The 46,368-nt window shown below is 44.5% G+C and carries 48 protein-coding genes and 1 other RNA gene (1 of these 49 running past the window's edge); 19 read left to right on the top strand and 30 right to left on the bottom strand.

Annotated features, from left to right (window positions below; all coding sequences use genetic code 11):
• Window positions 1-402: 402 nt before the first annotated feature.
• Genes AC0YN7_RS08365 through AC0YN7_RS08355 form a run of 3 tightly spaced genes read right to left on the bottom strand, consistent with a single transcriptional unit; the run spans window position 403 to window position 3,669 of the window.
• On the bottom strand, window positions 403-1,200 hold the full coding sequence (locus AC0YN7_RS08365) for a Cof-type HAD-IIB family hydrolase (RefSeq protein ID WP_475809491.1): 798 nt from the start codon (window positions 1,198-1,200) through the stop codon (window positions 403-405).
• Window positions 1,201-1,235: 35 nt separating this feature from the next.
• Window positions 1,236-1,988 carry a pseudouridine synthase gene (locus AC0YN7_RS08360; RefSeq protein ID WP_475809490.1) on the bottom strand — a complete coding sequence of 251 codons (753 nt, stop codon included), beginning with the start codon at window positions 1,986-1,988 and terminating at the stop codon, window positions 1,236-1,238.
• Between the two features lies 1 nt (window position 1,989).
• Window positions 1,990-3,669: an RsmB/NOP family class I SAM-dependent RNA methyltransferase gene (locus tag AC0YN7_RS08355; RefSeq protein WP_475809489.1), complete on the bottom strand. Its 1,680-nt coding sequence runs from the start codon at window positions 3,667-3,669 to the stop codon at window positions 1,990-1,992.
• A gap of 135 nt (window positions 3,670-3,804) precedes the next feature.
• On the opposite strand from AC0YN7_RS08355, the gene AC0YN7_RS08350 reads away from it, so the two are divergent.
• Window positions 3,805-4,323 (top strand): thioredoxin family protein, encoded by a 519-nt coding sequence (locus tag AC0YN7_RS08350; RefSeq protein ID WP_475809488.1) that lies wholly within the window; start codon window positions 3,805-3,807, stop codon window positions 4,321-4,323.
• A complete protein-coding gene (locus AC0YN7_RS08345) occupies window positions 4,320-4,865 on the top strand; it encodes a PCYCGC motif-containing (lipo)protein (protein WP_475809487.1) in 546 nt (181 codons plus the stop codon). Before AC0YN7_RS08350 ends, AC0YN7_RS08345 begins: the two co-directional genes overlap by 4 nt.
• Before the next feature lie 117 nt (window positions 4,866-4,982).
• On the opposite strand, the gene yjbM is transcribed toward AC0YN7_RS08345, so the two are convergent.
• Window positions 4,983-5,789, bottom strand: coding sequence for a GTP diphosphokinase (gene yjbM, locus AC0YN7_RS08340; RefSeq protein WP_475809486.1), 807 nt, complete (start codon window positions 5,787-5,789; stop codon window positions 4,983-4,985).
• Between the two features lie 16 nt (window positions 5,790-5,805).
• Complete coding sequence (locus tag AC0YN7_RS08335) at window positions 5,806-6,903, bottom strand: quinone-dependent dihydroorotate dehydrogenase (protein ID WP_475809485.1); 1,098 nt, start codon at window positions 6,901-6,903, stop codon at window positions 5,806-5,808.
• Between the two features lie 174 nt (window positions 6,904-7,077).
• On the opposite strand from AC0YN7_RS08335, the gene AC0YN7_RS08330 reads away from it, so the two are divergent.
• Window positions 7,078-7,218 (top strand): hypothetical protein, encoded by a 141-nt coding sequence (locus AC0YN7_RS08330; RefSeq protein WP_475809484.1) that lies wholly within the window; start codon window positions 7,078-7,080, stop codon window positions 7,216-7,218.
• Window positions 7,219-7,223: 5 nt separating this feature from the next.
• Here AC0YN7_RS08330 and AC0YN7_RS08325 read toward each other — a convergent pair whose 3' ends face one another.
• From AC0YN7_RS08325 to AC0YN7_RS08315, 3 genes are all read right to left on the bottom strand, one after another.
• Window positions 7,224-8,630: a L,D-transpeptidase gene (locus AC0YN7_RS08325; RefSeq protein WP_475809483.1), complete on the bottom strand. Its 1,407-nt coding sequence runs from the start codon at window positions 8,628-8,630 to the stop codon at window positions 7,224-7,226.
• A 149-nt stretch (window positions 8,631-8,779) separates the two neighbouring features.
• Window positions 8,780-9,016 carry a ferredoxin gene (locus AC0YN7_RS08320; RefSeq protein ID WP_475809482.1) on the bottom strand — a complete coding sequence of 79 codons (237 nt, stop codon included), beginning with the start codon at window positions 9,014-9,016 and terminating at the stop codon, window positions 8,780-8,782.
• 66 nt (window positions 9,017-9,082) lie between these two features.
• Window positions 9,083-10,369, bottom strand: coding sequence for a DNA polymerase IV (locus tag AC0YN7_RS08315; protein ID WP_475809518.1), 1,287 nt, complete (start codon window positions 10,367-10,369; stop codon window positions 9,083-9,085).
• Between the two features lie 293 nt (window positions 10,370-10,662).
• Here AC0YN7_RS08315 and cimA point away from each other — a divergent pair, with 293 nt between their 5' ends.
• A complete protein-coding gene (gene cimA / locus AC0YN7_RS08310; protein WP_475809481.1) occupies window positions 10,663-12,276 on the top strand; it encodes a citramalate synthase in 1,614 nt (537 codons plus the stop codon).
• A 62-nt stretch (window positions 12,277-12,338) separates the two neighbouring features.
• Here the strand turns inward: cimA and AC0YN7_RS08305 are convergent, their stop codons facing one another.
• Window positions 12,339-12,878 carry a TlpA family protein disulfide reductase gene (locus AC0YN7_RS08305; protein ID WP_475809480.1) on the bottom strand — a complete coding sequence of 180 codons (540 nt, stop codon included), beginning with the start codon at window positions 12,876-12,878 and terminating at the stop codon, window positions 12,339-12,341.
• Between the two features lie 245 nt (window positions 12,879-13,123).
• On the opposite strand from AC0YN7_RS08305, the gene AC0YN7_RS08300 reads away from it, so the two are divergent.
• Complete coding sequence (locus tag AC0YN7_RS08300) at window positions 13,124-13,591, top strand: M67 family metallopeptidase (RefSeq protein WP_475809479.1); 468 nt, start codon at window positions 13,124-13,126, stop codon at window positions 13,589-13,591.
• Here the strand turns inward: AC0YN7_RS08300 and AC0YN7_RS08295 are convergent.
• The 3 genes from AC0YN7_RS08295 to AC0YN7_RS08285 are packed head-to-tail and all read right to left on the bottom strand — an operon-like array spanning window position 13,577 to window position 16,790.
• The gene (locus AC0YN7_RS08295; protein WP_475809478.1) at window positions 13,577-14,311 is read right to left on the bottom strand and encodes an exonuclease domain-containing protein; all 735 of its coding nucleotides are present in this window, start codon (window positions 14,309-14,311) and stop codon (window positions 13,577-13,579) included. The two genes, AC0YN7_RS08300 and AC0YN7_RS08295, sit on opposite strands and share 15 nt — an antisense overlap.
• A gap of 15 nt (window positions 14,312-14,326) precedes the next feature.
• Window positions 14,327-15,394: a DUF294 nucleotidyltransferase-like domain-containing protein gene (locus tag AC0YN7_RS08290; protein WP_475809477.1), complete on the bottom strand. Its 1,068-nt coding sequence runs from the start codon at window positions 15,392-15,394 to the stop codon at window positions 14,327-14,329.
• 43 nt (window positions 15,395-15,437) lie between these two features.
• Entirely contained in the window at window positions 15,438-16,790 is a 1,353-nt protein-coding gene (locus AC0YN7_RS08285) for an ammonium transporter (protein WP_475809476.1), read from the bottom strand.
• 372 nt (window positions 16,791-17,162) lie between these two features.
• Between AC0YN7_RS08285 and AC0YN7_RS08280 the strand changes: the two genes are divergently transcribed.
• On the top strand, window positions 17,163-17,603 hold the full coding sequence (locus AC0YN7_RS08280; protein WP_475809475.1) for a MerR family transcriptional regulator: 441 nt from the start codon (window positions 17,163-17,165) through the stop codon (window positions 17,601-17,603).
• A gap of 33 nt (window positions 17,604-17,636) precedes the next feature.
• A complete protein-coding gene (locus AC0YN7_RS08275; protein ID WP_475809474.1) occupies window positions 17,637-18,311 on the top strand; it encodes a zinc metallopeptidase in 675 nt (224 codons plus the stop codon).
• A gap of 87 nt (window positions 18,312-18,398) precedes the next feature.
• Here AC0YN7_RS08275 and gltC read toward each other — a convergent pair whose 3' ends face one another.
• Window positions 18,399-19,295 (bottom strand): glutamate biosynthesis transcriptional regulator GltC, encoded by an 897-nt coding sequence (gene gltC / locus AC0YN7_RS08270; protein WP_475809473.1) that lies wholly within the window; start codon window positions 19,293-19,295, stop codon window positions 18,399-18,401.
• 33 nt (window positions 19,296-19,328) lie between these two features.
• On the bottom strand, window positions 19,329-19,976 hold the full coding sequence (locus AC0YN7_RS08265; RefSeq protein ID WP_475809472.1) for a rhomboid family intramembrane serine protease: 648 nt from the start codon (window positions 19,974-19,976) through the stop codon (window positions 19,329-19,331).
• A gap of 105 nt (window positions 19,977-20,081) precedes the next feature.
• Between AC0YN7_RS08265 and tpx the strand changes: the two genes are divergently transcribed.
• Window positions 20,082-20,600, top strand: coding sequence for a thiol peroxidase (gene tpx / locus AC0YN7_RS08260; protein WP_475809471.1), 519 nt, complete (start codon window positions 20,082-20,084; stop codon window positions 20,598-20,600).
• A gap of 86 nt (window positions 20,601-20,686) precedes the next feature.
• Here the strand turns inward: tpx and AC0YN7_RS08255 are convergent, their stop codons facing one another.
• The 4 genes from AC0YN7_RS08255 to cshA form a co-directional block, all read right to left on the bottom strand.
• Window positions 20,687-21,073, bottom strand: coding sequence for a DUF1499 domain-containing protein (locus tag AC0YN7_RS08255; RefSeq protein ID WP_475809470.1), 387 nt, complete (start codon window positions 21,071-21,073; stop codon window positions 20,687-20,689).
• 110 nt (window positions 21,074-21,183) lie between these two features.
• A non-coding RNA gene (gene ssrS / locus AC0YN7_RS08250) (6S RNA) lies at window positions 21,184-21,366 on the bottom strand.
• A gap of 47 nt (window positions 21,367-21,413) precedes the next feature.
• Window positions 21,414-22,220 carry a YesL family protein gene (locus AC0YN7_RS08245; protein WP_475809469.1) on the bottom strand — a complete coding sequence of 269 codons (807 nt, stop codon included), beginning with the start codon at window positions 22,218-22,220 and terminating at the stop codon, window positions 21,414-21,416.
• A gap of 302 nt (window positions 22,221-22,522) precedes the next feature.
• Entirely contained in the window at window positions 22,523-24,133 is a 1,611-nt protein-coding gene (gene cshA / locus AC0YN7_RS08240) for a degradosome RNA helicase CshA (protein ID WP_475809468.1), read from the bottom strand.
• A 197-nt stretch (window positions 24,134-24,330) separates the two neighbouring features.
• Here cshA and AC0YN7_RS08235 point away from each other — a divergent pair, with 197 nt between their 5' ends.
• The 3 genes from AC0YN7_RS08235 (at window position 24,331) to AC0YN7_RS08225 (ending at window position 26,800) form a co-directional block, all read left to right on the top strand.
• On the top strand, window positions 24,331-25,128 hold the full coding sequence (locus AC0YN7_RS08235; RefSeq protein ID WP_475809517.1) for a YitT family protein: 798 nt from the start codon (window positions 24,331-24,333) through the stop codon (window positions 25,126-25,128).
• A 136-nt stretch (window positions 25,129-25,264) separates the two neighbouring features.
• Window positions 25,265-25,459, top strand: a complete 195-nt coding sequence (locus AC0YN7_RS08230; RefSeq protein WP_475809467.1) for a hypothetical protein — start codon at window positions 25,265-25,267, stop codon at window positions 25,457-25,459.
• Window positions 25,460-25,603: 144 nt separating this feature from the next.
• Window positions 25,604-26,800: a putative glycoside hydrolase gene (locus AC0YN7_RS08225; protein WP_475809466.1), complete on the top strand. Its 1,197-nt coding sequence runs from the start codon at window positions 25,604-25,606 to the stop codon at window positions 26,798-26,800.
• 124 nt (window positions 26,801-26,924) lie between these two features.
• On the opposite strand, the gene pfkA is transcribed toward AC0YN7_RS08225, so the two are convergent.
• The 3 genes from pfkA to AC0YN7_RS08210 all read right to left on the bottom strand — a co-directional run bounded on the left by pfkA (window position 26,925) and on the right by AC0YN7_RS08210 (window position 29,348).
• Entirely contained in the window at window positions 26,925-27,893 is a 969-nt protein-coding gene (gene pfkA / locus AC0YN7_RS08220) for a 6-phosphofructokinase (RefSeq protein ID WP_475809465.1), read from the bottom strand.
• 29 nt (window positions 27,894-27,922) lie between these two features.
• Window positions 27,923-28,951 carry a tetraprenyl-beta-curcumene synthase family protein gene (locus tag AC0YN7_RS08215; protein WP_475809516.1) on the bottom strand — a complete coding sequence of 343 codons (1,029 nt, stop codon included), beginning with the start codon at window positions 28,949-28,951 and terminating at the stop codon, window positions 27,923-27,925.
• A 79-nt stretch (window positions 28,952-29,030) separates the two neighbouring features.
• Window positions 29,031-29,348, bottom strand: a complete 318-nt coding sequence (locus AC0YN7_RS08210; RefSeq protein WP_475809464.1) for a hypothetical protein — start codon at window positions 29,346-29,348, stop codon at window positions 29,031-29,033.
• Between the two features lie 135 nt (window positions 29,349-29,483).
• Between AC0YN7_RS08210 and AC0YN7_RS08205 the strand changes: the two genes are divergently transcribed.
• Entirely contained in the window at window positions 29,484-30,671 is a 1,188-nt protein-coding gene (locus AC0YN7_RS08205) for an MFS transporter (protein ID WP_475809463.1), read from the top strand.
• Between the two features lie 301 nt (window positions 30,672-30,972).
• Here AC0YN7_RS08205 and AC0YN7_RS08200 read toward each other — a convergent pair whose 3' ends face one another.
• From AC0YN7_RS08200 to AC0YN7_RS08190, 3 genes are all read right to left on the bottom strand, one after another.
• The gene (locus tag AC0YN7_RS08200; protein WP_475809462.1) at window positions 30,973-31,695 is read right to left on the bottom strand and encodes a YebC/PmpR family DNA-binding transcriptional regulator; all 723 of its coding nucleotides are present in this window, start codon (window positions 31,693-31,695) and stop codon (window positions 30,973-30,975) included.
• A 242-nt stretch (window positions 31,696-31,937) separates the two neighbouring features.
• Window positions 31,938-32,135 (bottom strand): cold shock domain-containing protein, encoded by a 198-nt coding sequence (locus AC0YN7_RS08195; protein WP_475809461.1) that lies wholly within the window; start codon window positions 32,133-32,135, stop codon window positions 31,938-31,940.
• Between the two features lie 77 nt (window positions 32,136-32,212).
• A complete protein-coding gene (locus tag AC0YN7_RS08190) occupies window positions 32,213-32,914 on the bottom strand; it encodes a class I SAM-dependent methyltransferase (RefSeq protein WP_475809460.1) in 702 nt (233 codons plus the stop codon).
• A gap of 155 nt (window positions 32,915-33,069) precedes the next feature.
• On the opposite strand from AC0YN7_RS08190, the gene AC0YN7_RS08185 reads away from it, so the two are divergent.
• The 3 genes from AC0YN7_RS08185 to pepF all read left to right on the top strand — a co-directional run bounded on the left by AC0YN7_RS08185 (window position 33,070) and on the right by pepF (window position 35,650).
• Entirely contained in the window at window positions 33,070-33,303 is a 234-nt protein-coding gene (locus AC0YN7_RS08185; RefSeq protein WP_475809459.1) for a hypothetical protein, read from the top strand.
• Between the two features lie 178 nt (window positions 33,304-33,481).
• Window positions 33,482-33,664: a hypothetical protein gene (locus AC0YN7_RS08180; protein WP_475809458.1), complete on the top strand. Its 183-nt coding sequence runs from the start codon at window positions 33,482-33,484 to the stop codon at window positions 33,662-33,664.
• A gap of 195 nt (window positions 33,665-33,859) precedes the next feature.
• Window positions 33,860-35,650 (top strand): oligoendopeptidase F, encoded by a 1,791-nt coding sequence (gene pepF / locus AC0YN7_RS08175; RefSeq protein WP_475809515.1) that lies wholly within the window; start codon window positions 33,860-33,862, stop codon window positions 35,648-35,650.
• Window positions 35,651-35,803: 153 nt separating this feature from the next.
• Here pepF and AC0YN7_RS08170 read toward each other — a convergent pair whose 3' ends face one another.
• From AC0YN7_RS08170 to hemE, 5 genes are all read right to left on the bottom strand, one after another.
• Window positions 35,804-36,667 (bottom strand): DUF92 domain-containing protein, encoded by an 864-nt coding sequence (locus tag AC0YN7_RS08170; RefSeq protein WP_475809514.1) that lies wholly within the window; start codon window positions 36,665-36,667, stop codon window positions 35,804-35,806.
• Window positions 36,668-36,752: 85 nt separating this feature from the next.
• Complete coding sequence (locus AC0YN7_RS08165; RefSeq protein ID WP_475809457.1) at window positions 36,753-37,493, bottom strand: glycerophosphodiester phosphodiesterase; 741 nt, start codon at window positions 37,491-37,493, stop codon at window positions 36,753-36,755.
• A 130-nt stretch (window positions 37,494-37,623) separates the two neighbouring features.
• Window positions 37,624-38,973, bottom strand: coding sequence for a CapA family protein (locus AC0YN7_RS08160; protein ID WP_475809456.1), 1,350 nt, complete (start codon window positions 38,971-38,973; stop codon window positions 37,624-37,626).
• Window positions 38,974-39,228: 255 nt separating this feature from the next.
• Window positions 39,229-40,176, bottom strand: coding sequence for a ferrochelatase (gene hemH, locus AC0YN7_RS08155; protein WP_475809455.1), 948 nt, complete (start codon window positions 40,174-40,176; stop codon window positions 39,229-39,231).
• On the bottom strand, window positions 40,163-41,239 hold the full coding sequence (gene hemE / locus AC0YN7_RS08150; protein WP_475809454.1) for a uroporphyrinogen decarboxylase: 1,077 nt from the start codon (window positions 41,237-41,239) through the stop codon (window positions 40,163-40,165). The genes hemH and hemE overlap by 14 nt, the downstream gene beginning before the upstream one ends.
• Window positions 41,240-41,390: 151 nt before the next feature.
• Between hemE and AC0YN7_RS08145 the strand changes: the two genes are divergently transcribed.
• From AC0YN7_RS08145 to AC0YN7_RS08135, 3 genes are all read left to right on the top strand, one after another.
• Window positions 41,391-42,614: an MFS transporter gene (locus tag AC0YN7_RS08145; protein ID WP_475809453.1), complete on the top strand. Its 1,224-nt coding sequence runs from the start codon at window positions 41,391-41,393 to the stop codon at window positions 42,612-42,614.
• Between the two features lie 923 nt (window positions 42,615-43,537).
• Window positions 43,538-43,783 carry a hypothetical protein gene (locus tag AC0YN7_RS08140; protein ID WP_475809452.1) on the top strand — a complete coding sequence of 82 codons (246 nt, stop codon included), beginning with the start codon at window positions 43,538-43,540 and terminating at the stop codon, window positions 43,781-43,783.
• A 30-nt stretch (window positions 43,784-43,813) separates the two neighbouring features.
• Window positions 43,814-44,167: a hypothetical protein gene (locus AC0YN7_RS08135; protein WP_475809451.1), complete on the top strand. Its 354-nt coding sequence runs from the start codon at window positions 43,814-43,816 to the stop codon at window positions 44,165-44,167.
• Window positions 44,168-44,966: 799 nt separating this feature from the next.
• Here the strand turns inward: AC0YN7_RS08135 and AC0YN7_RS08130 are convergent.
• Window positions 44,967-45,596: an O-methyltransferase gene (locus tag AC0YN7_RS08130; protein WP_475809450.1), complete on the bottom strand. Its 630-nt coding sequence runs from the start codon at window positions 45,594-45,596 to the stop codon at window positions 44,967-44,969.
• 144 nt (window positions 45,597-45,740) lie between these two features.
• Between AC0YN7_RS08130 and AC0YN7_RS08125 the strand changes: the two genes are divergently transcribed.
• On the top strand, window positions 45,741-46,368 hold the 5' portion of the coding sequence (locus AC0YN7_RS08125) for a THUMP domain-containing class I SAM-dependent RNA methyltransferase (protein WP_475809449.1). 512 nt of this gene lie beyond the right edge of the window; 628 of the gene's 1,140 nt are visible here — the first part of the coding sequence; its start codon is at window positions 45,741-45,743; its stop codon lies beyond the right edge, outside the window.

The following is a 46,368-nucleotide window of genomic DNA, read 5'->3' as shown; positions in this document are numbered from 1 at the left end:
AACTCATCACTGTAATGCTGTCTATTCTCGCTCATACCGGACACCTCTTCTTCATTTGTAGATTATTATCTAATTTCCCTTAAGAGGTGTCCACTTTTTATTCTAGTTCCATTTTAGAGCTTAAACCCCATGTTCCCATTGGTTTTGGAGCTGTAAGCTCGATTTCATGCTTATGAAACATGTGGCCGTAGGCAAATCACTAAATTGGGGACCCCATGTGCTCCCTCGGAAAGCTATAAACTCATTTCCGGATTATTTTATATGCTGTAAGTTCATATAGTAGTTAACTTTGATCTGTATGTGTGGTTTACTATCCTTGCGGCTCATACTCTAGATAGTAGATCAACAGAAGGCTCAATTTTCCAGTATACAACTGTTTTTGAATTATTTCCTGCGCATTCTTTAGGTCCAAGCAAATTCACGCAAGGCAATCGCTACACCATCTTCGCTATTTGAATGTGCGACAGCATTAGCTGCATGCTTGACTTCATCTGGTGAATTGCCCATCGCTATGCCCATTCCGGCAAATTGCAGCATCGTGATATCATTAAAATAATTGCCGATTGCTAAAATTCGGCTTCGATCAATTCCACGGCTAGCAGCGAATTGCTGCAGAGCTCGACCTTTATTTGCTTCCGCATGATGAACATCAATGAAATAATCTCCACTTCGGATCGATTTCAATAACGGCGCCCAGTCAGCCCATTCCTCTTGAACCTGATCCATCTTCTCTTTACTGCCGAATACAGTAAATTTCACAAGTCCTTCTGGCAACCCTAATCGAAAATCCTGAATAACGGGATTGGCTTGATAATGGTTATACATGACTTCAGCCTCAGGCGTTATTCCTTCTGTCATCATTTCAAACGCCGTATTCAGATCAAAATGAATGTTGCGATCTCGACAATACGTAATGAACGGCAACAGATGGTCTTGATCCATAGCAAATTGATGCAAAATGGAACGATCATCCGCATTAATTGTCACCGCTCCATTATGCGTAATCAAAATGCCGCCAAGTCCCAGCTCCTCTAGAACAGGAAGCGCACTAAGAGGCCCTCTGCCCGTGCATAACACAATTTGCGCACCGCGTGCTGATGCTTCACGCACCGTTTCTTTAATTCCTTCCGTCAACACATGATCATCCGTCAATAATGTGCCATCCACGTCTAGCGCAATCAAATCATAATGTAAAGTCATTTTTCCACTCCTATGCCATTCGTTCTCAAATCTGCTTACTCGCCCACACGCTTATGCATGCGAAGCAGCTCCACCTCATTTTCCGTCAGCTCACGGTAAGAGCCTTCAGGAAGTGAATCGTCCAGTTTAAGCGGGCCCATTGATACACGCTTCAGATATACAACCTTTTTGCCAACCGCTTCAAACATTCTTTTCACTTGGTGAAACTTGCCTTCCATAATCGTTAGTGAAATTGTGGAATAGACATCCTCTTCACGATGTGTCTTGCTTTCGATATGCAGTTCTGCAGGCATCGTTACATAACCATCATCTAACGTAACTCCCGCTGCAAAGGACAGCTTGTCCTCTTCACCGACATCACCGTGAACTTCCGCTTCATACGTTTTGGTGACATGCTTGCGTGGTGATAGCAGCTCATGCGCGAGCTGACCATCATTCGTAAGAAGCAGTAATCCTACCGTATCTTTATCCAGTCTGCCGACTGGAAATGGCTCCAGCAGCCGATCCTCCGCTTCCAGCAAATCAATCACTGTACGCTCGCGGCTATCTTCAGTCGCCGATATGACGCCCGCTGGTTTATTTAACATAAGATACACAACATCCCGATATACGACAGGCGCACCTTCAAAAGTAACCTCAGCAAGCTCCGGATCGACAATCAATCCGCTATCTTTAATTACTCGGCCATCGACTGAAACCTTTCCAAGTTTCACTGCTTTTTTGATTTCACTTCGTGTTCCAAGACCCATATGAGCTAACAGCTTGTCTATTCTTAATCGTTTCGCCATCTTACATCATTCTCCATCCTGCAGGTAACGCATTTTTGATCATGCCTCCACCATATTTCCCCCAGCCAATTGGATAGCCGTCTGTACAAATAAGTACATATCCTTTATGCGGCGCATTAGCTTGTATTAATAATTCTGAGTCCTCTATAAATAGAGTTTCTCCCTTTAAAAATCGCTGCGTCTGTGGATCATCCGAACTCCAATTAACCGATCTTACCGCTTCGCTCCTTGATAGTCCCATCGCTAATGGGTGAGAAGGCTCAAACCGATCACGAACCGCCTCTCCAAGATACCAGCCAGCTCTTACTACCCGAAGCCCATCAAGAGAAGGTAGTTGAACCGGTTGAATATAAACTCTTGAACCATATGCGACTAGCTTTCCCGTCCAAGCCGCTGCTCCAACTACATAATCCTCAGCATATTGTAGCCATAATGCTATCGGATTTACCTCTTCCGTGATTGTTTTGCTATTATCTTCTTTGCCTTGTATCTTATTCCGTTTTCCTGGCTGCTTGTCCATGCCGAAATTTTTCCAAGCATCTGCAGTCAATCGCTTGCCTTCTCTTCGTTCATCGCCTTGACGCTGTCGCTTTAATACTCCGCCATTTGGAGAGGACGTGCTTGGATTGATTGATTTTGACTTAACGTTTATACTTTTATTTGGTTTATTATCTGTACGCGCGGTTGCTCTTTTCTCATTAATGACTGAATCCGCTTCGTCGAAATCTTGCTTACGCTCGCCATCACGTCTAAGCACTGCTGCATAATGGCCTTCTCCTTCGATGCGATGCGGCCACAGTCTAACTGTTCCATCTATGCTCTGTAAACGCTCACCGGTCAACTGTCCATTCTCAGCCGCCAGATCAGATCGTCCCGCTGCCCAGCCATAGAGGTGAGGTACAGCTTGAATCTGAAATTCTGTATGCTCGGCTAAAAAAGAGGCAATCTGAACTTCATTTTCTTCCGGAGAAAAGGTACAAGTCGAATAAACAATCTTCCCCCCAGGAGCTAGCATTGAAGCGGCATGTCGCAATATATCCTTCTGCATAACCGAGCATTGCTCTATCGAATGCTTCTCCCATTCCGCAATCATCGATTCATCCTTACGGAACATCCCTTCACCTGAGCAAGGTGCGTCAACGAGAATTCGATCAAACCATTCTTTAAATACAGGTGCAAGCTTTGCCGGCTCCTCATTCAGTACAACCGCATTTCGGATGCCTGCCAGTTCCACATTTTTCACTAATGCTTTTGTTCTTTCCTTCGCGTTGTCATTCGTAACAAGCACTCCGGTTCCTTGCAGCTTCCCGGCAATTTGTGTTGATTTCCCGCCTGGCGCAGCACATAAATCAAGCACGCGATGACCTGGTTTTACATCAAGCAGCTCTACGGGCGCCATTGCGCTAGGCTCCTGTATATAATAAAGACCCGCATGGTAATGCGGATGCTTGCCTGGCCGCTCGCCTTCCTTATAATACAAGCCATCCTCTGACCAAGGAATTGATCTGACATCATCCCCCATCGGTGAGAGCTCTCTCCACTGCTCCACATTCAGCTTTAATCGATTAATCCGAAGTCCATATACGCGAGGAGCATCATAGGACGCCATAAAATGATCAAACTCATTACCCAACAGCTTCTTCATCTTGTCTATGAAATTACGCGGCAAATGACCGCTCATCCTGATTTCCTCCTGCCAATTGTAATTGATCTGTCACACTTACATTTGTATAGTACTTTGTTATATAATAAAATACAGTAAGGACATGCTACTGTAATAATGTCCTATAAATTTGTTACGGAGGTAGACACGCTAATGAAAAAGAAAAGTAAATTCAAAATGATTTATGTGTACATCGGTATTATTGTTATTTTATTCGGAGCAATATTTGTATTGAATAAGAACGAACCAGTTAACGCCTTGTACGATAAGCCTGTCTCTGAAATGAATCCAGAAACACGCAAGCTGCTTGACGATCCTAATTACCAGAATATCATATTACCGGCTGAATTGGACAAGAAGGTCGCCGATAAAGAAGACTTCTTCGTTTACTTTTTCGCATCCGACTGCCCTCATTGCAAATATACAACGCCTCAACTTATGCCGCTTGTGGATGAGCTAGGCATCGATTTTCCGCAATTCAATTTACGAGAATTCCCAGAATACTTCAAAAAGTATAATGTAGAATTCACGCCAACACTGGCTTACTTCAAGGATGGCGTTCAAGTTGATGAATTGGAAGGCGGTCTTGCAGCAGAAGGTACCACACAAGGTTATAAGCTGGAAGATTTCAGAGCATTCTTCAACAAATATTCAGGAGCTGAGACAAAATGATGAAGCGTCAGCGCCAAACTACAGAGACTGAAGGGCAAGCTGCTGCTGAAGTTCGCAGCTCACGAATTCGCGGAATCATGTATGCTATGCTGCTTGCATTCGCGTTCATAACACTGCTAACCGCTTGCGGCATGTCTGACGGTGATAAGGACGGCGCTGAGCATATGCACGGCTCTGAAACCTGGCAGCAAACCGCTTCCTATGACGAGCTTCCATCATTTCTTTCGGATTATACACCTTATACCAGCGAGCTGTACGCCGCTGTTCACGATCATGCCGATATAATGAGCGGCATTAATTGTTATTGCGGCTGTATGGACGGTCTAGCTGTCGAAACTCCGCATGATTCTCTGTTGCGATGTTACGTAGCAGAGCATCCCGCGGACGAAGGCAGCGTAACTTGGACCAATCATAGTACGAGCTGCGGTATTTGCAAGAAGGAAATGGAGCAAGTTGTCGCTTTAAGCAAGCAAGGCAAGACAGCTGATGAAATACGCGATGCTATCGATGCCGCGTTCAAGCCTAAGAAAGTCAGCAGCTAGTCTTGCCCGAATAATCACAACACATTTATGAGACTCGAACATTCATGAAAAACCTCCAGACGCACAAGGCGCTGGAGGTTTTTTTCGCCTATATATTCCCACTTAGCTTTAACCGGTTTATATATTCTGACTGCCTTTTTTCGCCTTATTAATAGCCGTTTGTATATCGAGTGACAGCTGACTTAGCCCGTGTATATCTTCTTTCTCGAACAGCTCATTAAATTTCATTTGGAAATGCGCAGCTTCACGCACACGATTATAGAAATATAAATCTTGAATACAGCTCAGCACCTTGGATACTACATTGGATTGCTCCTCAAACTCCGTCTGGGCATCCAAAATTTCTTTGCGTATGCTTGTCATTTCTGTATCGAGCTGTGATGCCGCTTCTGCAGCTTTTTTCAGACGATCACGTACATCCTCCGGCAAGCTCTCTTTAAATTTATAGTTTAAGGAATGCTCAATCGTTGCCCAAAAATTCATCGCAAGTGTACGAATTTGAATTTCAGCCAATACTTTTTTATAGCCTAATGCCGTTTGAACCGGATATTCCACAATCATATGGTAGCTGCGGTAACCGCTATCCTTGAAATTTGTAATATAGTCCTTCTCATAAACAATCGTTAAATCTCTGCGGGTACGTATCAAACCAGCCACGCGATGAATATCATCTACAAATTGGCACATAATTCGAATGCCTGCAATATCCTCAATGCCAGTATCCAACTGATCTGGAGCAACATGAAGACGCTTCGCCTTCTCCAGAATGCTAGAGATACGCTTTACCCGGCCGGTGACAAACTCTATCGGCGCATAAGATTCTCTTGCTTTCAGTTCAACTCGCATCGTTTTAAACTTCACTTTCAGTTCTTCAACGGCTTGCTCATATGGCTGTAAAAAAAGATTCCAGTCTCTACCGTCCATCCGGCCGCCTCCTATTCTAATGATGCTCTGCCCCTACTGCCTCCGCAATATTTCGGTAGCCATCTTTACGTAAACATTCCTTCAATCCGTTCGTCAATTCGCGGAGCACTCCTGGTCCTTTATAAATAAGCGCTGTATAAATTTCGACCAAAGAGGCCCCTGCGCGAATTTTATCGTATGCATCCTGTGCTGTGAAAATACCGCCAGAGCCTATGATCGGCAATTTACCGCCGGTCTGCTTATAGACAGCGCGAATAACGTCGGTAGAACGGTCGCGCAGCGGCTTTCCGCTGAGCCCGCCTGCTTCACTTGCGTTAGTATGCTGAAGCCCCTTACGTGATAACGTAGTGTTCGTAGCAATGATGCCCGATACCCCGCTCTCCATTATGGTTGCAACTGTAAGCTCGAGCTGTTCATCCGTCATGTCAGGCGCGATTTTAACGAGTACCGGCTTTGTTTTAGTTCCTAACTTCGCCGCTTGATTGTTCATTTCCTTTTTTACCGCGCTGAGCAATGTCCGCAGTTCTTCACCATGCTGAAGATCTCGCAGATCCGGTGTATTCGGGGAGCTTATATTCACAACAAAGAAATCTCCAAATGTATATAACTCTCGAATACAGGACTGATAATCCTCATGCGCTTTTTCATTTGGCGTTATTTTGTTTTTACCGATATTAACCGCAATCGGAATACGGCTTATTTTGCGCTTAGCAAGCTTCTCTGCCATAGCTTGCGCGCCTTCATTATTAAAGCCCATTCGATTGATAAGGGCTTCATCAGATGGAAGCCGGAACAATCTCGGCAGCTCATTGCCAGCTTGTCCTTTAGGAGTAACTGTGCCCACCTCAGCGAATCCCAAACCTATACTAGAAAATCCGTCCACAGCCTTAGCATTTTTATCGAGACCTGCCGCTAATCCTATTGGATGAGGAAACTGCAGTCCAAATAGCTCTGTAGCAAGTTCAGGCGACTTCTCGACGCCGTACATAGCATTCATCAATCCATTCATGCCGGGTACCCGTCCACCGAATGCTAAGCCATCTATTACTAGGTGATGCGCCTTCTCTGGATCTATTTTGAAAAAAATAGGTTTTAAAATTGAAGAATAAAGCACTTGCTCACTCCGTTCTCAAATATATGTTCTATCAGACAGTTTATCTTTTTTGAAACAAAAAGAAAAGAGCTTGCAACTTATACGCAAGCTTCCGTTATATTGCAGCATAGGAGGAAAACGATTACAATGAAACTAGATTATACATAACTATGAAAATAGAGAGGTTGATTCTCAATGAGTTCAGCAAAAAGAAAGCCCGCAACGATGAAAGTAAAACCAAAAGAAGAGGTAAATAAAAAAGCTTTGATCTGGGTTGGGGCTGTTGTTGCAGTTGTCGTAATCACAGTAGCTGTACTTCTGATCGTTGGTTCGTAATCAGATTAATTTAACCATTTATATACTTTTGCGGGATTGGTTTCGTTTTGTCTCGGCTCTAGTTGGAAACGTTCAGCTGGAGCTTGAGAATCTAACGGAAGCGTCCCGTTTTTTATTGTTACAATTGTTCCCAGCGGAATCATATCGAAAAGCTCCTCGACATCCTCCTTTTTCATACGAATACAGCCTAATGATTCGTCTTTACCTATACTACCAGGCTCATCTGTACCATGAATGGCGTATAAGGTGTTGGACAAGGTCATGCCTCTGCTGCCAAACGTCCCATTATCGCTCCCGTTCGGATTTCTGACCTTTTCACTAATGTAAAAGCCGCCTTCGGGCGTTTCTTCTCCCCCCAAGCCAACTATGTAGCTGCGTACAATAATAGTACCCTGTATGACAGCCAGCCTGTGCGTCACTTTGTCTACAATAACCTCAAGCGGTTTATTCCATTGCTGCTCCAATAACCCATTAGTTCCTATCAGCTGGTTTTTTGACAGCTTTTCCTGATGAGCTTTATCAGTCTGTTGTTGACCTGCTCTGTCGTCACTCTGTCCAGGTTTTTTCTGTCCATCCACCGAATTGACAGCCTCAAGCTTCGTAAGCGCCCTGTCGAACAGCGCCCGCATCCCCTGCTTCTCACCCGATAGCACATTATCAGGATATGGACGTATAAGATCATCAAATTTCTGAGGCCACTTTCCATACTTCCTCTCATAGTGCTGCACTGCGCTCGAAAGCGTCCAATGCATCTCCTGCTGCTTGCTCCACTCAAGGAACTGCACACCAAGCCCACTGCTATCCGAAGGCTCACAATCGCATATTCCCCGATCATACATCGTAACCTGCTGCTCATTGCTCGCACCCTGCTTTTCAACAGACATTATAAACTTATTTTTGCCTGTCCATTTACGCCAGCCCGCCTCTTCCTCCATACGGAGCGCTACTGTTTTCAATGGAGCTTCTCTCCCCGCGTCCATTAGAGTATCCCATGCCCTTCCAATTGGTCGAAGCTCCTTCTGAGGTACAACTACGACACCAAATGGAGGTACATCTTCTATTATTTCAGGAATAGTTTGGACAGCCTCTTTTTTTGGTATGGCTCCATTCGCAGGTACAAACACAGCCAGCAACAATAAAAGTACAGCTAGCACTCTCGCTCTGCGAGCAGCTTTCTTTTTCTTTTGATCTTTATCCCATACCTTCAGCATTTGCAGCTGATACTCCGCTATTGGATGACTTTCTTGCTCAAAAGCATCATATACGTCCCCTGCTTGAATAAAGCAATAATTCGCTTTGCCTTCTTTTCCCGCGAGCAAGTACTGCTTCCCGAGCAAATACCAGCCCATTTGATTATCGGGATGCTGCTTCACGAATTGCTTCAAATAAAATATATCCTCTGGCGAGTCCATCCTTATCCCCCCTGCGACAGCTATATTTCTTTTATCGGCAGAAGACTCGTTTCATTTTATCGAACGGTTCTTAGTGGATGAACAAGCAAAAAAAAGTCCTCCTCCATCGCGTGTGCGATAAGAGAAGGACCTACACTCAATAACGTAAATTAAAAGTTAAATGGCTCGTCTGCAATTTTAATGGAGTCTGTCGGGCAACCGTCAGCCGCATCCTGCAAATCATCATACAAATCTTCTGGAATTTCTGTATTCCCTTTATTGCCATCAGCCTTGTATATAACCTCAGCTATGCCCTCATCATCATAATCATAAATGTCAGGAGCAGTAGCTCCGCAAGCTCCACAAGCGATGCACGTATCTTTTTCTACCCAGGTAAACTTACCCATGGAAATCCCCTCCTAAAATAAATGTATCGAATAATAATCTTTATGCTTTTTCTACATAGTAAACATTCACTCATCAATATATAACAAACTATCATCCTTTTGCAAGGATGTCCCGCGAATTCGTTTATTCCTAATTAAGGTAGACGGATCATCTCCGAGCATGCCCGCTGTCAACACAGCATCCTCCCCAAACTTATCCCGCAACAGATCCATCGCTTTCGTCAACGCTTCTTTTCGTGGCTGCTGCTCATAGCTGAATAAGTCCAATTGCAAGTCAGTCTCGTCTAATAGCGATAAATTTTGCAACGTTACGCCTAGCAAACGGATAGATTCCCCGGACTGCCAATGTTTGTCGTATAGCCTGCATGCTTCTTTATAAATATCATCCGTAGACTGCGTAGGCGCCTCCATCGTATGCGACCGAGCAATTGTCGTCATATCAGGCTTACGAATAGTAATTTGCACAGTCGTAGTGACCAGCTTCTGCCGCCTTAGCCTTCGTCCTGTCTGGTCTGATAAATTGAGCAGCACACGATACACGTCTTCGCGCTTTGTAATATCGCTTGGAAGCGTCGTTGTATGGCCAATTGACTTATTGCGCTCCCGGTTCGGGTTTACAACCGAATGATCAATACCATAAGCCGCTGATTTCATCCAGGAACCGACAACGCCGAAATGCTTGATGAGCACCGATTCATCTGTTTCCGCCAATTGCCCTATCGTGCGAATATTTAGCTTCTGGAGCTTAATAGCTGTTTTCTGGCCGATACCAAACAACGTATCACAAGGCTTATCCCACAATACCCTTTTCACATCACGAATTCGCAGTACAGTTAGGCCGTTCGGCTTCTTCATATCAGACGCCATCTTAGCAAGCAGCTTGTTAGGAGCTAAGCCGATGGAGCAGGGCAGCGACAACTCCGACCCAATACGCTGCTGCAGCATTGCAGCGATTTCCAGTGGTGATCCGAACATTTTGGAGCCTGTAATATCCATATAGCATTCATCAATCGAAACAGCTTCAACAAGCGGTGTATACTGCCTTGCTATGGCCATAAACCCATGTGAGTATTTACGGTACAGATCAAAGTCCGGCCGGATTAAAATAAGGTCTGGACATATTTTGAGAGCCTGACTTACCGTCATCCCAGTTTTGATGCCAAGCTTCCTAGCCATGTAAGAGCTGGTGACCAAAATCCCTTTGCGCTGTTCTACGCTACCAGATACTGCAGTTGGCCTATCCTTATATTTCTCTGGCTGCTCCGCTTCATGCACCGAGCAGTAAAAAGCATTCATATCCAGATGAATAATGACACGGCCTTTGGCCGGGTAATGTTCATTCACATTTATCATATCAGCAACTAACACCGCCTATTCGCTCCAAAAAAAACTACATAGGTTCAACCATCCCCAGCATACATTCGCAACAAGTTTAAGTCAACGAATCCTGATCTCTGCAAGCATAAAAAGCCTATACTTTCCTTGATTGTCAAAACCCATATCAACCAATCAAACAAGATTCATACGCTTACATTTTCTTATATTGCAACAAAAAATGCAGCTCCCCTCTCTACTTTCGCTTCATTAAGTGTTATAATATTATATTATGATTTGTAAAGGTAACCAGTGAAGGAGGCGTCCCGATAATGGCAACAAACATTTCTATATTTGATACGACGCTGCGTGACGGTACACAGGGTGAAGGAATCAGCCTGTCAGCGGATGACAAATTAAAAATTGCCCAAAAGCTTGATTTGCTTGGGGTTCACTATATTGAAGGCGGTAATCCGGGAAGCAACAGTAAAGATATTGAGTTCTTCCAGCGAGTCAAAGCATTGAACCTAAACGCCAAAATTACCGCTTTCGGCAGCACAAGGCGTAAAAACAGTCTTGCAGAACAGGACGCAAGCCTTGTTCGCATCGCTGAATCTGGCGTTCCGGCTGCTACACTCGTCGGAAAGTCATGGGATTTCCATGTACATACTGCCCTACAAACAACGCTCGAAGAAAACTTAGCTATGATTTATGATTCCGTTGCGTTCTTGAGACAAAACGGCATGGAAGCTTTGTTCGATGCGGAGCATTTCTTCGACGGCTACAAAAACAATCCAGAATACGCGTTATCCGTTCTAAAGAAAGCGCAGGAGGCAGGAGCAAATTGGCTCGTGCTTTGTGACACAAACGGCGGAACGATGCCCGATGAAATCAGTGAGATCGTAGCACGTGTTACTCGGGAGTTAACGACACCAATCGGGATTCACACGCACAATGATTGCGAGCTCGCAGTAGCGAATTCTTTAGCAGCTGTACAAGCTGGTGTTCGTCAAGTGCAGGGAACGATAAACGGATATGGCGAGCGCTGCGGCAACGCCAATCTTTGCTCCATCATTCCTAACCTCCAAATCAAAATGAATTATTCTTGTTTGCCGGATGATAAATTGCGTTCCTTGACAGGAACAGCACGTTTTATAAGTGAAATCGCAAACGTACATATGCCTGTCGGTCAAGCATTTGTCGGCAATGCGGCTTTCGCGCACAAGGGCGGTATCCACGTATCCGCCATAATGAAGGATTCGAAAACTTACGAGCATATCCAGCCAGAGCTTGTCGGCAATAAACAGCGGATTCTCGTTTCAGAGCTTGCAGGTCAAAGCAATATTATATCCAAGGCTCAGGAGCTTGGGCTTGACGTGAACGCTAATAACGATAAAACGAAGCTCATCATGGACCGAATTAAGGAGCTTGAGCATCAAGGCTATCAATTCGAGGGTGCTGACGCTTCTATGGAATTGCTGCTTCGAGAGGCTTTCGGTGAAACGAAGGAAATTTTCAAGGTCGATTCCTTCAAAATGCTTGTTGAAAAAACTAATGGGCAGATGGTTTCAGAAGCTATCGTTAAAATTACCGTCGAAGGCCAGCAAGTCTACACTGTTGCAGAAGGAAATGGGCCCGTTAACGCACTCGATAATGCGCTCCGCAAAGCGCTTGTACAATTTTACCCTAAAATTGAAGGCATCCATCTATCCGATTATAAAGTTCGTGTTATCGACGAGAAAGACGCTACCGCTGCTAAAGTACGCGTACTCATCGAATCAACCGGGCTAGATAACTCATGGAGCACAGTCGGCGTGTCCAGCAATGTCATCGAAGCCAGCTGGGAAGCGCTTGTTGACAGCATACGTTACGCTTTATTAAATATGGTTAAGGTCGACACCGCCCTCGCTGATCCGCAGGATCGAATCGGTCTTAACAATCACTAAATTAAAAAAGGTTTGCATTACCATCATCTTGGATGGGAATGCAAACCTTTATTTCTTTTCCGCTACATCCACTTCTTAATTAATCGCTCCCATTCCTCATATGGAATGACGCCATTAATGCGTTCGCGTATAACGCCATTGCCATCAATCAGAAAGGTCGTTGGAAAAGTATCCACCTTATATTGCTTCGTTACATCTCCCACTCGATCCATCAAAATAGGAAATGTGAATTCATGCTCAACAACAAACTCTCGCGCAGATCGTTCCTTATCATACTTCGTAGCGTTTATTCCATACATCTGCATGGTTTCACTATACTCTTCATGCAACCGCTGCAAATCTGGCGCTTCAAGCTCACAAGGGCCGCACCATGACGCCCAGAAATTGACGAACATTAGCTTTCCCTGCTTGTCTCCAACCGTGTAGCTCTTATCATCAAGATCCGGAAGCTGGAAAGTCAACGCTTGATTATCGGCCTTTGGCTTGAAGTCGGCTGAGGTTGCCGCTGAAGTGATCGACTCAGGATCATCACTCATATATTGATAAACAGCTAATCCAGCAAATACAAACGCAATCGTAAACAGCGTAAAGACGCGCTTCATGGCAATCCTTCTTTCCGAAACATTTTCAACTGCCTACATGGTATCATGCACTGTCTGGAAGCTCAAGATACAGAACCATATAGCCATAAATCCGTCACTTTTCTAATGCGGACCTCGTATTAGAACGGCTTAAAATAACAAGCACCGCATTATGTATATTCTCGGTATCCGTATATTTGTTTATACCCTAACGGGAAGTTATAATAAACCAAGATTCCGACAACATACATCAGAGGGGTTAATAGATGAGAGCAAATCCAACAAAAAACATCATGACAAAGCAAGCCTACAACCAGCTCATCCATTTATGCACGGCTGAAATGCCCTACGAGGCCTGCGGAATAGTTGGCAGCAGTCAAGCTCCCCCTCTTCACTCAAACGAGCATACCGGCACACTTAACTCACTTATAATCGATATTATTATTCCTATAAAGAATATTCATGACAATCCAACACAATCGTTTTCCTTCGATCCAGCCGAATGGACGAGGGTCTATTATGACATGCAAAAAAACCGACAAACACTTGTCGGCTTGTTCCATTCTCACCCTACTACGTCCGCAGTACCATCCATAAGTGATTCGGCTGGTTTTTTGCCAGCTTCTAATCTATCTTACTGGATCGTATCGCTTAAAAATCAATCCAATCCACATGTACAGCCTTACTATCGAGAGGGTCAAAAATTTGTTCCGCTTCAGCTAGTGCTTACTTAAATAAGCATATAAATCACCAAGCGTTATAATATTTCTCTCCAAAATACGAGCTAAATAGTTGTTCCACAGCTTTGCCGTCATGACTGAGTCATGCAGTGCGTGATGACGCTCCGTAATCGTTATTCCACAGCTTGCGAGCAGTTCGTCCAGACTATACCCTTCTCGCTTCGGCTCTAACCACTTCGCCACCATCATCATATCAAGTACTCTGTGATTCAAGCTGACCTTCGACGTTCGCCACAATGCAGCATGGAGGAACTGTTTATCATGTCCAGCAGCGTGTGCAACAAGCAGGCGCCTGCCGACAAACTCCATGAAATCATGAAGCACCTGCATTAAATCTGGAGCAATCTGCACCATCTCATTCGTAATGCCCGTTAATTCAATAATCGCTCTAGAAATTTTCCGCTTTGGATTTACTAAGCTGTAAAAAGATTCACTTTCAACGAGCTCTCCTCCGCGGCATATAACAGCTCCAAAAGAAATAATCTCATCTCCGTTAGTTGGATAAAAACCCGTCGTTTCTAAATCAAAAACGACAACCTCAAGCTCTTTTAACGGTGTATCGATCATTGACTGCTTCCGCTGCTCTCGATTAACATTACGAATAAACGCCATTTGCTGAGCATTTGGCGAGCCTAGCATAGAAGCGATGGCAGGCGTAACTCCCCCCATTTTGTAGAGGTTCCACATGCGACCGACGCCTTTTTGTTCTTTCATCAAAGTACCACCGCCTCACGTAAGCCTGCCCATCGTTTGCTTGAATACCGCGCGTTGCAGTTTCTTGCCCAGTCGCAGGCTGCTTTTTAGTTCATCAGTCATTTCTTTCGTAAGCTTACTGCTTGCAAGCTTCCCATTATTCGTATACAACCCTTCTTCCTTTTGTTCCGTCGTCATCAGTCGTAAACGCAGAAACAATCGGAAAGCCTGCTCATATACCGCTAAGTCCGCCTCAGACATTTTACCAAGCTGAACGAGCCGCTTCATCCGCTCCAGCGTTGACGTTTCCCGTATTCCCGCTTGAATAGAGAGCAAACGAATGGCATTGACCATTGGAATATATGCTCCATATTTAATATCTAAGCTGCCCGCATCCTCACCATATTGCTCCTTCAATAATTGACCAAATACACCTAACAGCACTTTGTGCCGCATCGTATTTTCAAGCATGCGCCGCACTATAATTGAATGATTTAACATATCGGTAAAAAAGAGATCCTTCAATGAATCCAAGAGCTTCTTTTCCCCATATATACAGCGTCCGTCAGCAATGATTAACAAATAGCGAACAGACTCCCAAGTCGGCTCCTCAAACCATTCGTTTAGTTTCGCGCTCCACTCTGACAATGACAAGCACCATTCTGAATTATCGCTAAGCACATTTCCTTCGCAACGCGGATAGCCTGCTTTTTCTAAATAATTTACAATAAGCTCACACAACTTCATAAAATATTGCTGAACCTTCGCTGGATCTGACACTGGATCCTCATAGACAACTCCGCTGTCTTGATCACTAGACAATGTCTGCTCTTCGCGGCCGCCGCTGCCGAACAATATATATGCGTAAGGCACGGGGGGAGAACCCTTCCCCATCCGTGCCATATCCGCTTCTGCGAGGATGATCGCTCGATTAATGACCGCGTCATATACCTCATTTAGTTGTTCATTAAATTGTTCGACCGGTTGCGAGCAGAGAAGAGCTTCCATATGTTCGTGTGCTTGATCCCGCAAGCTTCGCAGCCCTTCCACATGATCGATTGAACCAATCTGTTTCAGAAGTTGCAACCGTACCGGATCACTCATGCTTCACGCGCTCCCCTCGGTCACTGCATTATAATCTGTACGATTAGCCTTGAATGTTTTGTCCGGACTTTTTCATTTGCTCTGGATAGCCGTAAGTGCCATGCTCACTTAGGTCAAGACCAATAATTTCTTGTTCTTCTGTTACGCGGAAGCCCATAACAAGTTTCATTAAGCCTAGAACGAGGAACGAAGCCGCGAGTACAAAGGCGCCAACTACAACTACAGATTCGAATTGCACCCATAATTGCTTCCAGCTTCCAGTGTCGATCAAACCGCCTGTACCTACACCGACCTTATCAGCCAATGCTTGCGTTGCAAATATCCCGTTAGCCAAAGTACCCCAAACACCTGCCGCTCCGTGAACGGACATTGCATAAATTGGATCGTCGACTTTGATCTTCTCGAAAAACTTCGTGCTATAGAATACAAGCACACCAGCCACTAGACCAATAACAACCGCAGCCCATGGATCAACGAACGCGCATGATGCTGTGATAGCAACTAGACCTGCAAGTGTACCGTTTAGCATAGTTGTAATATCCGCTTTACCTGAAACTGCCCAGCTAATTAGGAGCGCAGCAACTCCGCCCGCACCAGCTCCTAGCATCGTGTTGAATGCGACAAACCCGAAGAATCCATCACCGATCATTACAGTGGAGCCAGCATTGAAACCAAACCAACCCACCCACAAGATCAAAACAGATAGTGCCGTGAAAACTTGGTTATGTCCTAAAATTTCATTTGCCGAACCATCTTTGTTAAACCTGCCGATACGAGGCTTAAGCAATATCGTTGCCGCAAATGCCGCAAGAGCACCAGTTAAATGAACAACCGTGGAACCGGCAAAGTCTTGCGCTCCATCTTCCGCAAGCCAACCGCCGCCCCAGATCCAATGAGCAACAGTAGGGTAGATAATAGCCACGAAAAAGACCGTAAATACAATATATGACGAAAGCTTTGCGCGTTCCGCGAAGCCGCCCCATGCAATGGAAAGCGAAACTGCCGCGAATGCTAATTGGAATAAGAAGAAAATCGTACTTGGCAAGCCATTGTCCTCAGAAGCACGCGCTGGATCGAAGAAGAAGTTACCCCAGCCCAAAAATGCGTTATCGCCGCTAAAGGCGAAGCCATAACCGAATGCCCAATAGATAAGGGCTGCTAAACCTGTAGTGAAGATTGTTTTGCCTGCTACGTGGCCCGCGTTTTTCATTCGAGTAGAGCCGGTTTCCAGTAGAATAAATCCAGCTTGCATAAGTAGTACTAAGATAAAGGCAAGCATAACCCAAAGCGCGTTCAGACCCATGTTCAATGTTGCATTAGATGGATCATCTGCGAATGCCATTGTCGGGAACAAAAGTATCAGACCACATAAACCTAACATCGTTTTCTTCAACATCACATTCACTCTCCAAATGTTATATTTATTAACACTACAAGAAAGACTTAGTGTCATTATAGTCAACGATTTTCAGTTTGACAATACGTTTTCATTAGTTTTTCAAAAAAAACCTAACATTCGGCATGTTATCTAACACGGATATTGAGAAATTTGATAATTCACACAAAAATAAGCTGCTCAGAAGGTCACAACCTTCGCATTTTAGCCTTTAAATCGCTTTTTATGACGAATTGCATATAACACTCACTTTCTAGTTACATAGTCATGTATCACGTTTGACTGTATGGTTACTTACTATTATCATGAAGAGTATAGAGATGAACATTCTTATATTGTAGGTAAGTATTTGTAATGGAAGGAAGTGATCAGATGGAGAATATATTAATGTATCGAATCGGGGAGCTTTCTAAGCTAGCATCGATTAGTCCGCGGACAATTGATTATTACACTTCACTCGGCTTAATCGCACCAGCACGGCGTTCCGAGAAAAACTATCGTCTATACGCACATGAAACCTTAGGACGTTTGGAACGTATTGAAGAGATGAAAAAAGATAAATATACGTTAGATGAGATTAAGGCTCGATTAGACAGCTGGAGCAAAGTAACGCATGAGGAGCAGCTATCTCGCAGGTTGACGGATCTACAGCTTCATCTAAGTCAACTAGAGCGTGAGGTGAAGGAATTAGAGCCAGTCATTAAAAATTTGAAGCCGCGCCAAGCGAATCATCTATATACGCGCTTAATGCCTCAAACCGCTGCTTGTATCGAAGCTATTATGCTAATCATTAATAAAGGGCCTCTTATGTAACGTATAAATGATGAATAATGGAGGAATGATTCGATGGTTATTATTTACACGCTAACTATACTCGCTTTTATCTTAACGATCTGGGCACAATTCCGGGTCAAAGGCACATTTAATCAATGGACAAAAGTCGAAGCAAACAGCGGTCTAACTGGCTACGAAGCCGCAAGAAGGATGCTGGATTCTAACGGATTGCACGATATACCGATTGAGCCGGTACGAGGCACACTGACAGACCATTACGATCCTATACACCGAGTCGTACGTTTATCGGAGCCTGTATATTATAAAAAATCAATATCAGCCATTTCTGTTGCTTGTCACGAGATCGGACATGCCATTCAACACGCCGAACACTATCCAATGCTTGTTCTGCGTCATCGCATTTTCCCAGTCGTCAATTTCGCGTCGGGCGTGGCCCCTTTCCTATTCATCGCTGGCTTTTTATTCTCTGCAGCGAATCTGATCGGTCTAGGCGTCATCTTCTTCTCTGTAGCTGTAGCATTTCAACTAATCACGCTTCCAGTTGAGTTCAATGCAAGCAGTCGCGCACGGGACTTGATGATCTCTGAAGGGTTTATTACTAATAACGAAGAACGAGGCGTAGCTAAGGTGCTGAATGCGGCGGCCTTGACTTACGTTGCAGCAGCTCTCCTGTCCTTACTTGAGCTGGTTCGATACGTTATGATCTTTTTAAACAATAGAGATTAATAGTTCTTACTGATGTTAAAGCAAAGAAGAGCAGCTCCGAATGGTCAGAAATCGACCTTCTGGAGCTGCTCTTTCTATTATAAACGATTATTTCATTCGATCTTGAAAGTAACGTACCAGGAAGCCATGGAACACCTTAGCTACCAATGGAAGTTTCTCGTTAGTGCGCTGTATGAGTCCAATCGTACGCGTTACCTGAGGATTAGTTACACGTACCTTCACCGGCTGCAGCGGACCCGTATAATGCAGCGCCATTTCCGGAAGCAAGCTGACACCCATTCCTGCAGCAACTAAACCGCGTATTGTATCGGTCTCCTCTCCTTCAAAGCCGATTTTCGGTGTAAAACCAGCTTCTCGACAAGCTTCCCACACAATAGGTCGCAATGAGTAGCCTTCGCTAAACAATACGAACGTTTCATTTTCCAACTCTTTTAGTTCGATCGATTCTTTCGAAGATAAACGATGTCCAGGAGGTAATATCGCATACATCTCCTCCGTCAAAAGCACCTCGCCGCAGACGAACTCATGATCATCCGGGAACGGAGATATAAACGCCAAATCAATTTCACCTTTTATCATATCTCTTATAAGGGATGGATACATCCCTTGCTTAAATCTAAATTTTACATTAGGATGCTGCTTACGGAAAGCAGCAACCACCTGCGGGATCAATGAGGTTCCTAAGCTATGTGGAAATCCAAGTCTAATTTCCCCCTTTTCAGGATCAAGAAATTCATGAATTTCAATTACCGCACGCTCCAGATCGGATAATATTACTTCAGCTCTCTTCAGAAACAGTTGACCAACAGGGGTTAGCTGAAGATTTCTACCCTTCTGAACAAATAATTTAACACCAAGCTCCTCCTCGAGCTGATGGATTTGGCGACTAACCGCCGATTGCGCAACATGCAGCTCTTCCGCAGCCTTCGTTACATGTTCCTTCCTTGCAACTCTAACAAAATAATAAAGCTGACGAAGTTCCATAACGGTTCGTTTCTCTCCCGTCGACAAGTAGTTTTAGTTTCGATACCGTTGTTTCCGCACATTGCTTCGTTCAAGAACACTGTAGAGCAAAAATCCGGCGATACCGCCCCCTATATGCGCCCACACTCCAATACCAGGCACAACAAAAGAATAGATAACACCAAAAATCAAAATCGTATATACCGTTTTACGCGAGCCCTCATCAAGCTGTGATTTTCGGAATAACGAAAGATATAGATAAGCTCCGTAAATGCCATAGATAGCCCCTGAGGCCCCCACACCTATATTCAATGAAGGATCATGTTCAATGACATTTATTAAAGCACTCATCGCGTTCCCCGCTACGCCACAAAGCAAATAAAATAACGCATATTTCAGAGATTTCATCAACTTTTCGAGTGGCGGAGCAAACACGAATAATGCAAACATATTATAAAGAATATGCTCTAATCCACCGTGCAAAAACATGGAAGTTAAGTATCTCCACGGCTGTAGCATTCCATAAGGATCCTCCGGCCATTTCGTAACGAAAGCGCCGAATTTTATCTGATGGTACGCATCACTTGGACTTCCACTTGAAACGAGCACAATAAAATAGATGATATTCAAGGCAATCAATGTTGACGTAACCGGGTACAGCCGTAAGTATGAGCGAAAACTTTCATATCTTAAGAAGATCATTGAATCGTCCCCCTTTTTTTCTCTCCAACAATTGGACAAGGCTATTTCATTACGATTATAATTAGTCTGGTATCGACCAATCAAATATGAGGAGGAATTTTACACATGACACAAGAACGCAATGGTGCTGCTACATTTAAAGGCAACCCAATCACATTAGTTGGACCTGAATTGAAAGTCGGAGACCAAGCTCCGGACTTCAATTTGAACAAATCACTGGTAGAAACGGTTTCTTTGAAAGATTACTCCGGTAAAGTGAAATTGATTAGTGTAGTTCCGTCTATCGACACTGGCGTATGCGACGCACAAACTCGCCGTTTCAATGAAGCTGCTGGCGCGCTAGGAGACAATGTCATTATCCTTACAGTGAGTGTTGACACTCCTTTCGCACAAGCACGCTGGTGCGGTGCTGCCGGTATAGACAAAGTGGTCATGCTTTCTGATTACAAAACACATAGCTTCGGCGAATCTTACGGCGTATATATTAAAGAATTTGGTCTTGATCATCGTTCGATCTTCGTTCTTGATGCTGACGATAAGATTCAATATATCGAATACTTAAATGAAATGACAGAGCATCCTAACTACGAACAAGCGATTAACGCTGCACAAGCGCTCGTATAATTCCCTAATTCGAGAACCAAAATACTCTCATACTGAAAACAAAGCGAGTGAAGGGCATCCTTCCTCGCTTTGTTTATGTATTCGAATCACACTTTGAATGCCGCAAGCTTCTTGTCTAGCGTACGGTATAGATCCATAATTACTCTATAATTTGATCCAAGGTCCCCTAGCGAGCCGCGAGATGCGGAATAGATATCAACCGCTGACTGTAGTGGTGTAACACTTATGACGGATACAGTAATGTCCATCGTTCTCCCAAATGCGGTGCGCTTCTCAAGCACAATCTCTCCTACCGATTGAACCTCATGCAACACTTTGTAGCCCTGCATTTTCTTAAGAGTCGATATCACTTCATCCCAAGCTTTCTCTCTAGACAGCTTGTAGAAATGAGATTTGAGCATTGGATCCTTAGCCCTGTCTCCAGTCTGTTCGTGACTGCGCAGCAACCCGATCAAGGTCCGCTTCAACAACAACGATCTCCCCTTCCGGAATCTATGTACATTACTCTATATGATACCATGATTTGTCCCATGAAAAAAGAGCTCTTACTGGATTTAACCAGTAAATGCTCTTGATTTCAAAACAAGAACCCGCCTATGCCGTCCGACTCACATGTTTCTGAACCCGCTTACGCAGGTGGGTGACCGCAGAACCGCTTTTGAGATCCCCTTTCGGGGGCGTGTCAGCTACGTTTCGATTTTGGTCTCCCGTGAAACAGCCATTGGTTCAAAACAGCGTAAAGCCGCAACGAGCATCGCAGGAGGTATAGTTATTATAGACCGAACATCAAGAAAAGTAAACTTATGCTCGTTGTTATTTGTTGGAGTTGCTTGAATCGCTTTTCACTAAATCGATACGATCAATTTCAGCCGCTTGTTCCGCTTTCTCTGCTTCTTCTTCTTCAGCTAAACGAGCTTTCTCCGCTTGGTCCTGAAGCTTAGTATAGATCAAGTGGAAGTTCCAGAACGCTAGATAAGCAATTATACTGCCCATGAAGAATGGAATTAGAAACGTAAATTTTGTACTAAAATATACAACCGCTCCGCTCATTATAGCTGTCGATAATGAACGGAAAGGTTTTCCGATCGTAATAAGCAGAGCGTTCTTCAGCAATTGAAACGTTTTCATATGATAATGTACAAGCATTGAGAAGAAATTAAACAACGATACAACTAACAATACTAGAAAGGCTATGAAAATGTATGATAGTAAGTTTAACTGCTCACGATAAACAATAAAGTCTACGACCATAATGGCAAACAGTATCGTGTAAAGCAACCCGCCTATCATACTCTGTTTATAGTTTTCCTTATAACCTTTGAAAAAAGTTTTAAACAGAGCTACATCCGTTTCTCCCATTACCCATTTACGCGCAACCGCAAACATCGCCGCAGTAGCAGGAAACAGTGTAAATGGAGCGACAATCGCCATAATAATAAGTGTCATGTATATCTGACTGAGTATTTCCGCTTCAGTACCGGTGCCGCCAGTTAACAGCAAGGTTACGCCAAAGAAAACAAATGGCAAAGAACAAATCAACCACAAAACATTAATTACTGATAATCGCATTATCCACTCGGAAATACGGTAAAACCCACCCATTAGCCCTCTTGGTTCCATCAGATCTGCCTCCAGAATAGTAAGATTACGCCCACCAGACTAGCTTGCAAAAGATTATATCAACGTCCGCATGAATAGCTCAAGCTTCGGTCTATTCATCTTTGCAGGTTCCATTCTCATTATGTCTGTACTTCTTGTAATAATAAGTAGGTTTGCATCTTACTAATTAACGTCTAGCAAGCGTAAACGGTGATCGCCGTACTCTATGGCAAAAAGCAATCGTTTCGCGGAGATATCTAAAAATAAAAGAACCGAGGAAGCACGGATGCCCGTAAGGCATCACGGACTTCCTCGGTTTTTTGTTAATTATTCACGAATCCGTCAGTCGAACTCTTAGGACGGCTGCTGCTGCTGCGCCCTTCACTGCTTCTCTTACCGCCATATCCGCCGCTGCCGCCGCTAGCGCCACGAGATTCATACCCGCCGCGCGAGCTGCCGCCAGCGCTGCTACCGCTGCCGCTGCGTCTGTCATCGCGTCCGCGATATCCGCCGCCGCCAGTGCTGCTGCCGCGGTTGCCGCCGTATGAAGAGGAGCCGCCGCTGCGATTGAACGGACGTCCACTTGAACGAACGTCTGGTCTGCGTTTCTTCGCGCGAAGCGGATCTTCAGGCGTCAATTCGATTTCAACATTTTTCTTCTCGCCCGTCAGCAATTTTATAGCTGCCGATAGCAAGTGCACGGAGTCATATTGCTCCAGCAATTGAATGGAAATCGCTTTATACTCCGAGAACTCATCGTTTTGAACAACTTCGAGCAAACGCTCAGCCGTAACGCGTTGTTTGCCTTCAATAGCTTCAGCAATACTAGGAAGCGGCTTGCGGTTCATCTTTTGACGAGTAATTTTCTCGATGAAATGCAAGTGATCAGTTTCACGCGGCGTTACGAAAGACCATGCTGTACCTTCTTTACCTGCACGTCCAGTACGACCGATACGGTGAACATAGCTCTCAGGATCTTGCGGAAGGTCAAAGTTAATAACATGCGTTACGCCGGAAACATCTAGACCACGTGCAGCAACGTCTGTTGCTACCAATACATCGATGCTGCCATCACGGAATTTACGCATAACGCTGTCACGTTGGTTCTGCGACAAATCACCATGCAAGCCATCAGCTGTGTAGCCACGCTTTTGAAGTGCTTCGCTCAGCTCATCAACCCGGCGCTTTGTACGGCCGAAAATAATAGCTAGCTCAGGGGATTCCATGTCGAGCAAACGACTAAGCGCCTCAAATTTCTGACGCTCATGAACTTCGATATAGCATTGTTCAATAAGCGGTGCAGTAATTTCTTTAGGCATAACCGAAATATGTTGCGGGCTCTTCAGAAATTGCTGAGCAAGCTTCTGAATGTTAATTGGCATAGTAGCCGAGAACAACATCGTGTGACGCTCTTCTGGCACTTGTTTCAGGATGGATTGAATATCCTCCATGAAACCCATGTCGAGCATTTCATCCGCTTCATCCAAAATGACAGTTTGTACATCTTCAAGACGAATCGTCTTACGATTGATGTGATCCAGCAAACGTCCTGGCGTACCAATAATTATTTGCGGCTTCTTCTTCAATGCGCGAATCTGACGACCAATTTCTTGTCCACCATAAATCGGCAATGAACGAGTACCTTTAAAACGTGATAGCTTCCCGATTTCCTCAGCCACTTGAATAGCGAGTTCACGGGTTGGCGTCATTATTAATGCGACAATGCGGTCCTCGCTTGTCGGAATTTTGTTAATGAGCGGAATTCCGAATGCCGCTGTCTTTCCTGTACCCGTCTGTGCTTGGCCGATTAAATCTGTTCCTGCCATCGCAATAGGGATCGCTTTGTCTTGGATCGGGGTAGATTCCTCGAAGCCAAGTTCGGTAATTGCTTGTAACACTTTTGGTTCCAAGCCAAATTCAGCAAATGTTTTCAAACTTTTCTCAAACTCCTTTTATCTGCAACTTACTTAAGAATATCTAAAACATTATAGCACAGAATCAATCGTGAATACCAGCAAAGCAATTAAAGCCATACTACTCATGACAAAATGAACCAACCTATAACTTAGAATGTATTGGAGCGATTAATTTGAATCCTCACTCACAGCGGTACTTAATCACAATACCCATCATGACAGCAAGTGCTCTTCTGGTAGCGCTTGGATTCAACTGGTTTCTCATCCCGCACCAGCTGTTAGCCGGCGGTATATCCGGCATTTCCATGATGATCGGCTATATCACCGGAGGAAATATTGCCTGGTTATTTTTCGTGTTAAACGTACCTGTCCTTATTTGGGGTTGGTTCGTAGTTGGTCACCGATTTATTGTATGGAGCATCTACTCGGTAATAGCATCTACCTTGTTCCTTCAGTTCATTCCTATTATTAAAATAGCTGAAGACATCGTGCTCGGAGCTGTATTCGGCGGAATTATTATCGGGTTCGGCAGCGGGCTGACGCTTCGCTACGGAGGCTCTACCGGCGGATTCGATATTATTGCTTCTATTGTTACGCGGAGACGGGACTTACCAATAGGAATGATTATTTTCTTATTAAACGGAGTTGTCATAGCCGTCCTTATTCTGTTCACTAAAAATTGGAATTCTGCCTTGTATTCATTAGTAGCCATTTTCTCAGCAGGAAAAATAGTAGATCTCGTTCATGTGAGACATAATAAAGTAACAGCCTTCATCATTACGACCAAAACGGAGGAGCTCCTCTCTAAGCTTCTCACACACCCTAGAGGTATTACGATAATCAAGACACGAGGAGCATTCTCCTCCATCGAGCGTGATATGCTAATGACTGTGAGAACACGGTACGAACTAGCCGAGCTTGGCAAAACAATTATATCCATCGACCCGCAAGCTTTCATCAACATAGTCGAAACCGTAGGCGTAATCGGTGACTTTTCTAGACCAAAGGAATAGCCATATACGCAAACATGGATTTTACAAGGTATCCCTATGTTTTTGAAAATGATCCTGCTATAATAAGTCTATCCCGTAGTTTAGGTTTCTTGCCATATGATTTCCCCTTAACAATATGATGGAAGGGTGATGCTCAATGGATATGGAAACGGTCAAATTGTCACAAATTGTAGAAAAGCTTGCCCCAGAGCTTAGTCCTTTTCTTACGGAACATGAGATGGAAATTAGCATCGTGCTACGTGACGGTCTAGCTTTACTTGAGCCTGCTGACGCAATGGAAATTGTTCAGCACAGCATTTGCACTCAGCAAAGAGATGCTTTATTACAATGACAATTTAAGGGATATGCCGATTACCCTTGCGCCAGTCGAGACTTATTTCGACTGGCTTTTTGTTCGATTTCGAAAATAATTGATGACCCGGACAAGCAGTCTGTCTTATAATCTGATATGAATAGCTAACGGGGAGAGGGCAAAATGGACATCATTATTTCGACAATACTGCTGCTATGTAACTTGCTCACTGGTAGCGGAGAAGACAGTGCGGCAGCCAAACAGCTTGCCATTGCATACGTGAATGCAGCAGCCGGTCAAACCATCATTCAACCAACTTCAGCCTTTCAAGGCGACGTTGGCGAAGAAGCTAGCGGGGCTTCAACTATTAAGAAAGATCCGCAGCCGGATGCACCAGTAGTCAAAGGCATCTATGTAACCGCACACAGCGCTGGCGGCGCGCGAATGGAGTCATTATTGAAATTGCTGGATGACACCGAGCTTAACAGTATGGTTATCGATATTAAGGATGATAACGGTTATATTACATACCCGACTACAACACCTGAGTTACTGGAAGTAGGCACTCCAAAAAAGTACATTCGCGATATCAGCGAGTTAATGTCTACTCTCAAAAAGCATGATATTTATCCGATTGCGCGAATTGTTGCTTTCAAGGATACCGTGCTTGCATTAAAACAACCGGAATTGTCGTTTCTCAATCCAGATGGAACGGTGTGGAAAAATGGACGCGGTGAAAGCTTTGTCAATCCATACCGCAAAGAGGTTTGGACTTATAACATTGCCGTTGCGAAGGAAGCAGCAAAGCTTGGCTTCAAAGAAATCCAATTTGATTATGTTCGTTTCCCAGAAGGATTCGAGAACAAAGCAGCCTCGTTAACCTTCAACAAGACAGAACAAAGTCGTGTCGACGCGGTCGCCGGCTTCGTCAAATACGCCAGAGAGCAGCTTGAACCACTTGGTGTCCGTGTATCTGTGGACATATTCGGCTATGCGGCATCCGTGCCTACTGCTGAGGGAATCGGACAAGATTTTGTAAAAATATCAAACGACGTACATGTTATTTCACCAATGATATATCCTAGTCATTATAGTACGGGCTGGTTTAAGCAGAAATACCCTGACAAAAGTCCGTACGAAACGATCAAAGGAGCTATGATCGACACACATAAGAAGCTTGATCCTACAGGTGAACTCAAACCGATTATCCGGCCATGGATACAGGATTTTACTGCAAGCTGGCTAGGCAAAGGCCAGTTCACCAAATATGGCAAGGCCGAGGTAGAGGCGCAAATCAAAGCGCTGAACGATACTCAGGTTACGGAGTATTTATTATGGAACGCCGGCAACAAGTATACACCTGATGTCACATACAAGTAATTTAATTATCAGCCTCAAAAAAACCGTCCACTCTCGCCTAAGCAGCGAGGTTGAACGGTTTTTCTATGTGCTTATTATTTAAATAATAATTGACACTTCTTATAATGGTTCGTGGAACAATAGCTTATTGAGATAGACGAAGTGCCAAATCATACATATCCATATTAAACGGCTTCTTAGCGTTTACTACTTCTTCAATGTCAGTTGTTACGAGCTCACCTTTTATGACACCGCAAGATTTGCCTGAATCACCAGCCATTAGCTGTCTTACAGCAAAGTCACCAAGCTTGCTTGCTAAAATACGGTCAATAGCAGTCGGTGTTCCACCGCGCTGAATATGGCCAAGTACAGTAACACGAGGCTCGATGTCACATCTCGCTGTAATTTGTTTGGCAACCTCTTCGCCTTTTCCCGCGCCTTCAGCAACAACAATAATACTGTGACGTTTTCCTTTAGCAAAGTTCGTCTTCATCCGATCAGCAACCTCGCTGAGCTCGAATGGAACCTCTGGTACGAGAATCGTTTCCGCACCGCTTGCGAGACCAGCATGAAGCGCAATATCACCGCAATGCCTACCCATAACTTCAACGATCGATGAACGCTCATGCGAGGACATCGTATCACGAATTTTGTTAATCGCATCGACTACAATACTTACCGCTGTATCGAAACCGATTGTAAAGTCTGTGAAAGGTATATCATTATCAATTGTGCCGGGAAGCGTCATAGTCTTAATGCCAAGCTTACTTAGCTTGTTGGCGCCATGATATGAACCGTCGCCGCCTATAACAACGAGACCGTCAATGCCCCTTGAACGAAGCACCTCCGCGCCGCGCTGTTGTCCCTCAGCTGTCATAAACTCTTTGCATCTAGCTGTTTGTAAAATAGTTCCGCCGCGTTGAATAATATCGCCTACGCTCCGCAGATCCATTGGACGCAAATCATCATTGAGAAGTCCTTGATAACCTCTTTGTACACCGTATACATCTAACCCATGATATAGCGCGCTTCGTACTACAGCACGGACAGCAGCGTTCATACCTTGCGAATCTCCTCCGCTTGTCATAACTGCGATTGATTTGACTGCAGACATGGTACATTCCTCCAAGTTGTTTGATTATATTAAGCCTGTTGTTTTCGAATCCAGATGCTGTTTATGAGAAAAAACAGACGCGTAAGCGGACTGTTCTTCATAAGCTTCCGTGAAACATCGCGTACATCCGCCTGATGGCGAACCTTTGGGTCTGACAAATACAAGGCTAATAGCCCTTCAATAATCAAACGATGAAAGCGGGAGGCTGGCAGCTGTTTGACATCCTCCCGCGCTCGATTCACTATGGTGCCGAGACGCTCAACAAGCAAACTATCATTATCATAATAATTACAAAAGTTTAAATCTCCGCCTACGTGGTCCTCTTCCTGATCAATCAGATAATCAAGCAATATATGTAGACCGCAAACATGCGGAAAATAAATATTTTTGATTGATGCTGCATCCTGTATGGACAAATTATCCTCGCTCGCTGCTAGGAACAGCATAAACATTCCAAGCGTCGAGCCTGTTGCTGCCGCAAATTCATTCCATTGCAGATTCGGATAATTTTCCCTATGACCCTCCCACCAAGCTTGCAGCTGAGATTCGCGCAAATCTTTGCGAATATGCTTATACACCTGCAAATCGCCATAAAGCGTAACCAGCTCTATGACATGCTCCTGAACACTGCTATAGGATGGGAGCTTTGCAATTTGGCTCTGACAGATTGTTACTAGATGATGCAAATAACCGCCGTCGTCGTTCTCGCAGCGAAACGCGTAATAATCCTGAAGCTTTGCTTCGGGATTAACAGCATCCAGCATGGATTGATGCAGCAAGCGAAAGTCTTTGGGATCAAGCGAGGTGCTTCGATCACACAGATTGTCCAGATAGTCACTGATCGTTTGTAGAGCTACGATAAGCGGGATTAGCACATGTCTATGCTCAAGGTTTGCAGCCGCATAGACGCCACCGCCCTGGCAATGAAACTTTTTACTGTTCATGCTATCAAGCGCTTGAGTACGCAGCTCGGCATCTGGAATAAGATCCGCGAAGTGACGAAGCTGTTCTAGCTCCTTATTCACTTCAGGAAGCACATATTTATATACTCGATGCATGAGCTTAAATGGATTTTTGGGCACCCTGCTGCTGGATAGAGTCGTTAACCTCACGACGCATCCCTCCTCAACATCATGTTCATGAATGCCAACGTGATTCTATCTGCTGATCAATGCGATACCAGATATGCAAATCATTTATTCGACTCGCATAATCGGCAATATCATAGTTTAGTTTACAAGAATGCTCAAAGCTTTCTTCTTCAAATAACTGGGCTTGCTTCACATTAATAATTTGCTCAAACTCCATGACACGATCAGGAATCGACCCTCGCATGAGCTCCCATTGCTCCACAATTGCCAGCTGTTCTGCTGGTTCGTATTGCTCCCAAGCGGTTTCGAGAACCGGTAAACAAATACGAAGCCGTTCACTCCATTCAAAACGATACGCTCCCATTGTGAACCTCCACACATAAATGTACCATTTCAACTCGTAATAATCCAGCTTCAAATCTCATTACAGCTATTGTTAAATCATGCTATACTGATTACCATATTATTTTCTGAATGGATATGAGGTGAATACCGAACGATGGATACATTAAGCACTTCCTCCCCAATACGGTCGTCCTCCGCTCGAAAAGAGACGCTAGCACTGCGTCTTTACAGCTTTTCCGCCTATTCAACAGCTGCCATGGTTATATCATTTATCCCTCTTTACTATCTTGATCGGGGATTTTCCGAGCAGCAGATTGGTATCATTTATTCCATAGGTCCTTTTATTTCGATATTTGCCAATATTATTTTAGGACTGGTAAGTGATAAATACAGAACGATCAAAAAACTGCTCTTATTGCTTTTGTTCGGTCAACTGGTCATGATTTCGATGTTATTCCCTATTGAGCATTTTGGACTCGTATGTCTAGTTATGATGGGCTTTTATTTTTTTCAAACACCACTAAACCCACTGAGTGACAGCTTAATTCTGTTATCAACCCAGTACACTGGCACGCCTTATGCTCTCGTACGAATATTTGGCTCGCTTGGCTTTGCAGTAACTGCTTACACTTCCGGACTAATTCTGAAGCAGATCGGTTCACAATGGACACTGCCGCTATCACTTATTACAATTGCAATTACAATAGGTATAGCAACGTTTCTTAAAGATTACCAAGGGAGCAGTCGAAAGCTAGACTTCTCCGGCTTCTTTAAACTTATAAGGCAGCGAGAGGTTGTACTATTCTTCTTGATTGTACTAACCATTTCCATCCCGCACCGCATGTACGAAGGCTTCCTTGCCGTAACGATGCATCAAATGGGAGCCAGCAATTCGTTAGTCGGACTTGCTTGGCTCGTATCAGCTTTGAGCGAAATACCAATACTATTTTTACTTGGAAAATATGGTCATAAATTTAAAGAGCTTCCACTCCTAATGATAGCTTCTATTATGTATGCTGTGAGACTTTGGATACTAAGTGATATTCAGGACCCACGCTGGGTAATTGCAACACAAGCAATGCACAGCATATCATTTGGCATATATTTCTCAACCGCGCTGCGGTACCTCACTCAACTCATTCCCGATGAATATCGCGCTTCAGGGCAAGCTCTTTACGCGGTTGTTTGGACAGGCCTTGCGGGAGTGATCAGCGGGACGCTAGGCGGATACGTGTATCAGCATTTGGGCCGCGAAACCTTCTTCAGACTCGGTGCTGCACTAGCTATACTTGCCGCTGTCGGCTTTCTATCCCGTTATTATTTTAGCCGATCTAATCCATAATCTACATCTGATAGCAGCTTAAGCACGAAAATCGTGCTTACAAACTACAACTGACTAAAAAATGAAGCCGTAAGCGTCAAATCGATGCTTACAGCTTCATTTTTTATGATTTAGCTAACGATTAGCTTGCCATAAGCGTGATTATCTTGCTTACTGTCTACAATATGAGTATTAAAATAGCCTGTAAGCACTCAAATGAAGCTTACAGCTTTCTAACCACTGATTCACTAAGATATAAAAATAGGGTAGGGCTGTCCCAAAGCCTTTGTGCCATGGACAACCCACAACCCTCCGCCCTCTATTAGTCTTCGATTAATTCAAAGTTCGAATAAACGTCCTGAACATCGTCACTATCCTCAAAAGCATCCATCATTTTGAGCAGCTTTTCCGCGTTCTCGCCCTCTACTTTGATGATATTTTGTGGCAGCCATCTCACTCCAGCATTCACAAACGAGTAACCTTCCACTTCCAACGCTGTCTTCACCTGTTCAAACTCATGTGGATGAGACAAAATCTCGAAGCTATCGTCATTTACGACAACATCCTCCGCGCCTGCTTCCAATGCAACCATCATCATTGTATCCTCATCCGTCTCGTATGACTCACGATCAACAACAAGCAGTCCTTTGTGGTCAAACATATAGCCTACGCAGCCGCTCTCACCCATATTGCCTCCACGCTTGTTAAACGCGGAACGAACGTCAGCAGCAGTCCGGTTACGATTGTCCGTCAAGCATTTGACCATAATGGCTACGCCGCCAGGTCCATAACCCTCATACATGATTTCTTCATATTCAACACCGTCACCGGCGCCGGCTGCCTTCTTAATCGCACGTTCGATGTTATCATTGGGCATTTGCTCTGCTCTTGCGTTCGCGATGGCTGTTTTCAAGCCGAAGTTTGCGTCCGGGTTAGGTCCGCCTCTGCGCGCTTGTACATAAATTTCACGTCCGAGCTTTACAAACTTGTTATTTTTAGCCTGATCGGCCTTTCCTTTACGGTCCTTGAACAATTTAAACTTCATTATGCTCGCTCCCCTGACAAAGATTCCACGCATTATTTTATCAGAAAAAAAGGGTGTCGGTCAATTAAACATCTGGATCACAAGCGTAAATGGCTGTCGCCGTCCTTTGCGGCGTATATGTTCGTTTCGCGTAGATAGATAAGCTCATTTATAAGTGGAACTTATAAATTCTTATCTATTAAAAAAGCAAAAAAGGGCTCCTGTCACCAGGAAACCCTTCTTTAACCATTTTTATCTGTTCCTTATAGTTTAGTTACGTTTTCCGCTTGCGCACCGCGGTTTCCCTCAGTAATATCAAATTCAACCGCCTGGCCTTCATCCAGCGATTTAAACCCTTCGCCTTGAATAGCGGAGAAATGTACGAATACATCCTCTTGGTTTTCCGTTTGAATAAAACCGTAGCCTTTTTCCGCGTTAAACCATTTAACTGTTCCTTTCAATTGAACACCCTCCTAAAAATGATCGTCGTTTGAACGACGAATAGCCATATTATATTCTCCCCGAAACACAAAATCAATTACAGTAAAATTCGTAAGTATTGGTCAGATGTAGGAATAAATGGGAGTCGAGATTGCATCAGTTCTGCTGTTCCCCCGTCTACCCTAATCCGTTCTAAAAGCTGCTCAAGCTCAGGATATGGCTCCCAATTTAATGAAATGAGCGGATAAATACGAATTTCTCCGTTAGGCTTGCAAACTCTCATCAGTTCATTTATCGCTTGTATATGAAATTCTAGTCCGAATTGGTTAGCATACAAAAACATAAAATGGCTGCACAGCACCAGCGAAAAATGATTATCAGGAAAAGGAAGCTCCGGCAATTTACCATAAACATAGCTGCTTGAACCATCACCGCTTAACACATGCTCTTTAAAAACAGCCATCGACTTCTCACGACCAGCACGATGATGTTCCAATGAGCCATAAAAGCTCCAATCAAATGAGTCCTCCAGCTTAGCAAGCTTGGCAGTCGAGGTTACAATTTCTTCTGATGCTTCTTCTATCCATTGCTGAACATCCTTGTCGTATCTTGGGTCCACAGCTATCACTGAATACCCTCTCGCATTTGCTTCAGCAGTAAAGGACGAACCACCTGCCGCAACGTCAAGCACCCTACCTGCTTGCAGCTCAGTCTCTGTTAAATCGAACATTCTTACATACTCTTCATAGCTTCTGCATGTCATCGCCACACCAATCTGCTCATAACGCTGTGCACACATACTCATCTCTCCTCATCTCGTCTCGTCTAAGCTAATCTCAGCTAATCTAGAACTATTTGAGCTCTCAACTTGCCAGCTCGTATTGATTACAGCCCGCATAATGGCTATGATGATAACAATACCATAAATTAATATTCAAAAGGTGGAAATTACAAATGTTTAAAAAGCATGAAATTTACAAGACCGACAATTACAATATGCTGACGGTTGAAGTACAAGGCAAGACGCTTATTGTTAGAGAAATATCCGATCAATGGGGCGAAGATACTCATACTTTCATTAGCCGGCCCGAAATGCTTCACTGGGCAAATAATCGATTTCGCGAGTCTGACTATGTAGGCCGTGAGGAAGAGCGCGAAGCGATTATAAGCGCGCTCAAATCTATATAAAACCTATATTTCCTTGAAGTAAGCAGGAAATATTGTCCTTAAGAGCGAACATATCGTTACATGGGAGCGCATATGAAACGATATGCGGGTAAAGTGATTACGCGGTCCACTTAATGCCACTCAAAGGTTCTTTCAAGTTTTAGAATTTTGTTTCTTTTTAGGAGGCTTCACAGACGCAATGGACGCAACTGCATCAATTATTTTTATTATTGCGGCTTTCTCGCTCGGGGCGATCGTTATTATGAAGCGAGATTCACTACCTCCCGGGTTACGCCGCGGTCTAGCTCTCGTTTCAATTGCGTTTATCGCTTTTGCTTTTTTCCTTATCGTGTACGCCTTTTTTTCTATGGGGACAGCTTAAGATTAATTGAAGCAGCATAATAGGACATCCTCTGGGGCATAGTAATTAAAACTGTGTCATAGAGGTGATTTTCGAATGAAATGGATGTCCTTGCTGCTCGCTTTAAGCCTAGTACCAACTGCTGTCGCCTCCAATCTTGCAGAAGTGAATAGCTCGTATGCTTCAACAACCTTATCCATATCAAGGAGGATTTCGATGAATAACGTACCGAAACGTTCAGAATCCGCTCAGGAAAGCCGCTGGAAGCTTGAAGATTTGTTTGAAAACCAAGCTGCATGGGACAAGGAATACAAAGAGTCCAAAGAACTCATCAAAAAAGTCGCTTCCTACCAAGGGAAGCTTGCAGACGTTAATCAGCTAAAAGAGTGCTTTGAGCTGGAAGATACGCTCTCCCTGCATGTTGAACGGCTTTATGTTTATGCTAATATGAAGCATCACGAGGATACGGCTGAGCCAACCTATCAAGCCCTTTCTGACAAATCAAAAAAGCTCAGCGTTGAAACAGGTGAAGCTTTATCCTATATTACTCCTGAGGTGCTTAGCCTTTCAGACGAGGCGTTGGATTCGTTAATTTCGAATGCTGACCTAGTGAAATTCCGCCATACACTTGAAGAAATGCGCCGCCAAAAAGCTCACATTTTATCGAAGAATGAAGAAGCGCTGCTTGCTCAAGTCGGTAATGTCAGCTCCGCACCAGGTACTATTTTCAATATGTTAAACAATGCGGATCTAAAGTTTCCTAAGGTTAAAAACGAGGACGGCGAGGAAGTCGAGCTCACACAAGGTCGTTACATACAGTTTCTTGAAAGTAAAAACCAGGATGTTCGCCGTGACGCATTCCTTACGATGTATGACACGTATGGCAAGCTGAAAAACACAGTTGGTTCCACGTTGAACGCCAATGTTACGAAAAATATTTTTTATGCTAACGCTCGTAAATATGATTCCGCTCTGGATATGTCGCTTTATGGTGATAATATTCCTAAGGAAGTATATACGAATCTAATTGACACGATTCATGGACATCTTCCGCTTATGCATAGATACATGAAGCTCCGTAAAAAACTGCTCGGCCTAGACGAGCTTCATATGTACGACTTGTTTGCGCCTCTCGTAGACGAATTCAAGATGGACATTACGTACGAGGAAGCGAAGAAGACTGTCAGCGAGAGCTTGAAGCCGCTTGGCGAGGATTATTTGAATGTATTGCAGGAAGGTTTCGACAACGGTTGGATCGATGTGTATGAGAACGAAGGAAAACGGAGCGGCGCTTATAGCTGGGGCGCTTTTGGCACCCACCCTTATGTGCTTCTGAACCACAAAGATAACTTAAACAGCATGTTCACGTTGACGCACGAAATGGGTCACGCGCTCCATTCGTACTATTCGGACACGAACCAAAATTATCGCGATGCACAATATACGATCTTCCTAGCAGAGGTTGCTTCTACGTTGAACGAGGCGCTTCTAATGGATTATATGCTTAATAAATCAACTGATCCGAAGGAAAAAATGTATTTGCTTACTTACTATGCAGATCAATTCCGGACGACTGTATTCCGTCAAACGATGTTCGCCGAGTTTGAGAAAATCATCCATGAGCGTACAGAAGAAGGCGAGTCATTAACGCCGCAAGAGCTTAGCAAAATCTATTATGATTTGAATGTGAAGTACTACGGCTCTGACATGGTTATTGACAAAGAAATTGAAATGGAATGGGCACGTATCCCCCATTTCTACAATAGCTTCTACGTTTACAAATACGCGACTGGCTTCTCGGCCGCGACAAGCTTCGCGAAGCAAATTTTAGAAGAAGGCGCGCCTGCGGTCGACCGTTATCTTGGGTTTTTGAAAAGCGGCGGAAGCGACTTCTCGATTAATATTTTGAAAAAGGCCGGCGTTGACATGTCATCGCCAGAGCCGATTGAGCAAGCGATGAGCGTATTCGAAGAGCTGATTGGTCAAATGGAACAATTGACGAAGTAGTCTCAATTACAACTGAAGTGTAGATTCTGTCAAAGCGCTTTGAATGAAAGTTGGAAACCGCCAAGGGAACTTGGCGGTTTTTTTATGTTTGCAGGGGTAGTGAGCTGACTTGCGCGACCATACGAGGTGACACACACTTATATGAGAATCCGGCTAAAGAAGAAGGGAACCGATTGCCCAGGCGAGCAGGCCTGCGAAAAGTGATGACAGTAGATTCACCCTGTCGTTGTTCAGCCAGACGAAGCCGCGCACTCGCTCTGCCGCGCTTCCGCAATGCGCGGCGCGCTCTGTCTCGCTGCCGCATATCCGGCAGCGGTACATGGCCTGGCCGGTTGCGCCGAGCAGAGAGTCGGCGAAGGCACCGGCCAGGCCAGCGGCGGCCGCAGCGGCGATGTATGCCGCCGCAGCGGCTCCGCCGCTTGGCATACCCGCAGCAGCTGCAAGCTGCGGGGCTGCCAGCAGCAGCGCGGCAATGGCGCCGATGAACACGGCGCCTGCGAGCGCTGCTGCGCTGCCGAGCGGCGTGACCCCGCCGCTCGTTCCTGCAAGCACCGGCTTACCGCTCGTAATGGAGCGCGGAGCCGTTTTACTCATTGCCCCGATCTCCGTGGCCCATGTATCAGCGTTCACTGCGGCCATCACGCCGATGAACGCGAATAGCCATCCTTGATCGGGCCATATCGAATTTCCGGCGCAAAGCAGCAAGCCCGCGCCCCCATTAGCCCATACTTGGCCGGCATCGCGTCGCCCCGTTTTTTCATATTTCGCTTCGGCGGATATCTTCGCGCGGTGTCGCTTCTTCCACTTCGACCATAGTGTCGAAGAAACGAAAAATCCGATCAATATAGCAAACCACACAGGTGTGCCTAGCGTTACGAAGCCTGTCCCCATTATGACAGCCGACCAAGCCCCAGATATAGACAACGAACGTGCTCGATAAGCAGCTGCAGCAATAAGACCGCTGCCGAGCAAGCCAGCAAGCAGCCTTATCCACCACTCTTCTATTAAACCGACCATTAAATAAGCAACCTCCTGCTTTTTCCACATCCTACATTGATCTAATTTCCTCAGTATGTGGATTAGCTCTCATATTTCCTCTACCTTAAACCATCTCGTTTTGCAAAACAGCATCCTGCCAGCGGTCGGGATAATTGGTACAGATCATCAACTCAGGATCAATCGAGGATACTTTACGGATAGCACGTGTCTCGTTTACCGTCCAAGCCATAACTTGAATGCCTGCATTTTTTAACAAAGTCATTCTATCCTTGTTCAATCGTGAATAGCCAATGGATAAAAAATCCGAACCGAGCTCTTTCAATTCCTTCGGCAGTGTATTGCGCCAGCTATCAAGAATAAGTCCAGTCCTAACCTGATGCGATAGCTTTCGAGCTCGATATAGCGCACCCTCATTGAAAGATGTAAGAACAATATCATTAACCAAACCAAATGCATACACATCTTCCAATACTTTTTGCTCTAGCTGTGGATAGCGGATACCGTCCGTTTTCAGCTCAATATTAAGCATGCAATGACCTGCAGCCGCGATAAGCACCTCTTTGAGCGTTGGAATCTTCTCGCCTTGGTACTTTTGCGAAAACCAATTTCCCGCATCAAGAGTGGCAAGGTCTGCTGCTGTCCAATCCTTCACATAACCTTTGCCGTTAGTTGTACGGCGTAAATTATAATCGTGAATAACGACAGGGACAGCGTCCTTGGACAGCTGAACATCGATTTCAATCCAAGTTACAGTTGGATCAGCGGTCGCCATTCGAATCGCCGCCATCGTATTTTCCGGCGCGCGGCTTGACCAGCCTCTATGCGCAACGCACGGATTTCTCATTAAGTGATCATCCTTCCAACAAGCGAAAACGGCTGTCGCCGTCCATAACGGTGAAAGCTCGTTTCGCGGAGATAATAAGTCTATTTATAAGTTAAAACTTATAAATTGTTATGTATTAAAAAGGTTTTCTTTATTCTGGGACAATCGTCCCATCCGCCTTTAGTTTTACTTGAAAGGAAATGGCTGTCAAACGGTCGATTACCGCCTTTGCCGCCTCATCTTCTAGTGGAGTTGGCTGAGCATTGACCATATACATCGGATGGAACTTCATCTCACAGTCGCCACTCTTCGTGCATACGGCATCAAGTACACCCGTTTCGCCTTCTGTATCTTTTGGATACGCGCTAAAAATAAAGTTTCCTAAACTGTATGCAATCCATTTGCCTTTATACATTTCGAATCCTTGCAGGACATGCGGATGGCTCCCAATGACAAGATCGGCGCCAGCGTCAATATATTGTCTAGCAAAATCCTTCTGGTAAGGCTCCGGTTTGTCCATATACATTGTACCCCAATGAACCATGACGACAACGATATCCGCTTGCTCCTTAGCTTTCGCAATAGCCGCAACCGCACGTCTTGTATCGTAGGTTTCTGCTACACCCGCTTTATTTTTATCCGCTTTCCAAGAGATATCAGGTACAACCTTGCTAAGACCGACATAAGCAATTTTTGTCCCACGCACATCTTTTATGAGCGCTTTAAAAGCTTCTGTATCGTTACTACCTGCGCCCATATGCGAAATGCCTGCCTCGTCCAAATGACTCATCGTGTCAAGAAGGCCTTCCTCACCTTGATCCATCGTATGATTGTTAGCCAAGTTTACTACGTCAAATCCGGCATTTTTTAATTCCGGCAGCGCCTCTGGAGAACCTTTGTAGACATACTCTTTGTTTTCAGCGGGAATGCCTCGATTCGTCACTGGGTATTCCAAATTACCCGCCATTACATCAGGCTCACTTAAATATAATAACGATTTTCGATATAAATAATCATAGCCTTCACGCTTCAAAAAACTGTCAACGTATTCACCGATCAGCAAATCACCTACAAAAGATAAACTGACCGTTTCGCGAGTGGGCTCACTTTCTTCTGCAACTGGTTCGTCATCTTTGGGTACATCTGTATCTGCAGGGTCGTTCCCAGAAGCAGTCTCTCCAGACTCTTCATCTACACTTTCATTGCCATCAACATTATCCGTGTCTCCCTGATCTACTATATTCGGCTCCTCTGCTTCTGTCTGATCAGCATTTTTCGGTTCTCCTGCTTCCGCCTTCTCCTGCTCGGAATCAATCTTCGAACCTATTCCGACAACATTAAGCCAATCGGACATTCTATCAGAATTGGATACAGTTATCCAAACGCCGACAAGCACAAAAATAATACCTAGCAGCGTCAAATTAATGTACATCACTTTTCTAACCTTTTTTTTACGTTTAAGCTTATCCTGTTGATGTAATTCTGTACGGGATACACGCATGGAAGATGGCTCCTTTTGCTAGAATATTTCCCATTATAGCAATCTTCGGACGATGTTGCGAAAACTATTATTTAATTGCTTGAATTGCCCACGCTGCAGAGCTGCTTTGCAGACTTGCTGCAAGTCTGAATAAAACCGCCGGTCTACTGCATCACTTCTCACTCCAAATAAAAAAAAGCGGAGCTCAGTACGCCGATCCATTCGTCAATAAAGACAAATCGATCAGAGCCCCGAGTCTCCGCCTCTTAATCATTGCTATTCTTGGCTGGCTAATGCCTCGATGACCGATTCAGCCAACGTTTCCATATATAGTGGATCACGATTCAACATCGCAATTCTGTCCAACGTTATACCTAACTCTTTGGATTGAGCCTGCGCTTCAATATCGAGGTCGTATAGCACCTCCAGATGATCGGAAACGAAACCAACCGGTGCTACAAGCACTGCTTTAACGCCTTCTTCACTAAGTACAGGCAGCGTCTCCAAAATGTCCGGTCCGAGCCAAGGATCTCTTGTCCGTCCCGCGCTTTGCCAAGTAAATTGCCAATCGGACACATTAGCAGCTTTCGCTACCGCAGCGGAAGTCTCCAGCAATTGCTGCTCATAAGGATCTCCTACCTCACGAATTTTAACTGGCAAGCTATGTGCGCTGAACAGTACCTTCACTCGCGCTTTCCCGTCCGTAGACTTAGACAACCTGCTCAAACCATCCACAACTCGTTCAGTGAGCGCCTTAAGCAGCTTTGGATGCATATGGTACTGCTTAACGAATGTCATCTCAATTCCTAGCTCAGCAGCCTTCTCCTGTGCTCGTTTAATATAACTTCCAACGCTCATCGTCGAATAATGAGGTGCTAGCACGATGCCGACTGACTTCGTAAAGCCATCCTTCGCCATCTGCTCAACGCCGTCTTCGATATAGGGCTTTGCATGCTTCAAGCCTTGATAACAAACGAATCGACCTGGAGCCAGCTGTTCTAGCTTGTCCTGCAAGCCTGCTACTTGCCCGTTCGTATTCTCTCTTAGCGGGAATACGCCACCGACGATTGCTTCATAACGGCCCTTGAGCTCTGCTAGCAGCTCGGGAGTTGGAGCATGGCCTCGACGAATATGCGTATAATACGCTTCAACATCATCCATCGACTCTGGTGTTCCGTATGACATAACAAGCACGCCAATCTTTTGTTCTTTATGCTCTGACATGACTTGCCTCCCTTTGATTACGCTCCATTATCGCCTTCTCTGAGTAAGAATGAACGAATGCAGTTAATTGGGCAAGCTTCTCTAAAGACGCTTCAGGAAACAATCCATGTCCGAGGTTAAAAATAAAGCCCGGATCTTCAATCCCTTGATCAATAATCTCTTTCGCATACGATTCGATTACACTGATCGGAGCCGTAAGTATCGTTGGGTCCAAATTGCCTTGTACCGCAAACCCGTTGTCCAGTCTGCGCCGGCCCTCTGCAATCGATACTCGCCAATCAAGACCGATAACATCAGCTTTCACTTGATGAAGCTCTGGAAGCAGCTCTCCCGAGCTAACTCCTGGGAAATATATTTTTGGCAGATTCAAATCTGACAGCTCTGCAAAAATACGTTCTATCGTCGGTAGAACAAATAAACGGAAATCAGCTGGCGATAACGCCCCTACCCAGCTGTCAAACAGCTGAAATGCTTTGCCGCCTGCAGCTGCATGCGCGCGCAAATATGCAATGACCATATCGCCAAGCTTATGCATCAGCTTATGCCATACTTCCGGCTCGCTGTACATCATCTCTTTCGTGCGCAAATAGTTTTTGGATGGTCTGCCTTCAATTAAATAGCTGGCAATCGTGAACGGCGCGCCTGCAAATGTGATGAGCGGAACTTCTAGTTGGCGATCCAAAATACGAATCGTCTCTATGACATGTCCTAAATCACCTTCTACATCAATAGGCTTCAGTCGATCAACGTCGGCTGCAGAACGAATCGGATTATGAATAACGGGCCCTATATTAGCCACAATGTCAAAATCAATACCAATCGATGCGACTGGATTCATAATATCTGAATACAAAATAGCTGCATCAACACCCAGCTTACGGACAGGCATCATCGTAATTTCAGCTGCCAGTTCCGGCTGTTTGCATATTTCAAGCAATGTAAATTTTTCTTTTATTTTGCGATAATCAGGATCGTATCTTCCTGCCTGTCGCATATACCATACAGGTACACGATCTACGTGTTCTTTCCGGCAAGCCCGTATGAAACGGTCGTTAAAAGACATTCCCGTTCCCCATTTCTATGTATTTTCATATGTTTACATTATGCCCTTTTTCCACTGACCTAACAACCGCCGTAATACGATTTCCTATGACAATAGTATGACAATCGGCCTAATTTCCTTTACTCCTTTGTCATGTGCTATAATTTCGGCTATGGAACAATGGAAAAAAAATCTTATCGTACTGTGGTTTGGTCAGTTTCTGGTAATGGCTGGGATGACAATGATCATTCCGTTTCTGTCACTCTATTTGCAATTTGATTTAGGCTTAACAGATAAGCATGAGATCGGCATATGGGCTGGTTTTATTTTTGCAGGAAACTTTGTTACCTCATTTATTTTCCAACCCATATGGGGGAAATTTGCCGATCGCTATGGACGTAAAATCATGCTGCTTCGCTCCGGCTTTGGCATGGCAATCGTGATGGTGTTAATGGGTTTTGCTACAAATCCATGGCATTTGCTGCTGCTTCGTATGCTGAACGGCACAATTTCCGGATTTAATCCAGCCTCTGTCGCGCTTATCTCAGCCACGACGCCTAAAGCCAAAATAGGCTTCGCTATGGGAACAATTCAGTCAGGAGGTATAGCAGGAGCAATACTCGGTCCGTTCATTGGCGGCTTGCTCGCAGATACAATTGGCTTCCGACCGATTTTTTATTTAACAGGTGCCTTATTATTCGCTGCATCTTTACTCGCGTTGATTGTAGTAAAAGAACCTTTTGACCGTGCTAAGGCCGCGGCTCGTGTGCAAGTTTCCGTTATTGAAGGCTTCCATAAGCTTAGCCGTATCCCTCAGCTAACAGCGCTGTTTGCTGTAACCTTTCTTATACAATTTGCAATGATGAGTCCGATGGCACTCATACCACTATACGTACAAGAGCTGCACGGCTCGACCGCCAACTTAGCTTTTCTAGCCGGGTTCGTCGGTTCGGTAACTGGGCTCTCAAACCTCATTGCATCGCCACTGCTCGGCAGACTTAGTGATCGGATCGGAGCAGAGCCTGTGCTCGGAGTAGCCCTAGTCGGAGCTGCGCTTGCTTTCATTCCGCAAGCACTTGCCGGAACCGTGTGGCAGCTGCTGCTAGCACGATTTATTCTCGGTATTTTCCTAGGTGGATTAATACCGACTGTTAATGCGTTGATTCGAAAATATACGCCGGACGGTATGGAAAGCCGAGCTTATAGCTTCAATAGCAGCACACTTAGCCTCGGAAATATGGTCGGACCAATTACAGGCGGAGCACTATCAGGCTGGATCGGCATTCAAGGGCTATTCCTTGTTTCCTCAGTCATGATGCTGGCTAACGCATTCTGGGTATGGCAAACGCTGCTTCGAAAGCGTCCCAGTCTGTTAAAAAAGTCGGATGGGGAGTAAACATAGTACTCATATCATCACGCATATCATACATGTCATTCATGGTACGCAAAGTACACAAAGTACACACAGCACACCTAGTGCACCTAGTCACACCCACACCTAGTACACCTTGCACACCAGAACGCCCAGCATACTATGTATACCTAGCACACCTAGCAGACCTAAATACCAAGCACACCTAACACACCAAGCATACCTAGAACAACTTTCATACCTAGCATACCTTGAACACCTAACACACCTAACACACTCAGCACACCCAGCACACCTAGCCACACCAAGCATACCTTGCACACCTTGCACACCTAGCACAGCTAGCCACACCTTGTACACCTTGTACACCAGAACACCCTGCACACATTTGGCACAATACAAAAAAAAAATCAAAGCCCCTCATCTGAGGGGTTACTACTCATACTTCTAGTGCGCCAGCTAATCACCATGTGTCTTTTGCATCTGTTTGAGCACTAAATCATCTTCTACGACGTATATGTAGTAACTCCTAAATGTGCCCCCGCTGCGAACGTAGTGATTTAGTTTCATTTTTTGAGTATAATGCTTGCTAGTGGGTAAATGCCGTTCATTTAATTTCACTATTTGAAACTAATGACCTGCTCACATCCAATTACAAGGTGATTCACCCAATTAGTTTCAAAATCTGAATTTAACTAGCCTCAACTACAGCACTAGCTCCATTTAGTTTCACAAAATGAAACAAGCAATGCTAACATTCAACTTTATGTAGCAGGACTGACCAAGTTGTGATAAGATCTCCATAAAATATGGTTAATAATGTCGCAAAGCATGCGCCGTGAAAGCAGGTACCCTCCTGCTTTAGCGGCGTTTATTATTTTTATAGGAGGAATTGCATTAAATGACATCGCTATTCAATGATACCCATCAGCAATGGTTAACTAAGCATGCACGGAAATAGAACGGGCGAATCACTTCGACGACTAAATGAAGGCCATGCTCACGCTGAACAAATGATGCTACAACATATTTGGTGGCCTGCATTCGGACATTTTCAGCATTTGCATCCCGAATATGAGGTTCAAGATTTTAATGAAGGCTACCGTTACATTGATTTTGCTTACATCAGATCACATGCTCGGATTGCAATCGAAGTTGACGGCTACAGCACACACTTGCGCAACATCTCATGAAAGCAATTTTGTGATCAGTGGGTGCGACAAATGCATTTAACTAATGATAATTGGACGGTCATTCGCATCGGTTATGACGATATTGAGAATCGGCCCCGATTGTGGCAGCAATTACTTCAACAAATGGTGGGGAGATTATTCGGAGACTCTACTTCAATTAATGATCTAAATGTGTACGAGCGTGAAATTTTACGTCTAGCATTACGAATCGAAAGACCGCTTCAGCTAGTTGACGTTAAAGTGGCTTTGGATTGTTGTTACAACACTGCGCGTTCCCATATCCGTAATCTCGAAAAGACGGAATGGTTACAAGCAGAAAAAGGTGGCTCTCTCCGCACACATTCATGGAAACTCAGCACCTCAAAACGTTCACTCTTACAATAAAAGAAACATCGACTAATAAATTCTCAGCAGCACAGCAGCTACTTGAATCAAAAGAAACAACTACAGTAGCAACTAGAAACCGATGAATCAGCTTCAATAGCAACTAGAAACTAATGAAACAACTACAGTAGCAACTAGAACCCAACAGAAACAGCTTCAATAGCAAATAAAAACCGAAGAAATAGCTAGTAGTTGCTAAAAACCAACAGGAACATCAGCAATGGATTTAGTTTCATTATTATGAACTAAACAACAGAACCTTTCCGAATTTAGTAGCAGTATGTTCAGAAATTGAAACTATTCGAGAGGTATTGGCTATTTTGAAACTAGTTTGTGCGTTCTAAGTTCACTAAGTGAAACTAAATCGTTGCTCCAAAGCTATGGTATAGTAATAGACTCATTTTTTGAAACTAACTAACACACTTCTGCCTTTAAATGAACAGCGACCCCCAAGAGAGCTACTTATCCAAAGTATCCTTCTTCCTTATTGGGGGTCGCTGTTCAACAGACCAAGTAAATCAACAGTATTTGTTATTTCAAAATTCCACTTAAAGATGCGTTTTATCTGAAGTTTAAATTACTGTCTCATCATAGAGATGGCTTTATACAGTCCTTATATCCCGCTCTTCCCATCCGGCATTTAGTAAAATCTCTAGGGGTCAGTGTTTGTTAGGGGGACACGCGGATGTTTGATTTCACTAATTCTAAAATATAAATTCATTAAATCTATGCGATTAACACTTCATCGAAAGTGAAGCCTCTAGTACAAATCCACTTTCAATGAAGCATAACATCGCATTTAGTTCACAATAGCTATAGCAAGCCCATCATAGCCAGGCAAAACGGTAGTCATCAGCCTGCTGTCCGTAGCGATCGTTTCATTGAAGGAACGTACAGCGAGAACCGCTGGCCCCTGCTTCTCTTCATTAATGGTTCTGCCGCGCAGCAAAATGTTGTCTCCCACAATGACAGCGCCCGGATTCGCCATTTCGATAGCATAGTTCAAATAAACTGGATAGCCCTCTTTATCCGCATCTATAAAAAAGAAGTCAAACTTCTGCCCGCTCTCCTTCAGCTCCGCCAAGCTTAGCTTCGCATCGCCAACCATGTATTCGACCTGATCGCCATGTCCCGCCGCTTCCATATGCTCCTTCGCAACATCTGCATAGTTTTGGAGCAGCTCAAGCGATACTAACTTGCCCTCTGCTTTTAAGCCTCTAACCAAGCAAATTCCGCTATATCCTCCAAGCGCGCCAATCTCCAATATATTTTGTGCTCCCGACATCTTGACGAGCATCGTTAATAGTCGACCGTACCCGTCAGCCACTGAAATATCGGGCATTCCTTTCGAGGCAATCCCTAATTTTACCCGCTCTAGATCGACATCTTTTCCATAAAGTGAATCCACATATTGTTCATTTTTCAACATTTTTCGCTCTCTCCAATTTACAATTTGTAAATACAGCCTAATTTGTCCTATACTTGATTGTATGATTTTGAACGTGGGGTTACAAGCGTATCCTTTCGTTACGGCTTTAACTATCGCATAGTATTCAAGAAAAGAGAGTGCATAATGGAAAATTTACAGCTAATAGCAACCGCGCCTATGGGCCTTGAGGCGGTTGTAGCTCGTGAGCTAAAGGATTTAGGCTATACAGACCTGCAGGTTGAGAACGGGCGTGTCAATTTCAGAGGTGGTCCTATCGATATTTGCCGTACTAATCTCTGGCTGCGTTCAGCCGGCCGAATTCTTATCAAAATGGGCGAGTTCCCCGCAACGACATTCGAAGAGCTTTTTGAAGGAACGAAAGCACTGGATTGGCCGACCTGGATTCCTAATGACGGTGAATTTCCAGTAGACGGCCGTTCACAGAAATCACAGCTTACTAGCGTTCCCGCATGCCAAAGCATTGTCAAAAAGGCAGTCGTTGAAAAAATGAAGGATGCTTATGGCACGGAATGGTTTGATGAAAATGGCGGTCGTTACGTTATTGAAGTAACGCTAATGAATGACCGAGCAATGCTCACACTAGATACAACTGGTGCCGGTCTTCATAAAAGGGGTTATCGCAAAGTAGCAACTGAAGCACCAATTCGTGAAACGATGGCAGCAGCACTCATTCAGCTTAGCCGCTGGCGTCCGGAGCGTCCGTTTTATGATCCTTTTTGCGGCTCAGGGACATTTCTAATTGAAGCTGCAA

This window comes from Paenibacillus sp. J31R122, from assembly GCF_056269185.1.
This window is presented reverse-complemented; position numbering and strand designations above follow the sequence as displayed.

What these genes read in the sequence shown, in the direction of transcription:
- gltC (WP_475809473.1), bottom strand. Translation starts at nt 19,295, where the DNA reads ATGGAACTTCGTCAGCTTTATTATTTTGTTAGAGTTGCAAGGAAGGAA.
- AC0YN7_RS08190 (WP_475809460.1), bottom strand. Translation starts at nt 32,914, where the DNA reads ATGTGTGCACAGCGTTATGAGCAGATTGGTGTGGCGATGACATGCAGA.
- AC0YN7_RS08300 (WP_475809479.1), top strand. Translation starts at nt 13,124, where the DNA reads ATGAGAGCAAATCCAACAAAAAACATCATGACAAAGCAAGCCTACAAC.
- AC0YN7_RS08285 (WP_475809476.1), bottom strand. Translation starts at nt 16,790, where the DNA reads ATGTTGAAGAAAACGATGTTAGGTTTATGTGGTCTGATACTTTTGTTC.
- AC0YN7_RS08320 (WP_475809482.1), bottom strand. Translation starts at nt 9,016, where the DNA reads ATGGGTAAGTTTACCTGGGTAGAAAAAGATACGTGCATCGCTTGTGGA.
- AC0YN7_RS08290 (WP_475809477.1), bottom strand. Translation starts at nt 15,394, where the DNA reads ATGAGTGATCCGGTACGGTTGCAACTTCTGAAACAGATTGGTTCAATC.
- pfkA (WP_475809465.1), bottom strand. Translation starts at nt 27,893, where the DNA reads ATGTCTGCAGTCAAATCAATCGCAGTTATGACAAGCGGAGGAGATTCG.
- AC0YN7_RS08355 (WP_475809489.1), bottom strand. Translation starts at nt 3,669, where the DNA reads ATGAGCGGTCATTTGCCGCGTAATTTCATAGACAAGATGAAGAAGCTG.
- pepF (WP_475809515.1), top strand. Translation starts at nt 33,860, where the DNA reads ATGAATAACGTACCGAAACGTTCAGAATCCGCTCAGGAAAGCCGCTGG.
- tpx (WP_475809471.1), top strand. Translation starts at nt 20,082, where the DNA reads ATGACACAAGAACGCAATGGTGCTGCTACATTTAAAGGCAACCCAATC.
- cimA (WP_475809481.1), top strand. Translation starts at nt 10,663, where the DNA reads ATGGCAACAAACATTTCTATATTTGATACGACGCTGCGTGACGGTACA.
- AC0YN7_RS08215 (WP_475809516.1), bottom strand. Translation starts at nt 28,951, where the DNA reads ATGCATCGAGTATATAAATATGTGCTTCCTGAAGTGAATAAGGAGCTA.
- hemH (WP_475809455.1), bottom strand. Translation starts at nt 40,176, where the DNA reads ATGTCAGAGCATAAAGAACAAAAGATTGGCGTGCTTGTTATGTCATAC.
- AC0YN7_RS08345 (WP_475809487.1), top strand. Translation starts at nt 4,320, where the DNA reads ATGATGAAGCGTCAGCGCCAAACTACAGAGACTGAAGGGCAAGCTGCT.
- AC0YN7_RS08295 (WP_475809478.1), bottom strand. Translation starts at nt 14,311, where the DNA reads ATGAAAGAACAAAAAGGCGTCGGTCGCATGTGGAACCTCTACAAAATG.
- AC0YN7_RS08205 (WP_475809463.1), top strand. Translation starts at nt 29,484, where the DNA reads ATGGATACATTAAGCACTTCCTCCCCAATACGGTCGTCCTCCGCTCGA.
- AC0YN7_RS08330 (WP_475809484.1), top strand. Translation starts at nt 7,078, where the DNA reads ATGAGTTCAGCAAAAAGAAAGCCCGCAACGATGAAAGTAAAACCAAAA.
- AC0YN7_RS08325 (WP_475809483.1), bottom strand. Translation starts at nt 8,630, where the DNA reads ATGGACTCGCCAGAGGATATATTTTATTTGAAGCAATTCGTGAAGCAG.
- AC0YN7_RS08365 (WP_475809491.1), bottom strand. Translation starts at nt 1,200, where the DNA reads ATGACTTTACATTATGATTTGATTGCGCTAGACGTGGATGGCACATTA.
- yjbM (WP_475809486.1), bottom strand. Translation starts at nt 5,789, where the DNA reads ATGGACGGTAGAGACTGGAATCTTTTTTTACAGCCATATGAGCAAGCC.
- AC0YN7_RS08245 (WP_475809469.1), bottom strand. Translation starts at nt 22,220, where the DNA reads ATGGAACCAAGAGGGCTAATGGGTGGGTTTTACCGTATTTCCGAGTGG.
- AC0YN7_RS08170 (WP_475809514.1), bottom strand. Translation starts at nt 36,667, where the DNA reads ATGGTCGGTTTAATAGAAGAGTGGTGGATAAGGCTGCTTGCTGGCTTG.
- AC0YN7_RS08165 (WP_475809457.1), bottom strand. Translation starts at nt 37,493, where the DNA reads ATGAGAAATCCGTGCGTTGCGCATAGAGGCTGGTCAAGCCGCGCGCCG.
- AC0YN7_RS08210 (WP_475809464.1), bottom strand. Translation starts at nt 29,348, where the DNA reads ATGGGAGCGTATCGTTTTGAATGGAGTGAACGGCTTCGTATTTGTTTA.
- AC0YN7_RS08360 (WP_475809490.1), bottom strand. Translation starts at nt 1,988, where the DNA reads ATGGCGAAACGATTAAGAATAGACAAGCTGTTAGCTCATATGGGTCTT.
- AC0YN7_RS08305 (WP_475809480.1), bottom strand. Translation starts at nt 12,878, where the DNA reads ATGAAGCGCGTCTTTACGCTGTTTACGATTGCGTTTGTATTTGCTGGA.
- AC0YN7_RS08185 (WP_475809459.1), top strand. Translation starts at nt 33,070, where the DNA reads ATGTTTAAAAAGCATGAAATTTACAAGACCGACAATTACAATATGCTG.
- AC0YN7_RS08200 (WP_475809462.1), bottom strand. Translation starts at nt 31,695, where the DNA reads ATGAAGTTTAAATTGTTCAAGGACCGTAAAGGAAAGGCCGATCAGGCT.
- AC0YN7_RS08225 (WP_475809466.1), top strand. Translation starts at nt 25,604, where the DNA reads ATGGACATCATTATTTCGACAATACTGCTGCTATGTAACTTGCTCACT.
- AC0YN7_RS08140 (WP_475809452.1), top strand. Translation starts at nt 43,538, where the DNA reads ATGCACGGAAATAGAACGGGCGAATCACTTCGACGACTAAATGAAGGC.
- AC0YN7_RS08130 (WP_475809450.1), bottom strand. Translation starts at nt 45,596, where the DNA reads ATGTTGAAAAATGAACAATATGTGGATTCACTTTATGGAAAAGATGTC.
- AC0YN7_RS08135 (WP_475809451.1), top strand. Translation starts at nt 43,814, where the DNA reads ATGCATTTAACTAATGATAATTGGACGGTCATTCGCATCGGTTATGAC.
- hemE (WP_475809454.1), bottom strand. Translation starts at nt 41,239, where the DNA reads ATGTCTTTTAACGACCGTTTCATACGGGCTTGCCGGAAAGAACACGTA.
- AC0YN7_RS08180 (WP_475809458.1), top strand. Translation starts at nt 33,482, where the DNA reads ATGGACGCAACTGCATCAATTATTTTTATTATTGCGGCTTTCTCGCTC.
- AC0YN7_RS08145 (WP_475809453.1), top strand. Translation starts at nt 41,391, where the DNA reads ATGGAACAATGGAAAAAAAATCTTATCGTACTGTGGTTTGGTCAGTTT.
- AC0YN7_RS08230 (WP_475809467.1), top strand. Translation starts at nt 25,265, where the DNA reads ATGGATATGGAAACGGTCAAATTGTCACAAATTGTAGAAAAGCTTGCC.
- AC0YN7_RS08275 (WP_475809474.1), top strand. Translation starts at nt 17,637, where the DNA reads ATGGTTATTATTTACACGCTAACTATACTCGCTTTTATCTTAACGATC.
- AC0YN7_RS08350 (WP_475809488.1), top strand. Translation starts at nt 3,805, where the DNA reads ATGAAAAAGAAAAGTAAATTCAAAATGATTTATGTGTACATCGGTATT.
- AC0YN7_RS08280 (WP_475809475.1), top strand. Translation starts at nt 17,163, where the DNA reads ATGGAGAATATATTAATGTATCGAATCGGGGAGCTTTCTAAGCTAGCA.
- AC0YN7_RS08235 (WP_475809517.1), top strand. Translation starts at nt 24,331, where the DNA reads ATGACAGCAAGTGCTCTTCTGGTAGCGCTTGGATTCAACTGGTTTCTC.
- AC0YN7_RS08160 (WP_475809456.1), bottom strand. Translation starts at nt 38,973, where the DNA reads ATGCGTGTATCCCGTACAGAATTACATCAACAGGATAAGCTTAAACGT.
- AC0YN7_RS08315 (WP_475809518.1), bottom strand. Translation starts at nt 10,369, where the DNA reads ATGATAAATGTGAATGAACATTACCCGGCCAAAGGCCGTGTCATTATT.
- AC0YN7_RS08265 (WP_475809472.1), bottom strand. Translation starts at nt 19,976, where the DNA reads ATGATCTTCTTAAGATATGAAAGTTTTCGCTCATACTTACGGCTGTAC.